Below are 54,581 nucleotides of genomic sequence, written 5' to 3'. Positions count from 1 at the left end.
ACACCGTTTGCCTCCCCCCTTCACCCCCGCGCGCGTCCCCATCGCCCCGCCCCCGCGGTCGTGTCCGTGCCGTGCCCGTGTCGTGTCCGCACTCGTGCGGGCGGTCGTGTCCGTGCCGTGCCGTGCCGTGCCGTGCCGTGCCCGTCGTCCTGGCCGCGGCCGGGCGGCGGGCGCGGCTGTATGAAGGGCCGGTGCCGCGTTGCCGTGCCGCGCCGGAAAGCGGTGGCGGAGTTATCGTCACGAGGTGGACGAGCAGACACATGGCCCCGTAGCGGGTGGCACCGAGAACGTCGTATGCGCCCTGTGCGGCACTCGCGCCGAGAGCGAGAACGCGCCGCCGACCTGGCTCTGTTCCGTCGAGAACTGCAGCCGCCGCTATTACTGCGACGAGTGCGCGCGCACTCACATCAGGGCCATCGAGGGCCGCCTCGACTCCGCCTGGTGGTGACCGCCCGGTGGCGACAGGCCGGGCCATCCACTGTCGCACCAGGCCGTGCCACCCACCGTCGTGCCAGGCCGGAGAGCCGCTACTTGACCTCCGCGACGGCTGCGGCCCCCGCGGTGGTTTCCTCCGCCGCCTCGAACTCGTTCGGATCCTCCTCGGCCCAGTCCTCCTCGGCACGTCCCTCTTCGTCCTGAGGCAGGAACCCCGGGAGCCAGGACTCCAGTTCCTCGCGCAGCCGGACCGTGGCGCCGAGCTGGCACAGCACCCCGATCGTGCTCAACGTCACCCGGTGTATCAGCAGGTAGGCGGGCGGCAGATTCAGCTGCTTGCCCAGCTGATGCGCGGGAGAACGCGGGTCCGCTATGCGGGCGGCCTGATTGCGCATCCAGGTCCGGCTGAAGGTGAACTCGTCGACCTCGGCCGGTTCGATGATCGGGAGGAGGTAGTCGAGGACCGCGTCCGGCTCGAGGTCGATCGAGTCCTTGACGAACCCTTCTTCTCGCAGCAGCTCGTACACGGAGTCCGCGTCCCCCTGGAGCGTCAGCCGCAAGGAGTCCCCGATGGTCCGGGGCAGCCCGCCCGGCAGCCGGTCCACCGTGCCGAAGTCCAGTACCCCCAGGCGCCACTGAGCCGGCCCGTCATCCCCGGCGTCGGCCTGATCACCCTCCTCGCTCTTCGTGAAGGGCGGGGCCGCGGGCAGCAGCCGGAAATTGCCCGGGTGCGGGTCCGCGTGCAGCAGCCCGGTGCGCGCGGGGCCGGAGAACAGGAACCTGGCCAGCAGCTGCCCGGCCCTGTCCCGCTGCTCGGGGGTCCCGTCGGCGATGACATCGGCCAGCGGCACACCGTCGATCCACTCGGTGACCAGCACCTGATCGGACTGGTGGACCACACCGGGGACCACGACATCGGGATCGTCCGCGAACTCCTCGGCGTGTGCCCGCTGCGACTGCGCTTCCTGTTCGTAGTCCAGTTCCTCGGATACCCGGTCGCGCAGCTCCGTGATGAGAGGCTTGATGTCCATGCCGGGGATCAGCGGGCCGAGCAGCCGGGCGAACCGGCTGAGCTGGGTGAGATCCGAGAGCAGTGCCTTACCGGCGCCCGGGTACTGCACCTTCACGGCGACGTCACGGCCGTCGTGCCACACGGCCCGGTGCACCTGCCCGATCGAGGCGGCGGCCGACGGCTTGTCCTCGAATTCCAGGAACAGCTCCCGCCAGTCCTCGCCGAGCCGTTCCGTCAGCACTGCGTGGACCGTGGCGCTCGGCAGAGGAGGGGCGGCTTCCTGGAGTTTCGTCAGGGCCGCGCGGTAGGGACCTGCGACCTCCTCCGGCAGGGCGGACTCGAAGACCGACAGGGCCTGTCCGAGCTTCATGGCCCCGCCCTTCAGCTCGCCCAGCACCTTGAAGAGCTGATCGGCGGTGCGCTGTTGGACTTCGCGGGCGACCAGCTCCGCGGACTTCCCGCCGATGCGCTTTCCCAGCCCCCACGTGGCACGGCCGGCGAACCCCAAAGGCAGCGCGGCCAGCTTGGCGGTTCGGGTGACCGCCTTCCGGGGAAGATCAGACATATGCCCCTCCAAATCCCAGACTGCCGCGCTGCGTGCGGCGGTTACCCGGCCATTGTGTCGTGCGCGGTGCCGGCCTCGGAGGTGCGCACCCCTTCAGTCTGCCCACCCGCTCCACAGGAACAGTCGATGTGCGCCCCGATCTGCTCGGACCGCCAGTCCAACAGCGGCAGTGCGGCCTCCCAGCGGGCCCCGGTGCTGGTCGGCAGTTCGCCGTCGAGGAAGGCGAGCGCATGGGAGGCCGCAAGCCCTGCCACCGCCGTCGCGAGTCCCAGGTCGCACGCCTGCACGGCAGTGCGCCGCCCCGACTGCCACTGAGCCAGCATCCGCGGCCACTGCGGGTCCCGGTCCCGCCGGTGCAGATCGAGGCAGCCCGCACAGGCCGTGCCTCCGGGCAGCACCAGCGGTCCCACGAACCCGGTTGCCTCGATGACCCCGGCATAGAGATGGGGTGTGCCCGACGCGATCCACGGCTCGGCGGTGCCCGCGTCGGGAACGTAGACGGACAGGCCGTCGCGAGGGGCGACGACGATCAGGGACAGACCGGGCTCACCGCTCGCGCACCCGGCCGCCGTCTGCACGGCCCGGGGCGCAGGACCGGGGGAGGAGCGACGGACGAGCTGCCGCGCCGCCGAGTCCCGGCGCTCGCCGACCGCCGAGGCCGGCAGGCCCCCGGGCGACACGTCGCACGGCTCGGCGCATCCGCCGTCGAGGACCTCGACCCGGCCCACCCCGGACCCGGAGAGCACCGCCGCGATTGCCGCACCGACGCGGCCGGCTCCCCGCACCTGGACACGCATGGAGCGGCGGGCCGCGAGCCGGCGCATCCCTCCTCCCGGCTCGGGATGGACGACGGAGAGTGATGCCAGGTCGGGCCGGTGGCGCTCCAGCGTGTCCCCCCGGTTCCTCAACGCATCGGCCTCCGGACCGCCCGCCCGCACGTCGTCGATGAGTCCCGCATCCATCAACCGCGCCACGAGCGTGTCCACTTGATGATCATTCAGGTCCAGGGCCCTGGCTTCTTCGCGCAGCAGGGACATCCCGCGCGTTCCGTCGAGGAGTTCCAGGAAACAGCCCGTCGCGATATCCATCGGGCCGACCTTGACGGCATGCGCGGGCGTCACGCCGAATTGCACGGTGCCGCTGCCGCGCCATGCGCGGCGCAGTGCGGGCTTCAACATCGGATGCACGGCTTCCCCCGGTCTGTGTGGCTGTGTGAGATCCATTGCCAGAATGAGGCGAGGCGCGGAACGGTGCGAAAAGTTATCCACAGGCGGGGGTATTAGTCGTTCAAATGGTGCAAGCCATGGGGTCGATCATGTGTGAACCGTCCCGGAGGCGGGACTTCCCCTACTGACAGCGGGTAACGTCGTGGCGTGCCCGCCGACTCGTCACCCGGCTTCGCCGGGGAGACTTCCGCGCGCGGCGCCGGAACCCGCCGGCGCAGTGCGGCCGACCATCCGACCCGTGCCTCGGCGACGAGCGCGGTCGAGGTCCGCAGGAGCGCCCGCCGCAGCAGAACGGTCTCCGCCTACCGCGAGGGCGACCGCACGATCGTGCTGATTCCGGCCCGGATGTCCGAGGCCGAGGAGCAGCGCTGGGTGAGCGTGATGCTCGACAAGCTCGCCGCTCAGGAGAACAAGCGGATCCTCGGCGACAGTGAACTCGCCGAACGGGCGGAGCGTCTGGCGGCCCAGTATTTCGATGGCCGGGCCCGGCCCGTCTCGGTGCGGTGGGTGACCAACCAGAACACCCGTTGGGGATCGTGCACCCCGGCCGAGGGCAGCATCCGCCTCTCGCACCGGCTGCAGGGCATGCCGGAGTACGTCGTCGACTATGTGCTCGTCCATGAGCTGGCCCACCTCCTGGTGCCCGGTCACGGACCGCGGTTCTGGCGGCTCCTCGACGCCTACCCCCGCACCGAGAGGGCCCGTGGCTATCTCGAAGGGGTGGTGGCGGCCGACCGGCTGCCCCACCTGCCCGCCGCGCGCGGTGAGTGACGTTCGCGATTTTGTACCGGGTCTGTACCGGCTTGGCCCAATGCCGGAGTTTGCGGTTAGCCTGACGCGACGCATTCACCTTCCGGATGGGGGACGGTCGTTACGCATGGCCAGGGAATTCCAACGCGGCCACAAGGCCAAGATCAGCGATCTCACGCCGGGGACGGACCTGTACGTAGGTGTGCAGATCGCCGGCCCGGGGCTGACTTTTGACATCAGTTGCTTCGGCCTCGATGTCAATGAGCAGCTCTCCGACGACCGTTATTTCATCTTCTTCAATCAGCCGAAATCGCCCGAGGAGTCCATTCAGCTCCTCGGCACGCAGGCAGGTGACACGGAGTCGTTCCGTGTGACTCTGGACCGCATTCCGGCCAACATCCACAAGCTGTCCTTCACCGCGACGCTGGACGGCGCCGGACAGATGTCGCAGGTCGGCCCCGGTTACATCCGGATCGTCGCGGGCGGCGAAGAAGTCGTCAGGTACGCCTTCACCGGCTCGGAGTTCACCACTGAGCGTGCGGTGATGCTGGGTGACTTCTACCTCAAGGACGTCTGGCGGTTCGCCGCTGTCGGCCAGGGCTTCGACGGCGGGCTCGACGCGCTGCTGAAGAACTTCGGCGGCGAGGTGGCCGAAGAGGCCCCGGCCGCTCCCCAGCCCCAGGCCGCGGCCCCGTCGTTCGCTCCGCCTGCCCAGGCTTCTGCGCCTCCGCCCTCGTTCGGAGCCCCGGCCGCGCCGCAGGCCCCGCAGCCCGCGCCGTCCTTCGGCGCACCGGCTGCTCAGGCGCCGGCACCCTCGCCGCAGCAACAGCAGATGCATGCCGCGCCGACCATAGCGGCGCCGCTGGCCCCGCAGGGCGGCAGCGTTCCGCCGCCGCCCGCGCCCGCTCCGTACGGGCAGCCGGGGCAGCCGCCCCAGCAGCCGCAGTTCGGGCAGGTCCCGGCCCAGGCGCCCGCCCCCTTCGGGCAGCAGGCCCCCGCGCCCTACGGGCAGCAGGCCCCGGTTCCGTTCGGGCAGCAGCCCCCCGGAATGCCTCAAGGGGTGCCGCAGGGTGTGCCGCAGGCCGGGGCCGGCCTGCTGGCCGCGCTCCAGCCGTACAAGGAGACGGCCACCGGTCAGCGCTGGACCCCGCAGAACCAGCAGCTCATGCGCGTCGACCTCACCATGGGCGGGGCCGGAGTGCTGGCCCGGCAGGGCAGCATGGTGATGTACCAGGGCAAGGTCGACTTCGGCTACAAGGGCGCCGGCTTCGCGGGCCGGATGGTCGGCAACGCCACCGGTCAGGAAATGCAGCTGATGCGCTGTACCGGCCGCGGACAGGTCTTCCTCGCCGAGGACGGCTCCCACCTGCACGCCATCGAGCTCCAGGGTGACGGCATCTGCGTCTCCGCGGAGAGCGTCCTCGCCTTCGACGAGTCGCTGCAGTACGAGGTCCGCAGGATCGAGGGCCACGGCATCCCCGGCGGTGCCCTGTTCACCATGCAGTTCCAGGGCACCGGCACCATCGTCGTCAAGACCCACGGTGTCCCCGTCGTTCTGCCGGTCACCCCGACCACCTTTGCCGACTGCAACGCCGTCGTGGCGTGGTCGGCCGCGTCCCAGGTGATCATCTCCAGCCAGGTCCGGCTGCGGCGCAACGCCTACCCCGGACACAGCGGAGAGACCGTGAACCTCCAGTTCCGGGGCGCCCCCGGCAACTTCATCGTCGTCCAGCCCTACGAGGTCTGAGGGAGCCCGTCATGAATCAGCAACTCGCGGGCTACGCCCCGACCCCCGTCACGGCCCGGATGGAGAACCACGGCCATTCGATGCTGAAGGTCGCCATGGCGACCGGCCAGGACCTCTACGCGCGCACCGGCTCGATGGTGGCGTACGAGGGCTTCATCCAGTACGAGCCCAACCCGCCGGCCGTCCGCCAGATCGCCTCGCAGTGGATCACCGGCGAGGGCGCACCCCTGATGAAGTGTGCCGGCGACGGGCTGCTCTACCTCGCCGACTACGGCGCCGACGTGGTCGTCGTCAATCTCAACAACGACTCCCTCTCGGTCAACGGCACCAACGTCCTCGCCTTCGACGGCCACCTCACCTGGGGCGTCGAAAGGGTCAAGGGGCTGGCCAAGTTCGCCGGCCAGGGACTGTGGAACGTCTGCATCTCCGGCACCGGCTGGGTCGCGATCACCTCGCGAGGCACGCCGATCGTCGTCGACTGCGGACGCGGCGAGGACGAGACGTACGTCGACCCCGACGCCCTCGTGGCGTGGTCCCCGAACCTCAAGGTGAAGGGCAAGCGCAGCTTCAAGGCCTCCTCGCTCATCGGGCGGGGCAGCGGCGAGGCGTTCCAGATGGCCTTCTCAGGCCAGGGGATCGTGGTCGTCCAGCCGAGCGAGGACAGTACCGACCGCCTGCGCGTCCGGAACTGACGGGGAGGGAGAACACACCATGCAGAGTCCGCTTTTCAGCTACACGGAACAGCAGTCCCAGGAGCGCTACACGGTGCAGAACCCGCAGCTCCTGCGGGTCTCGCTGACGGGCCACGACGACGTCCTCGCCCGCAAGGGGGCCATGGTCGCGTACCAGGGGCTGATGGAGTTCGACGGCGAGTACCAGTCGCACGGACAGCGCCGCGCCCGCGCCACCACCGGTGAGGGCCTCGACCTGATGCGCTGCTCCGGGCAGGGCACGGTCTACCTCGCCAACCTCGCGCAGTACGTTCACGTGGTGGACGTCGACCGCGACGGTCTGACGGTGGACAGCGCCTATGTCCTGGCGCTCGACTCGTCCCTCCACACCGAGGTCATCGCGGTGGACAGCCAGTACGGCATCTCGGGCACCGGCAAGTACCAGCTCAACATCTCCGGCACCGGCAAGGTCGCGCTGATGACCTCCGGCCAGCCGCTGATGATGCAGGTCACGCCCGACAAGTACGTCAACGCCGACGCCGACGCGATCGTCGCATGGTCCAGCTCCCTGCGGGTGCAGATGCAGGCCCAGACGCACTCCTCGGGCGTCTTCCGGCGGCGTGGCAACACGGGCGAGGGCTGGGAGCTCAGCTTCCTCGGCCAGGGCTTCGCCCTCGTTCAGCCGAGCGAGGTGCTGCCCCCGCAGAGCGCCCAGATCGGCCAGGGTCTGCGCGCCCAGTACGGCGTGGGACAGCAGGGGGCCGCCTCCCAGAACCAGAACAACGCCTGGAACTGAGCAGCGCGCCACCACCTCTGCGTACGAGGGGTGTGAGGGGCACGGCGGAGTGGACGGAGAACGGTAAGGGGCGGCCTCCCAGGAGACCGCCCCTTACCGTTGCCGTCGTGTTTCCTACCGCGGGCCGCCGTCCAGGGCCGCGCGCGTACGTTCCAGCAGACGGACCACCGAGGAGTCGGCGACCCCGGCGACCTCGTCGTACGCGAACCAGCGCAGATCGAGCGACTCGTCACTGATCCGCTCCGTGGACCCCGACGGCGCCAGCGCCGCGTACTGGACATCCAGGTGCCAGTGGCACGGAGCGGGGATCGGATGGCGGTCCAGGACCACCGGGCCGCCCGGCAGCAGGGTCAGGCCGACGATGCCGGACTCCTCCGTCGCCTCACGCAGCGCCGCGGCTGCGAGCGTGGCGTCGCCCGGCTCGCAGTGGCCGCCCATCTGCAGCCACATCTGCAGCTTGCGGTGCAGGGTGAGCAGCACCTTTCCGCGCTCCGGGTCGATGACCAGGGCGCTGGCCGTCAGATGCCCGGCCCCACAGGCCTTCCACATGCCGTCCGGATGCAGTGCCAGATGGTCCAGATAGGCGCTGCGCAGCTCCTCCTGGGCGCTGTCCGGCCGGGCGTCGTCGGACAGGTCCGTCCTGTCCGGCCCGTTCCGGTAGTTCTTCAGTACGAGGACGGCGTCGTCGCGGAGACTCACTTGTCGGTGTCGTCCTTGCCTTCGCTGTCCTCGGGCCCGTCCTCGGCCGCACCGTCGGCGCCGGGAGCGGGTTTCTGAGGCCCGTTCGCCGCCTCGCCGAGCATCTTGTCCAGCTCGGAGAAGTCCAGCTGCTCGTGGTGGACGAAACCGTCCGGATCGTCCAGATCATGGGCGGTGGGCAGCATGTCGGGGTGCTCCCACAGCGCGTCACGGCCGTCGAGACCCCGCGCGTCCGTGAGCGAGGCCCACAGCCGCGAGGCGTCGCGCAGCCGTCGCGGCCGCAGCTGGAGCCCGATGAGCGTGGCGAACGTCTGCTCGGCGGGACCGCCGGAGGCGCGGCGCCTGCGCATCGTCTCGCGCAGCGCGTCGGCCGAGGTCAGCCGGGCCTTCGCGGCCTCGTGGACCACGGCGTCCACCCAGCCCTCGACCAGCGCGAGCGCCGTCTCCAGGCGGGCCAGGGCCGCCTTCTGCTCCGGGGTGTCCTCCGGCTGGAACATGCCCTGCTGAAGGGCGTCCTGCAGCTGCTCCGGCTGTGACGGGTCGAACTGGCCGACCACGTCCTCCAGCTTGCTGGTGTCGACCTTGATGCCGCGCGCATAGCCCTCGACCGCACCGAACAGATGCGAGCGCAGCCACGGCACATGGGCGAAGAGCCGCTGGTGAGCGGACTCGCGCAGGGCCAGGTACAGCCGCACCTCGTCCTGCGGCACGCTCAGGTCCTTGCCGAACCGCTCGACGTTCAGCGGAAGCAGCGCGGCCTTGCCGGCCGGCCCGAGCGGCAGCCCGATGTCGGTCGAACCGACCACCTCACCGGCGAGCACGCCGACGGCCTGCCCGATCTGCTGGCCGAACATCGCGCCGCCCATCGACCGCATCATGCCGATCAGCGGGCCCGCCATGGCCTGCATCTCCTCGGGCAGCACATCACCCATGGCGAGGCCGACACGCTCGGCCACCGGGTCGACCAGCTTCTGCCAGGCGGGAAGGGACGCCTCGACCCACTCCGCACGGCTCCACGCCACGGTGGAGACGGAACCGGACGGCAGTGACGTCACGCCGTCCAGCCAGAGGTCCGCCAGGCGCAGCGCCTCGTCGACCGCGGCACGCTCGGACGGGCCGACGCTCGCGTCCTTGGTGCCGTCCGGGGTGCCCTGCGAGACGGTCTGGCGGGCGATCTGCTTGGCCATGTCCCAGTTCACGGGACCGCCCTCGTAGCTCAGCATCTGGCCGAGCTGCTGGAAGGCGGCGCCCAGGTCGTTCGGGTTCATGGAGCCGAACATGGCGGCGAAGGGGTTGTCACCGCCCGCGCCGGGGCCGAAGCCGAGCGGGTTCGCCGGACCGCCCGAACCCTGCCCACCTCCGGTGGGGTCGTTCTTCTTGCCCTTGTCGCCGTCGTCCGGCTCCTCCGGCGGAAGGCCGAATCCGAATGGGGTGTCACTCACGGGTTTCCTCGGCTCGTAGGGCCGCCGGCTCGAACCGACGGCGACTGCCCGACATCACCATCCAGCGTAGACACCAAGTCCGCTCGGGGCCTCAGTGCTCCGCCTGCTCCCGGCCTGCGGCAGGATGGACGCCACCTGGTACGTACGCGTCATTCGGGTACGTACTGAAGACAACCGCTGGAGACGCCCGGTGAGTTCCCCAGATCCTCAGGTTCGCGCAGCGCGAAACCTGGCCGACCCATCGCCTGAGAACAAGCCTGAGAACAAGCCCGAGAACAAGCCCGTCCGCAACGGCTCCAGAAGCCGCGGCCCCGTCGTGGCCGTCACCGGAGCCGCGACGGGTGTCGGTGAGCTGCTCACCGCACGCCTGGCGGCCTCCGAGGAGATCAAGCAGGTCATCGCCATCGACGAGCGCCGCGGAGAGGTCTCCGAGGCGACGTGGCACATCCTCGACGTGCGCGACCCCGCCATCGCGGAGAAGCTGCGCGGCGCCGACGTGGTGGTGCACCTGGCGCTCGATCTCGACCTGGAGACCGACCCCGCCGCCCGCACCGCGTACAACGTGCGCGGCACCCAGACCGTGCTGACGGCGGCCGCGGCCGTCGGCGTGCACCGCGTCGTCCTGTGCACCTCGGCGATGGTCTACGGCGCACTGCCCGACAACGACGTCCCGCTCGCCGAGGACGCCGAGCTGCGCGCCACGGCCGAGGCGACCGGCGTCGGCGACCTGCTGGAGATCGAACGGCTCGGCCGCCGCGCACCCCGCGCCCACCCCGGACTCCATGTCACCGTGGTCCGTCCCACCGTGCTCGTCGGCGGTACGGACACGGCGCTGACCCGCTACTTCGAGTCGCCGCGCCTCCTGGTTGTCGCCGGATCGCGCCCCACCTGGCAGTTCTGCCACGTCGACGACCTGGTCACGGCGCTGGAGTACGCCGCGCTGGAGAAGATCGACGGGGAGTTCGCGGTCGGCTGCGACGGCTGGCTCGAACAGGCGGAGGTCGAGGAGCTCAGCGGCGTCCGCCGGATGGAGCTGCCCTCGGCCGTCGCGCTCGGCGCGGCTGCCCGGCTGCACCGGATCGGCCTGACCCCGTCGCCGGCGGGCGACCTGGCGTACACGATGCATCCCTGGGTGGTGAGCGTGAGCAGGCTGCACGATGTGGGGTGGCGCCCGAGCTGGACCAACGAGGAGGTGCTCGCCGCGCTCCTCGAAGAGGTCGAGGGACGCCACACCGTCGCAGGCCGCCGGCTCGGCCGTAAGGACGCGACCGCGGCCGGTGCCGCCGGAGCCACCGTGGCGCTGCTCGGCACCGCCGCCCTGGTACGCCGCGCACGCAAGGCCCGCCGCCGCTTCTAGGGCGCCGGGCAGGCCCGCGGCCCGTCCGGTGGCCGGACAGGCCCGGCGCCTTCCGGTGGGCACCCGCCACGCGGGTGGCTCCGGGGCCGGCGGCTGTAGGAGGCTCCAAGGCGCCCGGCGCCCCGCCGGGTGAAAGCCGTATTCCGCGATGCCGGAGCGGTACGGCACGATGGTCGCCATGGCACCCACGTACGACCACCCCGGCGAGCAGGCGGCACAGGACCCCATCCGGCTGCTGGAGATCCGCGACACACCCCTGTCCGTGGACGAGGTCTTCCGCGCCGTCGGTGACGAAGCGGCCGGCGGCATCGCGCTCTTCGTCGGCACCGTGCGCAACCACGACGGCGGCCAGGACGTCGGTGCGCTGGGCTATTCGTGCCACCCCTCGGCGCAGGACGAGATGCGCCGGGTGGCGGAGAAGGTCGTGGCGGGGTTCCCGGTCCGCGCACTGGCCGCTGTCCACCGTGTGGGTGAACTGGAGGTGGGCGATCTCGCAGTGGTGGTCGCGGTCTCCTGCCCGCACCGCGCGGAGGCCTTCGAGGCCTGCCGCAAGCTCATCGACGACCTCAAGCACGAGGTTCCGATCTGGAAGCACCAGCGTTTCTCCGACGGTACGGAGGAGTGGGTCGGCGCTTGCTGAGCGCAAACCGTCCGGGCGGATATCCACCCCGATTTGCGTAACCACACCCCTGCCATGAGCGTTGGTTCTGCAGATGGTTAATCTGCTGATCATTCGGTTGCGGTCGCTCATGGGGCAGGGAGGTCGTCATGGCAGCACTCGCCTGGTTGTTGATTCCGCTTTTCGCTGCGCTCGGTGCTGCGATATGGGGGAGCTGGGCCGCCCGCAATCGCACGACCGGCGACGTCACCGAGCTCGCCGGCTACGCCCGGTTCCGTGAGGCGATGGAGCGTTCGCACTCCACTTCCGAACCGGCCGAGCAGGTATCGAACGTCTGAGGCCACACCGGCCGTACGCAGTCGCCAATCAGCATTCCGTGGCCGTAGTCGCTGGTGCTGCCTGGATCCCTCGCCGCCCCCGGCCGCGGCCCACGTACGGACCGGCCCCGGCGGTGCACTGACAGGCCCTTCCCGTACTGTCGTTCCATGCCACGCCGCACCGCGACGATGCTCGCCTCCACCCTGATCCTGATCGCGCTGCTCTGCGCAGGCGTGCTGATCAAAGTGCCGTACTCGGAGATGTCTCCCGGGCCGACCGTGAACACACTCGGCGAGGTGGACGGTGCGCCCGTCCTGCAGATCACCGGGCACAAGACGTACGAGACCACCGGCAATCTCAACATGACGACGGTCAGGGTCACCGGCGCCGACTACCACATGAACCTCGTCGAGGCCGTCTCCGGATGGCTGGGCCACGACAGTGTGGTCGTGCCGCACGACACGCTGTACCCGGACGGCAAGACCGAGGAACAGTCGACGCAGGAGAACGCCGAGGAGTTCAGCCAGTCCCAGGAGAGCGCCAAGGTCGCGGCCCTCACCGAGCTGGGGATCCCGGTGTCGTCACGGGTCGTGGTCTCCACCGTCCTCAAGGACAGTCCCTCGCAGGGCAAGCTGCACGCCGGCGACGTGATCAAGGCCGTCGACGGCACCGCGGTCAAGCAGCCCGAGGACGTGGCGAAGCTCGTCACCAAGCACAAGCCCGGCCAGGACGTCACGTTCACGGTCATCCCGGCCAAGACCGCAGCAGCGGCCGAGAAGGCCGGCAAGGAGCCCGAGGGCACCGAGAAGATCACCATCGTCACCGAGAAGGCACCCAAGGAGAACCGGGCGATCGTCGGCATCCAGGCGGGGACGGACCACACCTTCCCGTTCGAGATCGACATCAAGCTCGCCGACGTGGGCGGCCCCAGCGCCGGTCTGATGTTCTCCCTCGGCATCGTCGACAAGCTGACCCCGGGCCAGCTGACGGGCGGAAAGTTCATCGCCGGCACCGGCACGATCGACGACAAGGGCAAGGTCGGGCCCATCGGCGGGATCAACATGAAGCTGGTCGGCGCGCGCAACGCCGGCGCACGCTACTTCCTGACCCCCGACGACAACTGCGAGGCGGCCGCCTCCGACACCCCGGACGGGCTCACGCTGGTGAAGGTCAAGACCATCGACGACGCCAAGAAGTCGCTGGAGAAGATCCGCACCGGGGACGCGGCCGCACTGCCGAGCTGCTCGGCAGGCTGACCGCGCCCCCGACGGGGCGGGACGGCGTGGTCAGGACTCGAAGGTCGCGGCCAGAGCCTCGGCCAGCCCCGGCACCAGGCCGGCGCCGGTGAGCACGTCGTTGGGCGAGTCCTTCTCCCGCAGGCGTACGGCCGACTCGCGGGCGCCGTCCCGAAGGACCGCCACGGTCATCCGCACCTCCTGCCGGTCGGGGTGCTTGGCCACCCACTTGGTCAGCTGGGTGTCGTTGAGACCCTCCGGTACGGAGGCCTCGGCGGACGGCGGCAGCATCAGCCGCTCGACCGTCATCGCGCACCCGACGACCGCGTCGGGCCAGGCGATCGTGGCGAGGAACTCGTCCAGTGCGGTACCTGCGGGAAGCTCCTCCTGCTCGATAGGGGTGAGTGCGGCGGTCGTCGAGCCGCCGTCGTCGAGGCCGAGCTGGGCGGCGAGTCCGGGCTCCTGGACCCGCAGCCGCGCGGTGTCGACGAGGGCGAAGAGCCGGGCGGGCTGGTCCCAGCCGAGGCCGGAGATGTACTCGTCGATTTCGAGCACGGCGACGGTGAGAGGGCTCGCGGCCATCGGAGGGCCTGAGGGGGAAACGTTGGGCATGGACAACATCCTGCCTCCTTCCGCCCCGGGAGCGGGAACTAGGTAAAGCCTCAGTAAGTTGCATAGGTGGGCTCTACGATCGCTGGGCCCGCTCCACACGACCGCGAACTTCGAGGTGCGCACGTTGGCTTTCCAGATGCCGGACCGCGGCGGAGGCCCGACCGGGCCACGGATCAGAGTCGGCCGCCCGTCCCGGCGCGCCCGAACCCTGCTCATGACACTCGGCGTCCTGGCGATCCTCGCCATGGCGTTCGTCATGTTCTCCGGGTTCTGGACGGACTGGCTCTGGTACAGGTCGGTCGGGTTCTCATCCGTCTTCACCACCACTCTGTGGACCAAGATCGGGTTGTTCCTCGTCTTCGGACTGCTGATGGCCCTCGCCATCGGCGTGAACATCTGGCTCGCGCACCGGCTCCGGCCGCCGCTGAGCGCGATGTCGCTGGAGCAGCAGAGCCTGGACCGCTACCGGATGAGTCTCGCCCCGTACAAGAAGTGGGTGCTGCTCGCGATCACCGCGCTCGTCGGTCTGATCGCCGGAGCGTCCGCCTCCGGCCAGTGGCGTACCTGGCTGATGTACGTGAACGGGGTGTCGTTCGGTCAGAAGGACCCCCAGTTCCACCTGGACGTGTCCTTCTACGCCTTCGACCTGCCGTGGTACCGCTTCCTGCTGGGATTCGGCTTCGCGGCGACCGTGCTCTCGCTGATCGCCGCCGCGCTGACCCACTACCTGTACGGCGGGCTGCGCATCACCAGCCCCGGCGCGCGGGCGACGGGTGCGGCCACCGGCCATCTCTCGGTGCTGCTCGGCATCTTCGTCGCGCTGAAGGCCGTGGCGTACTGGCTCGACCGTTACGGTCTGGCCGTGAAGTCGAGCGACTTCAAGGCCACGGACAACTGGACGGGCCTGCGGTACGTAGACGCCAACGCCTACCTGCCGGCGAAGACCATCCTGTTCTGCATCGCAGCGATCTGCGCCGTGCTGTTCTTCGCGACGCTCTGGCGCCGCACCTGGCAGCTTCCGGTGATCGGGTTCGGGCTGATGGTCCTCTCCGCGATCCTGATCGGCGGGCTCTACCCGGCGATCGTGCAGAAGTTCCAGGTCCAGCCGAACGAGCAGGCCAAGGAAGCCCCGTTCATCCAGAAGAACATCAAGGCCACGCGGGACGCCTACGACATCGATGACGCGAAGGTCACCGACTACGCGGGCAAGTCCACCACGGACGACGACACGAAGCTCCGTGCCAGCGCCGACGCCGCGGCCAGCTACCGGGTGATGGACCCCAACGTCGTCTCCCCGGCCTTCCAGCAGCTCCAGCAGAAGAGGAACTACTACCAGTTCCCCAAGACGCTGGACGTCGACCGCTACAAGGACGAGAGCGGCAAGGAGCAGGACACGGTCATCGGTCTGCGCGAGCTCAACCTCCAGGGCATCCCCAAGCGCAACTGGATCAACGACCACTTCACCTACACCCACGGTTACGGCGCGATCGCAGCCCTGGGCACCACCACGGGTACCAACCCGAAGGGGTCTCCCGACTTCATCGAGTCCGGTCTGCCGACCACCGGAGAGCTGGGCAAGTACCAGCAGGAGATCTACTACGGCGAGAAGACCGAGCAGTACTCCATCGTCGGCGGGCCCCAGAAGGAGCTCGACTACGAGGAGGACGGCGAGAAGACCACCAGCTACAAGGGCAAGAGCGGCGTCAGTCTCTCCAGCGCGTTCAACCGCGCGGCCTACGCGGTGGCTTTCAGCGAGCCGCAGATCCTGTACTCGGGAGCCATCGGCGACGGTTCGCGGATCCTGTACAACCGCACGCCCAAGGAGCGCGTCGAGGCGGTCGCCCCCTGGCTGACCATCGACGGCGACGCCTACCCGGCCGTGGTCGGCGGAAAGATCCAGTGGGTCGTCGACGCTTACACCACGACCAACGGCTACCCGTACGCCTCGCGTACGACGCTCGGTGACACTACGGCCGACTCGCTGACCACCAACCAGCGCGCGGTCGTCGCCCAGCAGAACCAGGTCAACTACATCCGCAACTCGGTGAAGGCCACCGTCGACGCGTACGACGGCAAGGTCACGCTGTACGAGTGGGACACCGAGGACCCGGTCCTCAAGACCTGGCGCAAGGCGTTCCCGGGGACCGTGGAGCCCAAGGCGGACATTCCGCAGGACCTCATGGACCACCTGCGCTACCCGCAGGACCTGTTCAAGGTGCAGCGTGAACTGCTCACCCGCTACCACGTCACGAGCCCCGCGCAGTTCTACAGCGGCAGTGACGCGTGGCAGGTCCCGGACGATCCGACCAACAAGGAGTCCGGCGCCGTCCCGCCGTACTACCTGAGCATAAAGATGCCGGATCAGGCGGCTCAGAAGTTCTCGCTGACGACGACGTTCACCCCCAAGGGGCGACCCGACCTCGGGGCGTTCATGGCGGTCGACGCCGATGCGGCCAGCAAGGACTACGGCACGATAAGACTGCTGAGAGTCACCACCACGGTGAAGGGCCCGGGCCAGGTACAGAGTGAGCTCAACGGCAACGACGACGTCGCCGAGTTCGTGAGAAACCTCAAGGGCACCGACTCCGACATCGAGTACGGCAACCTGCTCACGGTGCCGCTCGAAGGCGGGTTCCTCTACATCGAGCCGGTGTACACACGCGGTGGCACGCAGAACTATCCGCTGCTGCGCAAGGTCGCCGCCTCGTACGGATCGAAGATCGTCTTCGAGAACAGCCTCGGGGAGGCGCTCAACGCGGTCTTCGGGGTGGAGGGTTCCGACACGACCGAGCCACCGGCCGATACGACCGAGCCACCGGGTGACACCACGGAGCCGCCGGCCACCGGCGACGCCGCGCTGAAGAAGGCGATCGCCGATGCGCAGAAGGCCTACACGGCAGGTGAGACGGCCCTGAAGGAACAGGACTGGACCGCCTACGGCAAGGCCCAGGAGGAACTGCAGGACGCGCTGGAGCGGGCAGCCGCGGCCCAGCCCAAGTCCGGCAGTCCGAGCACGGCGGACGAAGCGAAGAAGCCGGCGGCGTCGGCCAGTGCCGACAGCGGTGGCTGAGTAACTCGGTAAAGCTCCACCCTCGCGTCGTGGTACGGTTTGAACACAACGACGCGGGGTGGAGCAGCTCGGTAGCTCGCTGGGCTCATAACCCAGAGGTCGCAGGTTCAAATCCTGTCCCCGCTACTGAAAAACGAAGGCCCGGATCCTCCAGGGGATCCGGGCCTTCGTCATGTCGTGGTGGCTTTTTTGTGCAGTCTGCGTGAAGTGCGGTTCATGGAGCGTGAGTTGGGCACGAGCGTGTTTGACTTGTCTCTCTGTGGGCATGTCGACAAAACGCTGAAGTGACCTCACTGGCCGCGATATACCAGGTGTACGCGGGTTGCGGGTGGTGCGACGATGGTATTTATGGGGGACAGGGCAACTCTGTTGGAGACAGGGCGGTTTGTGCAGCAACGCGTCCATCCGGCGGAAAGAATGGCGGATGTGGCATTTGCCGCTGCCGCCGCGCAGTACAACGACCACATCGAGACCGCCGAGACTGCGGAGTGTGCCGCGACCGTCGAGAGTGCAGAGACCGCAGAGACCGCCGACGGCGTGGAGAACGCCGAGAGTGCGGAGACCGCGGCGAGCGCGGACAACGCCGAGAGCGAGGCGCGCCACCGCCGTGCCGCCGACGCCGGGGACACGGCGTCGATGAGCGTTCTCGGCGCGCTGCTGCTGCGCCGGGGCGACCTGAGCGGTGCCGAGGCCTATCTGCGCGCGGCCACCGCCGACGGCGACCGCGCCGCGGCCAACAACCTGGGTGTCCTCCTGCACCAGCGCGGCTACGCGGACGAGGCGGCCGGCTGGTGGCGGATCGCGGCCGTCGCCGGCTCCGCCGCGGCCGCGCACGCACTCGGGCGCCACTACCGCGAGCGCGGTGACGAGCCCGGAGCCGAATACTGGCTGCGCCAGTCCGCCGAGCAGGGCCACGCGCTGGGGGCGTACGCCCTGGCCGACCTGCTCGAACACCGCAGCGACGTGGGCGCAGAGCGCTGGCTGCGCGCAGCGGCCGAGCAGGGCCACCGCGAGGCGGCGTACCGGCTGGCGCGGATGCTGGAGCGCAACGCGACGGACGATGCGCACGACGCGTTCGGCCGTCCCGGCCTCGGGCCCCGTACCGGACCCGAGTCCGAGACGCGCGCCGGAGCGCGCAGGGCCGCCGTGCGCAAGGACGACAGCCCGGTCGCGGGCCCCGACGCGGGACGCATGGGCGAGGCCGAGCAGTGGTACCGGCAGTCCGCCGCCCGCGGACACCGGCGTGCCGCTCTGCATCTCGGAGCCATCCTCGAACAGCGCGGCGAGCTCAAGGAGGCCGGTCGCTGGTACCTCATCGCAGCCAAGGCCGGCGAGGCGCGGGCCGCCTGCGCGCTCGGCTTCCTGCTGCGCGACGCGGGCGACCAGGAGAGCGCCGCCGTGTGGTGGCTGCGCGCCGCCCAGGACGGCGACGGCAACGCCGCCAACGCACTCGGCGCGCTGCACGCGGCCCGGGGCGAGCAGCAGACCGCCGAGCGCTGGTACCGCGCGGCGATGGACGCGGGCGACGTCAACGGCGCGTACAACCTCGGGCTGCTCTGCGCGGCCCAGGACCGTACGCCGCAGGCTGAGCAGTGGTACCGGCGCGCCGCCTACGCGGGTCACCGCGAGGCCGCCAACGCACTGGCCGTGCTCCTGCTCCAGGCGGGCGACGCGACGGGTGCGGAGCCCTGGTTCTCCAAGGCCGCCGAGGCGGGCAGCGTCGACGCCGCCTTCAACCTCGGCATCCTGCACGCCGGGCGGGACGAGGACCGTACGGCCCTGCTCTGGTACGAGCGTGCCGCGGCGGCCGGCCACACCGAGGCGGCGCTCCAGGTCGGCATGGCGCTGCTGCACCACGGCCATGAGCGCGAGGCCGAGCGCCATCTGCGCTGCGCGGCGGGCGGCGGCAGTCCGGAGGCCGCCTTCCGGCTGGCCGGGCTGCTGGACGCGCGCCAGCCGCCGCCCGGCCCGCCCGTGCTCGGCGAGCCCATGCCGGACAAGACCGAGTGCGAGGAGTGGTACGAGCGCGCCGCCGAGCAAGGGCACCGCCGCGCCCAGGTGCGCGTCGGCATGCTCGCCGCGGCCCGGGGAGACGTGGAGAGTGCCGGCCGTTGGTACCGGGAGGCCGCCGAGGCGGGCAGCCGCAACGGGGCCTTCAACCTCGGACTGCTGCTGGCCCGGGAGGGCAGCGAGCGCGAGGCCGCGCTGTGGTGGAGCCGCGCCGCCGATGACGGGCACGGGCGGGCCGCCCTGCGCCTGGCCCTGCTGGCCGCGCGCCGCGGTGAGCTCACCGAGGGGCAGCGGTGGTGTGCGCGGGCCGTCGAGCTGGGGCCCGCGGAGGTCTCGGAGCGGGCCGCGCGGCTGCGCGAAGCGCTGCACCAGGAGCTGACCGCGTAGCGAGTGCGGGGCGGGCTGCGGGGTGCCCGGTTCCGGGGCCGGGAGGCCCCGGAAAAGGGATTTGCGCTGGTCCAGGGCGTGACGTACTGTGGGGATCACAACGACGCGGGGTGGAGCAGCTCGGTAGCTCGCTGGGCTCATAACCCAGAGGTCGCAGGTTCAAATCCTGTCCCCGCTACTGAAGACAGAGGGCCGGATCCTGTAAAAGGATCCGGCCCTCTGTGTATGCCGGCCCTCTGTGCGTGCACGGCACGGGGCGGCCCCGCTCAGGGCTTGTGGCCCACCGCCTCCCCGTACATCGCCCGGTCCACAGCCTTGTCCTCCGGCACCGGAGTGCCCTCCGAGACGCCCGAGTCGGCATACGCTTTCTGCAACCGGTCCGTCGTGCCCTTCCGGATCTCCCAGTCCATCCGCATCGAAGGTGTCGACGTCAGGGTGGCCTCGTCGGTCTTCATCAGTCCGGCCAGTTCGGCGACGAAGGCGGGATCGGACTTGTAGTCGTCGGTGAAGTAGGTGTTCACCGTGCGGATGTAGGCCCGGAGGAAGGCGACGCCCGCGTCGGGGTCCTTGTTCAGCAGGTTGGGCCCGAAGAGCAGTCCGCCGAGCGGTTCTCCCACCGGCTGGCCGCCGAGGAAGGCGTACTTCTTGTCGCCGTCCACCTTCCGCCAGATCGGGTCGAGCAGCCAGGCGGAGTCGACGCCGCCGTTCTGCAGGGCGGTGAGCACGTCCGCGGAGCCGAGCTGCTGGAAACTGATCTTGTCGAGCCCGCCGCCGTGCTTCTTCAGCGAGGTGTCCATCGGGTACGCGATCACCGAGCCCTTGCCGATCATCGTGCCGAGCTTCCGCCCCGCCATGTCCACGTGATCGGCGCTCTCGCCGTCCTTGAGGCGCACCCAGAGACCGCTCTTCGAGCTCGGGTCGGGGGAGAAGTTGCCCGCGACCCACTTGATGGCGAAGCCGCCGTTGATGCCGTTCATCACGGCGGCCTCGGGCGCCGCCCACTGCGCGTCGACGTCCCCCTTGGCAAGCAGGGGCAGGGCGTCCGGGGTGGGGAGCACCTTCAGGGAGACGTCGAGGCCCTCCTTCTCGAACTCGCCCTTGGCGACCGCGACCTGAAGAGGAGCAACGTACTCCGCGCTGAGGGTGCCGGTGGCGACGGTGATCTTCCGCTTCTTCGCGAGCGGCTGGGCGGCCGGCGCGCCCTTGCCGCAGCGGGCGGGCTTGCGGTCGGGTGCGAGGTCAGAGGGGTCGGTCCAGCTGCCGGCGCCGCAGCCGGCGACGGGCTTGACCGTGCGGGGTGCGGCGTCCGAGGCGTCGGCGCCGTCCGACGAGTCGGTTCCGGCGCAGCCTGCCGCGCCGAGCAGGGAAGCCGCCACGAACACGACGGTGCGGGTGAAGGGGGTACGTGTACGCACAGTGCCTCCGTAAGGGGAGCGGGTGGATCCGTTCACGACTGACTGCGGCCGCGGTCGCGCGGGGCCCACGGGGTGAGCAGCCGGCCCGCGATCCGCACCACTTCGGAGAAGACGACGCCGAGCACCGCCACGCAGACGATGCCGACGAACATCACGTCGTTCTGGAACAGGGCGCGGGAGTCGAAGATCAGGTGCCCCAGCCCGTCGGCCGCCGCGATCTGCTCCGAGGCGACGATGACCAGGACCGCCACCCCCGCCGCGATCCGCGCACCGACGAGGACGGCGGGGAGCGAGGCGGGCAGCAGGATGTGCCGGAACATCTGCCAGGGCGAGGCGCCGAACACCTGCCCGGCGTCCCGGTGACCGGCCGGAACGGCGAGCACGGCCGCCATCGTCGAGATCCAGACGAAGAAGAAGACGGTGGTGGCGACCAGGGCGATCTGCGGCCCTTCGCCGAGACCGAACATATTGAGGAAGACCGGCAGCAGCGCCAGTTTCGGTACGACGTAGAGGGCGTCGAGCAGCGGTTCCAGCGCGGCCCGGACGAGCGCGAGGGAGCCCATCAGCAGCCCGAGGGCGTAGCCCGCGACCGTGCCGATCGCGTAGCCGCCGAGGACCCGCTTGAGCGTGGCCCACACGTCGGGCCACAGATCACCTTCGGCCGCGCGGTCCCAGCCGTCCGCGAGGATGGTGGAGGGCGCGGGGTAGACGCGGTCGTCGATCCAGGTCCTGGCGGCGGCCAGCTGCCAGAGCAGCACCAGGAGCAGTGGTACGGCGACGGCGAGCGCGATCTCCAGGGTGCGGCGCCTGCGGTGGGTGCGTACGGGATGGAGTTCCTGCGGCCCCGGCCTGCGGACCAGGACCTGCTCGTCGACGGTCGTGGACTTCACGGCTGTGCTCATACGGCGGCCGCCTCTCCGCCGACCTCGCCGCGCAGCAGTTCCCACAACTCGCTCTTCAGCGCGGTGAACTCGGGCTGCGAGCGGATGTCGCCGGTGCGCGGCCGGGCGAACGGCGGCCGGTGTTCGGCGATGATCCGGCCCGGTCTGGCGGACATCACCAGTACCCGGTCCCCGAGCACGATCGCCTCCTCCAGGCTGTGGGTGATGAACAGTGTGGTGGTGCGGGTGGTCTGGGTGAGGTCCAGCAGTTCGTCCTGCATGATCGTGCGCAACTGGGCGTCGAGCGCGGCGAACGGCTCGTCCATCAGCAGGATCTCGGGCTCGACGGCGAGTGCGCGGGCGATCGCCACCCGCTGGCGCATCCCGCCGGAGAGCTCGGCAGGGTAGGCGCCCGCGAAGTCGGCGAGCCCCAGCCGGGCCAGCCAGTCGCGCGCCCTGGTGTCGGCCACCCGGCGCGGCACACGCTGGATGTCGAGGCCGAAGCGGACGTTGGCGAGGACGGTCTTCCAGTCGTGGATCCCGTAGTCCTGGAAGATCATCGCGGCCGGGCGGGGCGACGTCGTACGGATGGACAGCTCACCGGCGCTGGGGCGCAGGAGTCCGGCCGCGATCCTCAGCAGGGTGGACTTGCCGCAGCCGGACGGTCCGACGATGCAGGTGAACTCGCCGGGCGCGATGTCGAGATCGACGGGGCCGAGGGCTGCCAGGGCCCGGGTGCCGCGCCCGAAGGACCGGGACAGGTCGCGGGCGCGGAGTTTGGGGGCGGTGGTCGGTGGCGCGGTTGCCGGGGGTGGGTTCGGGTGCGGGTCTCCCACGGGTCTCTCCTCGTGCACATCGAGGTGCACAGCCGTCGCGGGGGCGGCTGTGATCGCCGATGACGATATGACGACCCGTCAGATTCGGGAAGGGGGTGCGCGGGGAACGCGTGGACGGGGGCTTGTCGCGGGGCGCCCGGGCTCACACGAAAACGCCCTCACCGGTACGTCGGGTGAGGGCGGGGGCGGGGTTGTTCGGGGTCAGGCTGCCGCGGCGCAGTTCGGGCAGATGCCGCGGTATGTCATCTCGACGCCGGAGACCGTGAAGCCGAAGCGCTCGCCGGCCGGCAGGTCCGCGAGCGGATCGCCCGCCGGGTGCACGTCGCGGATGGCGCCGCACTTCGCGCAGACCAGGTGGTGGTGGGGGCGGTGCGCGTTCGGGTCGTAGCGCTTGGCCCGGCGGTCGGTGGAGACCTCGATGACCTCGCCGAGGGTCACCATCTCGCCCAGGGTGTTGTAGACGGTGGCGCGGGAGATCTCGGGCAGCTTGGCCACGGCCCGTGCGTGCACCTCGTCGGCGGTCAGGTGTACGTGATCCCCGTCGAGGACCTCGGCCACGACGCGCCGCTGCGCAGTCATGCGCCAGCCGCGTCCGCGAAGTCGTTCCAGCAGGTCACTCATGGGGGCAAGCCTAACAGTGGCGGGAGTCGGTTTCTGAACAGGTGTGGCTTTAGAGCTCACCTTGACTTGGACTTAGTCCATTGTAGGATCAGATACGACATAGGCCGGGACAGGCTGTGCTCGCCATGACGAATGTGCAGGAACGAACGGCATGACGAATGTGCAGGAACGACGCAGGAGGCGCACGTGACACAGGGACCGCTTACGACGGAGGCCGGCGCGCCGGTAGCCGACAACCAGAACAGCCAGACCGCGGGCGTCGGCGGTCCGGTTCTGGTGCAGGACCAGTCGCTGCTGGAGAAGCTTGCGCACTTCAACCGTGAGCGCATTCCGGAGCGTGTCGTGCACGCCCGGGGCGCCGGCGCGTACGGCACGTTCACGCTGACCCGTGACGTCTCGCAGTGGACGCGTGCAAGGTTCCTCTCCGAGGTCGGCAAGCAGACCGAGACCTTCCTGCGCTTCTCCACGGTCGCCGGCAACCTCGGCTCGGCCGACGCGGTGCGCGACCCGCGCGGATTCGCGCTGAAGTTCTACACCGAGGACGGCAACTACGACCTCGTCGGCAACAACACCCCGGTGTTCTTCATCAAGGACGCCATCAAGTTCCCCGACTTCATCCACACCCAGAAGCGGGACCCGTACACCGGCTCGCAGGAGGCGGACAACGTCTGGGACTTCTGGGGTCTGTCGCCCGAGTCCACCCACCAGGTGACCTGGCTCTTCGGCGACCGGGGAATCCCGGCCACGCTGCGCCACATGAACGGGTTCGGATCGCACACCTACCAGTGGAGCAACGAGGCCGGCGAGGTCTTCTGGGTCAAGTACCACTTCAAGACCGACCAGGGGATCAAGAACCTCACCCAGGACGAGGCGAACAAGCTCGCCGGTGAGGACCCGGACAGCCACCAGCGCGATCTGCGCGAGTCCATCGAACGCGGCGACTTCCCGTCCTGGACCGTGCAGGTCCAGATCATGCCGGCGGCCGAGGCGGCGACCTACCGCTTCAACCCGTTCGACCTCACCAAGGTGTGGCCGCACGCGGACTACCCGCTGATCGAGATAGGAAAGCTGGAGCTCAACCGGAACCCGGAGAACGTCTTCGCCGAGACCGAGCAGTCGATCTTCAGCCCCGCGCACTTCGTGCCCGGTATCGGTCCGTCCCCGGACAACATGCTCCAGGGCCGCCTCTTCGCGTACGGCGACGCGCACCGCTACCGCGTCGGTATCAACGCCGACCACCTGCCGGTCAACCGCCCGCACGCCACCGAGGCGCGCACCAACAGCCGTGACGGGTACCTGTACGACGGCCGTCACAAGGGCGCGAAGAACTACGAGCCGAACAGCTTCGGCGGGCCGTTCCAGACCGACCGCCCCCTGTGGGAGGCCACCCCGGTCACGGGCGCCACGGGTACGCAGGAGGCGCCGAGCCACGCCGAGGACAACGACTTCGTGCAGGCCGGGAACCTCTACCGGCTCTACTCCGAGGACGAGAAGAGCCGGCTGATCGACAACCTCGCCGGGTTCATCGCGAAGGTCTCGCGCGACGACATCGCCGAGCGCGCGATCAACAACTTCCGCCAGGCCGACGGCGACTTCGGCAAGCGGCTGGAAGCGGCCGTGCAGGCCCTGCGCGGCTGAGACCGGCCACGCCCGCGGGGTGGGGCAGCGAATCCGCTGCCCCACCCCGCGTTTGCGTGTGCGCTCCCTCACCGGGCGGGCCGGTGCACATCCCCTGCACCACGTCGGCGTACAGCCGGTGGCCAACGACGCTCATCGAAGCCCTCCGGGCGACGTGACGGGGCTCGGCGAGTCCGCTCCGTCAGTGGGCGGCCCGGCCGTTCGTCCGTACGGCCCGCGGCCGTCAGCCGACCAGCTCCACCGGATGGCGCCTGGCCGGTGCCCAGCAGCGGATGATGTCGCGCACCGAGACGATGCCGACCGGTCCGTCGCCGTCCAGCACGATCAGATGCCGGAAACCGCCGTGCGTCATGGCCTCGGCGGCCTCCTCCAGGGTCCAGGTGGGTGCGGCGAAGACCACATCGGTCGTCGTGTGGGTGGAAGCGGTCTCCACGTCGGGGTCCTGCCCCGATCCGACCGCGTTGAGGATGTCGCGCTCGGTGATGATGCCGAGCCCGCAGGTGTCCGGATCGTGGACGACGGCTGCTCCGATCCGGCGCGCCGACATCAGCCGGGCGGCCTGGCGGAGGGTATGGGCCGGGCCGATGGTGAGGACCATCGTGCTCATGGCGTCTCGGACGAGCATGAAGGGAGCCACCTCCTTCGCGAAGCGACTCTGTGAGTCGATTCACAAGTTCACAAGTGGGGGGACTCTTAGAGTTGCACCGATGAGGGACGGCAACAAGGGGGAGCGGAGATCGTTCGAGGGGCGTGCGGTGGTGCGGCACGCCCCTCGTCGGTCCCGTGTGTCCGCTCAGGCCCGGACGGCCCGTCGCGGCACGGGTCAGTAGCGCTGGTTCAGGTAGCCGAGCAGTTCGTGGTGGAGTGTTCCGTTCGAGGCCGCGGCATTTCCGCCGCCCGGTCCGGCGACCCCGTCCAGGCTGGTGAACCGGCCACCCGCCTCCTGGACGATGATCGCGTTCGCCGCCATGTCCCAGAGCGAGAGCTCCGGCTCGGCGCAGATGTCGACGGAACCCTCGGCGACCATCATGTACGGCCAGAAGTCCCCGTATCCACGCGTGCGCCAGCAGGCCCGGGTCAGGTCCATGAAGCCGTCCAGCCGGCCCTGCTCCTCCCACCCGCTCAGCGAGGAGTACGCGAACGAGGCGTCCGCGATCCGCTCCACCTTCGACACGTGCAGACGGGTCGCGGAGGTCAGGCTCCGGCCGGAGAACGCCCCCGCCCCCTTCGCCGCCCACCAGCGCCGCTGCAGCGCGGGCGCGGACACCACGCCGACCACCGGCTGGAACCCGTCCTCACCGGCTTCCATCAGCGAGATCAGCGTCGCCCAGACCGGCACGCCGCGTACGTAGTTCTTGGTGCCGTCGATCGGGTCGATCACCCAGCGGCGTGGACCGGTCCCCTCGATCCCGTACTCCTCGCCCAGGATCGCGTCGCGCGGTCGTGCCCGATGGAGGTGCCCGCGGATCAGCTCCTCGGCGGCCTTGTCGGCCTCGCTCACCGGCGTCATGTCCGGTTTGGTCTCGACCTTGAGGTCCAGAGCCTTGAACCGGTCCATCGTCGTCGCATCGGCGGCGTCCGCCAGCACGTGGGCGAGGCGCAGATCATCGTGGTAATCGGGCATGCCGTCACAGTATCCACCGCCGGTGCTCCGGAGCCACAGGGCCCCGGAGGCTGCCGGGACCCTTGACAGTGCGGGGGAGCGCCTCAACTCTGAAACGCAGACCTCGGTGGGGGAGGCGGCGATGCCGACAGCACGGGACGTACTGCTGGACGCGGCCCACACGGCCCTGGTGGCCCGGCCCTGGCACGCCGTACGGATGGTCGACGTGGCCGCGGCCGCCGGGGTGTCCCGCCAGACGCTCTACAACGAGTTCGGCAGCAAGGACGGACTGGCCAGGGCCCTCGCCCGGCGAGCCGCCGACAGCTATCTGGCCGGTGTCGAACGGGCGTTGGGATCCGCAGGCGGCGCGGGCGACAGGCTGGCCGCCACAGCCGCCTGGACGGTGCGCGCGGCGCGGGCGAATGCCCTGGTCAGGGGGCTGCTCACGGGGTGCTGGGGTGAGCGGTTACCCCGCCCGGCCGCCTCGGTGCGGCGCTCCGCGTCCACCGTGCCGGCCCAGCGCCGGGCGGATGCCGGACCACCGACCCCCGCCGAGCTCCTGGGCCAGGTCAGGGACCGTGCGGTGGCCGCGCTGGACGAGGGGCACCCGCCTCACGACCGGGCGGCCCTGGCCATGGTGTGCGAGCTCGCTCTGCGGCTCGCCCTGTCCTACGCGTTGGTCCCGCCGCCCGCCGGCGTGGCGGGGGACGGGGTGCCACTGGTACGGGACGTCGTGGACCGGCTGCCGGACGTGGCGGCCTGAGCGCGGTGGGGGAGCCGCCGGCGGGCGGACCGTCAGTGGGACGAGCCGGAGAGCTGGAGCCCGATCACGCCGAGGATCACCAGTGAGATCGAGACCAGCTTGAGCGTGGAGACGACGTCGTCCAGGAAGACCATGCCGTAGATCGCGGTGCCCGCCGCGCCGATGCCGGTCCACACCGCGTAGGCGGGCCCGACGTCGAGCTTCTTCAGCGACATGGTCAGCAGGCCGAAACTGCCGAGGGCGAAGATGCAGAAGGCGATGGTCGGCCAGAGCCGGGTGAAGCCGTGCGAGAGCTTGAGGCAGACCGCGAAGCCGGTCTCCAGAAGTCCCGCGACCACGACCAGCAGCCACGCCATCGTCAGTGCCCCTCCCGCGTAGGTGACCGCCTTGTACCGCTGGATGTGATTATGCACTTACCAACGGCGGGTGATCGCAAACGTGGCGGGGCCAGTCGTCTTCCCGTCGCTCCCCGTGAACACCGGGGCCCTGGACGCCTTGCCGGACCCGGGGGCCCGGGACGCCGGGGCCCCCGGGACACCGGGGTCAGTCGCCCTCGCGTCGCTCCCGCGTGGACAGCAGCCGGCGCAGCGAATCCAGCCGTGCCGGATCGGCGTGCCCCGCCGCGACCCAGGCGTCCAGCGCACATTCCGGCTGCTGGCTGTCGTGGGTGCAGCCGCGCGGGCACTCCTCCGTGCCGGGCTGCAGATCGGGGAAGGCGTTGATGACCCGGGACGGGTCGATGTGGTGCAGGCCGAAGGAGCGGACACCGGGGGTGTCGATCACCCAGCCCCGGTAGTCCGGAAGCGGGAGTGCCAGCGCCGACGTCGTGGTGTGGCGGCCTCGTCCGGTGACCGCGTTGACGACCCCGGTGGTGCGGCGCCTGTCCTTCGGTACGAGGGCGTTGACCAGCGTGGTCTTCCCTACACCGGAGTGCCCGACGAAGGCGGTCACCCGGTCGTTCAGCTGCGCGCGGACCCGCTCCGCCGCGTCGCCGTTCTCCAGCTCCTCGCGGTTGGTGACGATGAACGGCACGCCCAGCGGGGTGTACGCCTCCAGCAGCTTGTCCGGGGAGGCCAGATCGGACTTGGTCAGCACCAGGAGGGGGGAGAGCCCGCCGTCGTACGCGGCGACCAGACAGCGGTCGATCATGCGCGGGCGCGGTTCCGGATCAGCCAGCGCGGTGACGATCGCCAGCTGGTCGGCGTTGGCCACGACGACCCGCTCGAACGGGTCGTCGTCGTCCGCCGTCCGGCGCAGCACCGTCCGGCGCTCACCGATCCGGACGATCCGGGCGAGGGTGTCCTTCTCGCCGGACAGGTCGCCGACGATGGAGACGGTGTCGCCCACCACCGCGGCCTTGCGGCCCAGCTCACGGGCCTTCATCGCGACGACCGTGCGGCCCTCGACGAGACAGGTGAGGCGGCCGCGGTCCACGGTGAGGACCATGCCCTCCTCGGCGTCCTCGTGCTTGGGACGGATATGCGTACGAGGCCGGTTGCCCTTGCGGTTGGGGCGGACCCGGATGTCGTCCTCGTCGGGGTTCTTGCCGTAGCGGCGCATGTCTCAGGCCCCGAGCATTCCGGTCCACATCTGCGGGAAGTCGGGCAGGGTCTTGGCGGTCGTCGCCACGTTCTCGATCTCCACTCCGGGGACGGCAAGGCCGATGATCGACCCCGCGGTGGCCATCCGGTGGTCGTCGTACGTATGGAAGGTACCGCCGTGCAGCGGTCGCGGCCGGATGTGAAGTCCGTCCGCGGTCTCGGTGACGTCGCCGCCCAGCTCGTTGATCTCCTTGGTGAGCGCGGCCAGCCGGTCCGTCTCGTGCAGGCGCAGATGGGCGACGCCGCTCAGGGTGGAGGGGGAGTCCGCCAGGGCCGCGACGGCCGCGATGCCCGGGGTCAGCTCGCCGACCTCGCCGAGGTCGACGTCGATGCCGTGGATCCGGCCCGAGCCGGTGAACGTGAGCCCGTGCTCGGTCAGCTCGCAGCTGCCGCCCATCGCGGTGAAGATCTCGCGCAGCGCGTCACCGGGCTGCGTGGTGCGCAGCGGCCAGTCCGGAATGGTGACCCGGCCACCGGTGACCAGTGCCGCGGCCAGGAACGGCTGGGCGTTGGAGAGGTCCGGCTCCACGGTCAGGTCACGGCCGAGCAGCGCCGAGGGGGAGACCCGCCAGACGTTCGGCTCGCCGCCCGTCTCCGGCTCGTCGACCTGGGCGCCGACGGCCCGCAGCATGTCGACCGTCATCCGGATGTGTGGCATCGAGGGGAGCCGGGCGCCGGTGTGACGTACCTCGACGCCCTGGTTGAAACGCGGCGCCGACAGCAGCAGCGCCGAGACGAACTGGGAGGACGAGGAGGCGTCGATCGCCACCGGCCCGCCGTCCAGCGCTCCGCCGCCGTGCACGGTCATCGGGAGGGAGCCGCGGCCGTCGTCGTCGATCCGGGCGCCGAGCACACGCAGGGCGTCGATCACCCCGGTCAGCGGGCGCTCGTAGGAACGGGGGTCGCCGTCGAAACGGACCGGGCCGTTGGCCAGGGTCGCCACCGGGGGCAGGAAGCGCATGACCGTACCGGCGTTGCCCACGTCGACGGTCACGGGGCCGTGCAGGCCGGCCGGGATCACCCGCCAGGCCTCGCCCGAACCGTCCGGGCCGCCGGCGACGGACGAGCTGGAGGACACCGTCTCCTCGATGCCGACGCCCATCGCGCGCAGCGCCTCGGCCATCAGCAGGGTGTCGCGGGAGCGCAGCGGGCGGCGCAGCCAGCCGGGCTCGGATGAGAGTGCGGCGAGCACCAGTGCGCGGTTGGTGACCGACTTCGATCCGGGCACGGTGACGGTCGCGTCGACGGCTCCGCTCGCGTGAGGGGCGGGCCAGAGGGCGGGGTGCACGGAACTTTCGGTCATGGAGCTCACTTTAGTGGCTCATCGCAACCCAGGATTTTGATCAAAAGCAACGAAACCGGTGCGTAATGCAGGAGTGGTAGGGGATGAAGCTCACACACCCAGCAGCCAGCGGCCGCCGCCGATGAGTGAGCAGAGCGACACCGCGTGGAACAGGAACAGCCACAGCACGGGCGGCACGTCCGTCAGCCGGGCCAGCTGGTCCGCGTCCGAGTCCGGCGCTCCGCCGTGCCTCCGCTTGGACTGCAGCTCGAACGCCGGGCGCACGCCGCCCAGCAGCAGGAACCAGACCGCGCTGTAGGCGAACAGCGACTGCCAGGCGGGCGAGGCCAGCCACGACATCAGCAGGAAGAGCGAACCGGTGAGGATCACCGTCAGCGCCCCGTACACATTGCGGATCATCACCAGCATCACCGCGAGCAGCGCCGTGGCCACCCACAGCAGCAGCGTGATCCGGCCGTTCACCAGCAGCCAGGCACCGCCCAGCCCCAGCAGCGAGGGCGCGGTGTAGCCCGCCGCCGCGGTCAGGACCATGCCGATCCCGGTCGGCTTGCCGCGGCTCACCGTCAGTCCGCTGGTGTCCGAGTGCAGCCGGATGCCCGAGAGCTGCCGGCCGGTGAGCAGGGCGACCAGCCCGTGGCCGCCCTCGTGGGCGATGGTGATCGCGTTGCGTGACAGCCGCCATATGAAGTTCGGTACGACGGCGACGAGCGCCGCCGTGGCGGTCACCACGACCAGCCACTGCTCCGGGGCGGGCTGGGTGCCGACGATGCGCTCCCACAGGTTGCCGATATCGGTGCTGTCCATGGCGTGGGCGGCTCCTTGCGCTGTTGGCATCCGGTCGGGATGACGATCGTGGCAGTCTGGCACTTATGTGCGGACGGTATGCAGCGAGTCGGCGGCCCGAGGATCTGACCGGACTCTTCCAGGTGGAGAAGTGGGAACCGGCCGAGACGCTGGAACCCGACTACAACGTGGCGCCGACCAAGGAGGTCTACGCCGTACTGGAACGTCCGGTGAAAGACGCCGATGACCAGCGTCCGGTTCGCCAGCTGCGCGCCCTGAAATGGGGGCTCGTCCCCTCCTGGGCCAAATCACCGGAGGGCGGCGCCCGGATGATCAACGCCCGCGCCGAGACGATCCACGAGAAGCCGTCCTTCCGCCGCCCCTTCGTCTCCCGGCGCTGCATCCTGCCGGCCGACGGCTATTACGAGTGGGTGACCGGTACCGAGGAGCGGCAGCTGGAGGAGAAGGGCCGCAGGAAGCGCCCCCGCAAGCAGCCGTACTTCGTGACCCCCGCCGACGGATCGGTCTTCGCCATGGCCGGTCTGTACGAGTTCTGGCGTGACCGGACACTGCCGGACGACCATCCCCAGGCCTGGTGGGTCACCTGCTCGGTGATCACGACCGAGGCGGAGACGAGCCCGCTCGCCGTCGCGCCCGCCGAGGGGCCGGCCGCGCTCGCCGACATCCACCCCCGGATGCCGCTGATGCTGACCCCGGACCGCTGGGACGACTGGCTGGACCCCTCCCGCACCGACGTCGAGGAACTGCGGGGGCTGCTCACGCCCCCGCCCGGCGGCCTGATGCGGGCCTATCCGGTGGCGACCGCCGTCAGCAACGTCCGCAACAACGGTCCCGAGCTGCTGGAGGAGTTGGCGGCACCCGAGGTGAGCACCCTCTTCTGACACCGGGACTGCGCCGGTACCGGCCCGGCCGGACCGGTCTTGGTTGGATGGCTGTTGTGAAACCCACCGGCACAGCACCGCACACCGAGACGGTCGACACCGACACCGGGACCGCCCGGATCACCTGGGCCCCCGCACGCGACCCGCGCCTCCTGCTCGCGCTCGGCCACGGAGCCGGTGGCGGAATCGAGGCCCGTGACCTGCGGGCCCTGGCCGCCGCGCTGCCCGCGCAGGGGGTGAGCGTCGCCCTGGTGGAGCAGCCCTGGCGGGTCGCCGGGAAGAAGCTCGCGCCCGCCCCGAAGACCCTGGACACCGGCTGGCGCGGCCTGTGGCCGGCGCTGACGGCCCCCGGGCTCCCGGTCGTCGCCGGCGGGCGCAGCGCCGGGGCCAGGGTGGCCTGCCGCACCGCGGCCGGGCTCGGCGCCCGCGCGGTTCTGGCGCTCAGCTTCCCGTTGCACCCCCCGGGCCGCCCGGAGAAGTCCCGCGCGGACGAACTCCTGGCCGCCGGTCTCCCCACTCTCGTCGTCCAGGGCGGCAACGACCCGTTCGGCAGGCCCGCCGAATTCCCTCCGGGGGAGTACCGGATGGCCGAGGTGCCGCACGGGGACCACGGCTTCGCCGTACCGAAGAAGTCGGGACTGACCGAGGTCCGGGCCATGGAGATCCTCACCACGTCCGTGGCCGGATGGCTGGCCGGAATCGGCTGAACCGGTACGGGCTCCGGACCCGGGAATGTTGGACGGGGGGCCACTGTTGTTCGGGACGTCGGTACACCAACGTCGTATGTGGAGAGGGAGTCCGTCGCATGGGTTCGACCATCTGCCCGCGTCGCTCGAACGCCGCTGACCTGGAGTGGACGGTGCTGCATGCGGCCAAGACCACTCCCGAGCGGGCCATGAGCGGATCGGATCGACAGCCCGCGTCGGACCAAGGTCGACTATTCTCCGATTCGAGCGGGTCCGGTTTCGGCTCCGCCACAGCGTTGGAGGAGGTGGGTCCGGTCACTGGGACCGACACAGGGACCGACGACGGCCGCCCGCAGGAGACGACCGCCGAGCGCAACGCGCGCTTCGAGCGTGACGCCCTCGGTTTCCTCGACCAGATGTACTCGGCCGCGCTGCGCATGACGCGCAACCCCGCGGACGCCGAGGACCTGGTCCAGGAGACGTACGCCAAGGCGTACGGCTCCTTCCATCAGTTCCGTGAGGGCACCAACCTCAAGGCGTGGATGTACCGCATCCTCACGAACACCTTCATCAACTCGTACCGCAAGAAGCAGCGCGAACCCCAGCGCAGTGCCGCCGAGGAGATCGAGGACTGGCAGCTTGCCCGTGCCGAGTCGCACATGTCGACCGGTCTGCGCTCCGCCGAGTCCCAGGCCCTCGACCATCTGCCCGACTCCGATGTGAAGTCTGCGCTGCAGGCGATCCCCGAAGAGTTCCGCATCGCGGTTTATCTTGCCGATGTAGAGGGCTTTGCCTACAAGGAGATCGCGGACATCATGGGGACTCCCATCGGTACGGTGATGTCCCGACTGCACCGGGGCCGCCGTCAACTGCGCGGCATGCTGGAGGACTACGCCCGTGACCGCGGGCTCGTCCCGGCGGGCGCCGGTGAGTCGGACGATCGGAAAGGCTCGGGCTCATGAGCTGCGGAGAGCCGCACGAGACGGAGTGCGCTGAGGTACTCGATCACCTCTACGAGTTCCTCGACCGGGAGATGCCCGACAGCGACTGCACCAAGTTCGAGGTGCACTTCGGCGAGTGCTCCCCCTGCCTGGAGAAGTACGGGCTGGAACAGGCCGTGAAGAAGCTGGTCAAGCGCTGCTGCGGTCAGGACGACGTGCCGTCCGACCTGCGCTCGAAGGTGATGGGGCGGATCGACCTGATCCGGTCCGGGCAGGCGGTGCCGGAACAGGACGTCACGGTCTCCGACACCGAGCTGCCTGCCGCGGCCAAGGAGTGACGCATCACCCGAACGTGCTAACCGCAGCCGTCGGCACTCGGCCGGGACGCCCAACTCGCTAGCCTGACGCCTTCATTGGCGATGCTGGGGGGCGGGCGGAACGGGTGAGAGCCACACGCGGCGCGGCGCGGGCGTACATCCTGGCCGTCGCGCTCGGCGCCGCCCTGTGTGTCCTGCCCGCGCTGCGTCCCGGCGCGGGCACCCCGTGGACCACCCTGGGACTGCTCGCCGGGCTCTACCTCGTCTGCGAACTGCCCGGCCGCTGCCCCTTCTTCGGCAGCTCCGTGCCGATCAGCGCCGGATCGTTCTTTCCCCTGCTGCTCGTGGCGGCCTTCCTGCTGCCGCCCCCGGCCGCCGCGCTGGTGGCGATCCCGGGCTCGCTCGTCGGCCGGGTGGAGCCGCCCGCCGCCGCGCGCCGGATCTGGCGGGCCGGCCGGCTGCCCGTCACCGTCTGGGCGGCCTCGTCCGTGCACTCCCTGCTCGGCGGTCCCGCGGCGCTCGGCGGCCCCGGGCCCGGGCGGCTGCCCGACCTCCCGTACGCCCTGCTGCCCGCCTGCGCCGCCGCGCTGGCCTTCAGCCTCGTACTGACCCTCCTGGACGGGTCCATCCTCGCCGCGGCCGAACAGCTGCCCCTGAGACGTGCCTGGAGCGGGCTGCTGCCGCGCTCGCTGGGACCGCACCTGGTGCACGGCCTCGCGGGGCTGATGATGGCGATCCTCTGGAACAGCTCGTACGGGCCGCCGGCCGCGCTCTTCGTCCTGCTGCCGATGTACATCTCCTGCTGGGTCTTCGCCCAGTACCACCGCGAACACGCCGCGCACCGCGCCACGATCAGGGCCCTGGTGCAGGCCGTCGACATCAAGGACACCTACACCAGGGGGCACAGCGAGCGGGTGGGGCGCGCGTCCGTGCTCATCGCCCAGGAGCTGGGCATGGCGCAGGAGCGGATCGAGGTGCTCCGGTTCGCCGGCATCCTGCACGATGTCGGAAAGCTCGGTGTGCCGACGCGGGTGCTGCGCAAGGACGGGCCGCTGACGCCGGAGGAACGCCGGGTGATCGAGCTGCACCCGGAGTACGGACACGAGATCGTCCGCGGCATCGGCTTCCTCGGTGAGGCCCGGGCCGCGATCCTGCACCACCACGAACGGCTCGACGGCAGCGGGTACCCGTACGGGCTGACCGGCCGCCGGATCCCAGAGTTCGCCCGCGTCGTCGCCGTGGCTGACGCGTTCGACGCGATGACTTCCACCCGCTCCTACCGGCCGGGCCGCCCGGTGCCGGTGGCCGTGGCGGAGCTCAAGCGCTGTGCCGGCACCCAGTTCGATCCGCAGATGGTCCGGGCGCTGGCGCGGGGTCTGGAACGGCACGGGTGGTCGGGGGCGGCGACGGCCGTGACGGCGGACGAGGCGCGGGTCCCGCCGCCGCGGGCCGAGGGCGCGGACGATGTCCGGGGCGGGGGCACCGGGGCCGTCCGGGGGCCGGCCTGTCCTCAGCCGCCGGAGGGGCTCGACGCGGGTGCTGCGTCTTCGCCGGCAGGGCTGCCGGACAGGCCCCGGTGAGCCCGCGGTGGGTCCGGCTGCCGCCCGCCGTCCTGGCGGTACGCGGCGCCGCGCTCGCGCTCGCCGCCGCCGGGCTCGGGCACACCCTCTGGCACGGCGTCCGTGAACCCGGTCACGCCCTCGCCTTCGGGGTGCTCGTCACAGTCGGTGAGCTGGCCCGCTGGGGCGCCCAGCCGGGGGAGCGGGAGCCCGCGCCGCTCGGTGCCGCAGGCGCACTCGCCTACGCCCTGCTCGGGAGCAGCGGCGGGGAGCCCACCAGCCACGGTGCCCTCCAGGTGATCGCCGTGCTCGTCGCGGCGCAGCTCGTCGCCTCCGTGCCCCATGTCGCGCGCGGCAGCGGGCCCGGCCCCGACCAGGTGGCCCGCCGGATCCTGACCGTGGCGTTCGCGGCAGTCTGTTTCCAGCCGCTGTACAACTCCGGCCGCTGCGCGAGCTGGTTCGGTGACGGCCCGGACTACGCGGCCTTCCTGCTCGTGCTGCTCGGCCTCACCGCCCTGTGCGACGCCGTGCTGGGCGCCCTGCTGCTGCGGGCCCGCACACTGCCGCGCAGCCTCCGCGCGGTGGGCGCCACCCCCGTCCCGTACGGACCGCTGCTGCGCGACGAGCTGAGGGCGCTGAGGGGCATCGGATCGGCGGTCTGCGCGACCGGCGCGGTGATGGCGCTCGGGGTCGCCGTGGCCGGTCTGTGGGCGCTGCCCGTCCTGTGCGTACCGCTGCTGCTCACCCAGGTCTCCTTCCGCCGGTTCGCCGCCGTGCGGACCACCTACCGGCAGACCATCGCCTCGCTCGCCCGGTCCACCGAGATCGCCGGGTACACCCCTCCCGGCCACGCCCGCAGGGTGGCGGCGCTCTGCACGGCCGTCGGGCGCGAGATGGGCCTCTCCGGGCCCGAGCTCACCGTCCTGGAGCACGCGGCGCTCATGCACGACATCGGCCAGCTCTCGCTCGTCGATCCGGTGCCGGCCGGGGCGACCGCCGTCCTGCCGGCCGCAGAGCAGCGCCGGATCGCTCTGCTGGGCGGTGCGGTGGTCCGGCAGACCGGGGTGGACACGGAGGTCGCCGTCGTCGTGGAGCAGCAGGCGGACCCCTACCGGGAGCAGCCGCTGGCCGCCAGGATCGTCCGGGCGGTCAACGCATACGACGACCTGTGCGGGGAAGGTCTCAGCGGGCCGCTCGGCGCACTGGAACAGCTCAGGCTCGGGACCGGCCGTGATTACCAGCCCCAGGTCGTGGAGTCGCTCGCCAGGGTTCTGGCCAGGGGCGGTCTGACCCCCGTCCCACCTGGGTAACCCATGGGTAATGAGCGGGCGTCCGGCCGGGCATGGTTGGATGCGAAGAGAGCGGAAAAACGAGGGTGTCCAGTCGGGACAGGCGGGAATCGTGAGGATCTTCGGGAAGGTACGGCATCGGCCCTCCGCCTCTTGGCGGCAGGCCACGGACCGCGCGTTCACGCTGATCGGCGACGGCCGGTACGAGGACGCGGGCGCACTGCTGACGCGCGCGGCGGATTTGGAGCCCTGGCTCTCGGAGTCGTGGTTCAACCTGGCGCTGCTGCACAAGTTCCGGCACGACTGGGAACAGGCGAGGGCCGCGGGCCTGCGGGCTGTCGCGCTGCTGGACAAGCAGTCCGGCGCTCCTGACTGGTGGAATGTGGGGATCGCCGCCACCGCGCTGCAGGACTGGCCGCTGGCCCGCCGGGCCTGGCAGGCGTACGGGCTGAAGGTGCCCGGCGGCGGGCAGCAGACACCGGCGTCGGGCAGTGAGCCCGTCGGCATGGAGCTGGGCAGCGCGGCCGTGCGGCTGTCGCCCGAGGGCGAGGCCGAGGTCGTCTGGGGCCGCAGGCTGGATCCGGCACGGATCGAAGTGCTGTCGATCCCGCTGCCGTCGTCCGGGCGGCGCTGGGGCGAGGTCGTGCTGCACGACGGGGTCCCGCACGGCGAGCGGATCACCGCGGCCGGGCCCTCGTACCCCGTGTTCGACGAGATAGAGCTGTGGGCCCCGTCTCCCGTCCCCACCTGGGTGGTGCTCCTCGAAGCGGCCACCGAGGCGGACCGGGACGCGCTGGAGCAGCTGGCGTCCGACGCCGGCTTCGCCGCCGAGGACTGGTCGTCGTCCGTCCGGCTGCTGTGCCGGGCCTGTTCGGAGAGCCGGATGGAGAGCGACGAGGGCGACGGCGAGCACCTCGACCCGCACGACCACAGCGAGCCGGGCCATCCCGGTCCGCTGGGCCACCGCACCGCCGGCGAGCTGTGGGTGCCGGAGCGCGAGTGCGGTCTCGCGGCCCCTGCGGGGCTGGTGCGCGGGCTGCTCGACGGCTGGGTGGCGGACAGCCCGGACAGCCGTGAGTGGCGGGATCTCGAAGAAGTCTGCTGACAGCTGCCCGCACGACCTCATCCACGGTTGGCAGCGGTGTCGCGGGAGGTCGTTAGGCTGTACGCGCACCGATTCCGGTGCTCGGGTGCCCGGGTTCTCGCGAGCCGCGGATCCCGGGGTCCAGGTTGTGAGGAAGGCGTACGGCGGACATGGCGCAGCAGGAGACGGACGAGCAGATCAGCGTCGACGAGGAAGGTTTCCTCATCGACACCGAGGACTGTGAGGCGCGTGAGGCGGCACACCGCGAGCGCGGCACCTCCCGCCCGATCACGGTCGTGGGCAATCCGGTCCTGCACAAGGAGTGCAAGGACGTCACCGCGTTCGACGACGAGCTGGCCCAGCTGATCGACGACATGTTCGCCAGCCAGCGGACGGCGGAGGGCGTGGGCCTGGCCGCCAACCAGATCGGGGTCGACCTCAAGGTCTTCGTCTACGACTGCCCGGACGACGACGGGGTCCGGCACACGGGCGCCATCTGCAACCCGGTGCTCGACGAGCTGGCGCCCGAGGAGCGCGTCCTGGACGACTCCAACGAGGGCTGCCTCTCGGTCCCGACGGCGTACGCCTCGCTGGCCCGCCCGGACTACGCGGTGGTGCGCGGCCAGGACGCCAAGGGCAACCCGGTCAAGGTGCGCGGCAACGGCTACTTCGCCCGCTGCCTCCAGCACGAGACGGACCACCTGTACGGATACCTGTACATCGACCGGCTCTCCAAGCGCGACCGCAAGGACGCGCTGCGCCAGATGGCGGAGAACACCCCGCGCTACGAGATCGTCCAGAACGACTGATCCGGCCGGACACGCATGCTTCGAGGGGCCCTGTCCCGGTACGCCGGGGTGGGGCCCCGCCGCGTTCCGTGACCTTCAACTCGCGTTCTCCCGTGCATAGTTGACGCGCGTCGACTCGTCCGACAGGCTGTCGCTCCACACCTTCACGGCGTAGGGAGCCCCCCATGCTCAGACGTTCCGCACGACTCCTGCTCGGCCTTGTCATGACCATGGCTTTCGCCTTGGGCGGGGCAGTGGTCACCGCAGGTACCGCACAGGCCGACGGCTGTTACACCTGGACCCGCACCCTTGCCCCGGGCGCCTCCGGCAACGATGTCGTCCAGCTCCAGATCCGTGTGGCCGGATACCCCGGATACAACTCCGTACTCGCCATCGACGGCGCCTACGGGCCCGCCACCACCGCCGCCGTCAAGCGCTTCCAGGCCGCCTACGGACTGGCCGCCGACGGCGTCGCGGGCCCCGCCACCCAGTCCAAGCTCTACGCGCTCCAGGACAACGACTGCACGCCCATCCACTTCACGTACGCCGAGCTCAACCACTGCAACAGCACCTGGGCGGGTGGTGCCGTCGCGGCGGGCACGGCGAAGGCCAACGCGCTGAGCACCATGTGGAAGCTGGAGGCGCTGCGCCACGCGCTCGGCGACCGCCCCATCACCGTCAACAGCGGCTTCCGCTCCACGTCCTGCAACAGCGCGGTCGGCGGGGCGTCGAACAGCCGGCATCTGTACGGCGACGCGGCCGACCTGGGCGGGATCGCCTTCTGCACCCTGGCCCAGCAGGCCCGTAACCACGGATTCAACGGGATCCTCGGCCCGGGCTACCCGGACCACAACGACCACGTCCACGTGAACCAGGGCCCCAGCCACTACTGGTCCGCGCCGAACTGCGGAATCTGACACGTCTGTGGGGCCCGCCGCACCGGCGGGCCCCACAGGTGTGATCAGGCGGACTTCGCCGTCAGGCGCGTCCCGCCCGTCGTCTGCACCGCGGCGCCGTCCGAGGACCGCTCCGTCAGCCGGAGTTGCGAGACGGCGTTGCGGAGGACCAGGGCGCCCGCTCCGGCGTCCAGCTGCCAGCGCTGGGTGCGCGCGGACGCGGAGCAGGTCCCGAGCGACAGCTCGGCCCCCACCTCCAGCGGAGCGCCCAGGTACTTCTTCCCGCGCACCGCGTCCAGGCACAGGCCGCTGTCCGCGGACCTCACGGTGTAGTACCCGTCGGCGGTCGCCGTCAGCGTCCAGGCGGCCTTCGGGCCCCTGGCCAGCGAGACCCCGGCGTCCGCGCCGGGCGCCAGCGCCTTCGCGCCCGCGGTCAGCCGGTACGTACCGTCCGTCAGCGGGGTGCGGTCGGTGTTGTCCCAGCCGGGGGCGTGCCCGATCCGGCGGGCCAGCGTCTCGAAGCCGGCGTACGTCTCACTGGGCTTCGGGCCGCCCCAGGTGGCCTGCGCGATGAAGCGCAGCGGCATGAAGACCTTCGCCTCGACCTCGTTCTCGGTCTCGGCCGCCGCGCTGTCCGGCCACAGGCTGATCTTCGCGCCGGTCAGGTTCGCCGCCGTGGCCGGTAGTGTCTGGCCCTCGAAGCGCAGGGGCGTCCAGTCGCTCTCGTACAGCTTCTGGGTCTGCATCGTGAAGCCGCCGCGCACCAGGTACAGCGCGTACGCGGAGTTCATCACCGGCCGGCCCTCGGCCAGCAGCGCGGACGGCTGCTGGATGGCTCCGCCGCCCAGCCAGTGCTCGACGGTGATGTCGCGGTCGAGCGGGACGACGCTGTTGCGGCCGACGAGTCCGTCGTTCCAGATCCGCAGCGACCGGCCGTCGGCCTTCACGTGCGCGTTGACCTGGTTGATGAAGTCGACGAAGAGGTCGTCGGGGGTGGCCGTGGCGCCGAACCTCGCGGTCGCGGCCGTCTGCAGCTGCGGATAGTTCGGGTACGAGGAGCCGATCATGTACTCGTCGGCGCCCATGTGCCAGGTGCGGGTGTCCCACACATCGAGGGCCTCGTCCACCATCGAGGTGTAGTACGCCAGCGCCTCGGGTCGTGAGATGTCCAGCCGGGGCGGCGACGCGAGGCCGTCCTTGTCCTTGAGCTGGAGCTCCGGATGGTTCTCCAGGTACGTGTCCATGTGGCCGGGGGAGTTGATCTCCGGCACCAGGTCGATGTGGTACTTCTTCGCCATCGCGACCAGGGCACGGACCTGCGGCTTGGTGTAGTAGCCCCAGAACGCCGACTCCGGGTCGGTGTCGCTCCTCACCTTCGCCTCGATCCAGAGCTGGTTGAGCTTCTGGGAGGCCATGTCCTTCATCAGCCGCTCGAACCAGGGGAGCGAGACGTTGATGTAGCAGGCGCAGACCCCGACCCCGCGCTCGCGGTACGCGGGCACGTCGGTCGCCGAACCGCGCGCGGCCCGGCCGTCGTCGTTCAGCAGCTGCAGTACCGTGCGCGAACCGTAGAACACCCCGGTCGACGTCGCGGCGGTGACCGTGACGCGGTCGCCGACGTCGAGACGGTAGCCCTCCGCGCCCAATGTGCCCTTCAGCGAAGGGTCCTGGCGCAGCACGATGTCGCCGGAACGAGCCTTGCCCCGGGACACCGCGGCCTTCCCCGCCAGCTCGCCCGCGAACCGCGCCGCGTCGGACGCGGTGCGCTGCTCGCGCACCCCGTCCAGCACGATCCTGGCCCGGTCGGTGAGGGTGAACTCCCCCTCGCCGGACTGCCACTGCCGGAGCGAGGGCAGCACCTCGGGCGGCGGTGCCGCGGCGGCACCGTCCTCGGCCGAGGCGCTCTGCAGCGGCAGCAGAGTGGCGGCGAGCGCGGCCACCACGGCACCGATGGTCCTTCGTTTAGCCATGCGGATGTCCATGCGCCCGACCCTGGCGCGCCGACGACGGACCGGTCCATGGACAGGTGAAGGAATCGGTTGGACGAATGATCCGACGTCAGATCTATGAATGATCAGGCGACTTCGGTCAATTCGGTCGGGCCGCGGAAGGTCCGCCGGTACGCGTTCGGCGTGGTGCCGAGGGAGCGTACGAACTGATGGCGGAGCGCGGCGGCGTTCCCGAAGCCGGTCTGCCCGGCGATCGTGTCCATCGTTTCATCGGATGTCTCCAGGAGGTGCTGGGCCAGGAGCACGCGCTGGCGCAGCAGCCAGCGGTACGGCGTGGTGCCCGTCTCCTGCTGGAAGCGGCGGGCGAAGGTGCGTGGCGACATGTGCGCCTGGGCGGCCAGCTGCTCGACGGTCATCTCCTGGGCGAGGTGGCGCTCCATCCAGGCGAGCGTGCCGCCGACCGTATCGCAGCGGGTGCGGGGCAGCGGGCGCTGGATGTACTGCGCCTGGCCGCCGTCACGGTGCGGCGGCACCACCATGCGGCGGGCGATGGTGTTGGCGGCGGCGGTCCCGTAAGCCTGGCGGACCAGATGCAGACAGGCGTCGATCCCCGCGGCCGTGCCGGCCGACGTGATGACCGGGCCCTCGTCCACGTACAGCACGTCCGGCTCGACGACCGCCCGCGGAAAGCGGCGGGCCAGCTCGTCGGCGTGGCGCCAGTGGGTGGTGCAGCGCCGCCCGTCCAGCAGTCCGGCCGCGCCCAGTACGTACGCCCCCGAGCAGACGCTCAGCACCCTGGCCCCGCGGTCCACTGCCCGGCGCAGCGCCTCCAGGACCTCCTCGGGGTACTCCCGGTCCACGAAGTGGGTGCCGGCCGGGACGGCGATGAGGTCGGCCTCCTCCAGGCGGTCCAGGCCGTGGGGGGTGGTGATGGTGAATCCGGCATGGGTGCGGAGTACCGGGCCCTCGGCGGAGACCACGGCGAAATCGTGCACCGGCAGTCCCTCCTCGCTGCGGTCGAGTCCGAACACCTCGCACAGGACCCCGAGTTCGAAGGGGTTCACATCGTCGAGCAGCAGGGCGGCCACGTTTTTCAGCATGACCTCAGTGTGGCAGTAATTCGATGCTCCATGACAGTCCTGCCACTGCCGCGATCGGCCCGGACCGGCGAGAGTAGAGGCATGAACACATTCCTGAACGTCCTTGGCATTTCCGCCGTTTTCGCTCTCGTTCTGCTGCCGGTGCTGGTCGGCATCGCCCGCGAACGCCGCATCGGCCTTGAGCTGCGGGAGGCGGAACGGGCCCGGAGCGCCGAACCCCCGCGAACGGCGGACGCCGCACAGCCGGTGAGGGCCGCACGGCGTCCGTACGTCAGAACCTGGGCGCGAATCTAGAAGTCGTCGTCGAAGCCGACGGTGCCCTCGACGGCCACCTGGTAGGCGGACGGGCGGCGCTCGAAGAAGTTCGTCAGTTCCTGGACGCCCTGGAGCTCCATGAACGAGAAGGGGTTCTCCGATCCGTACACCGCCGGGAAGCCCAGCCGGGTGAGCCGCTGGTCGGCGACGCACTCCAGGTACTGGCGCATCGAATCGGTGTTCATGCCGGGCAGGCCCTCGCCGCACAGGTCACGGCCGAACTGCAGCTCCGCCTCGACGGCCTCCTTCAGCATGTCGGTGACCTGCTGCTGGAGGGCGTCGTCGAAGAGCTCCGGCTCCTCCTTGCGGACGGTGTCCACGACCTCGAACGCGAAGTTCATGTGCATCGTCTCGTCACGGAACACCCAGTTGGTGCCCGTGGCGAGGCCGTGCAGCAGCCCGCGCGAGCGGAACCAGTACACGTAGGCGAACGCGCCGTAGAAGAACAGTCCCTCGATGCACGCCGCGAAGCAGATCAGGTTCAGCAGGAAGCGACGGCGGTCGGCCTTCGTCTCCAGCCGGTCGATCTTCTCGACCGAGTCCATCCACTTGAAGCAGAACTGCGCCTTCTCGCGGATCGACGGGATCTCCTCGACCGCGTCGAACGCGGCCGCCCGGTCGTCCGGATCGGGCAGGTACGTGTCGAGCAGCGTCAGATAGAACTGGACGTGCACGGCCTCCTCGAAGAGCTGCCGCGACAGGTACAGCCGCGCCTCGGGGGAGTTGATGTGCTTGTACAGGGTCAGTACGAGGTTGTTGGAGACGATCGAGTCACCGGTCGCGAAGAACGCGACCAGCCGGCCGATCATGTGCTGCTCGGCGGGCGACATCTTGGCGAGGTCCGCCACGTCGGAGTGGAGGTCGACCTCCTCCACGTGCCAGGTGTTCTTGATCGCGTCCCGGTAGCGCTCGTAGAAGTCCGGGTAGCGCATCGGCCGCAGGGTCAGTTCGAAGCCCGGGTCGAGAAGGTTCTTGTCACGCATGATTACTGGCACGCCTCGCAGGACTCGGGGTTTTCCAGGGAACAGGCGATCGCGTCCGCGTCGGGCGCGGGTGCCTGCTCGGGGATCGGGGCGGCGGACGCCGCGCGGGCGATCCGGGTCGCCGGGCGGGAGCGCAGGTAGTACGTCGTCTTCAGCCCCTGCTTCCAGGCGTACGCGTACATCGAGGAGAGCTTGCCGATCGTCGGCGTCTCCAGGAACAGGTTCAGCGACTGGCTCTGGTCGAGGAACGGCGTACGGGCCGCCGCCATGTCGATCAGTCCGCGCTGCGGGATCTCCCACGCGGTGCGGTACAGCGCCCGCACCTCCTCGGGGATCCAGGCGAAGCCCTGCACCGAACCGCTCGCCTCGCGCAGCGCCTCACGGGTCCGCGCGTCCCACACGCCGAGCTTCTTCAGCTCGTCCACCAGATACGCGTTGACCTGGAGGAACTCACCGCTGAGCGTCTCGCGCTTGAAGAGGTTGGAGACCTGCGGCTCGATGCACTCGTACACGCCCGCGATCGAGGCGATCGTCGCCGTCGGCGCGATGGCCAGGAGCAGCGAGTTGCGCATACCGGTCTTCGCGACCCGGGCGCGCAGGGCGTCCCAGCGCTCCGGCCAGTTCAGCTCGGTGTCGTAGTGGTCCGGGTGCAGCACACCGCGGGCGGCACGCGTCTCGGACCAGGCGGGCAGCGGTCCCGAACGCTCGGCGAGGTTGCAGGACGCCTCGTACGCCGCGAGCATGATGCGCTCGGAGATCTTCGTCGACAGGGCGCGGGCCTCGGGGGAGTCGAACGGCAGCCGCAGCTGGAAGAAGACGTCCTGCAGGCCCATCGCGCCCAGCCCCACCGGACGCCAGCGGGCGTTGGACCGGCCGGCCTGCTCGGTCGGGTAGAAGTTGATGTCCACGACCCGGTCGAGGAAGGTCACGGCCGTACGCACGGTGGCGTCCAGGCGCTCCCAGTCGATCGCGCCGTCGGCGACGAACGCGCCGAGGTTGACCGAGCCGAGGTTGCAGACGGCAGTCTCGCCGTCGTCCGTGACTTCGAGGATCTCGGTGCACAGGTTCGAGGAGTGCACGACCCGGCCCGGCTCGGCGGTCTGGTTCGCGGTCCGGTTGGAGGCGTCCTTGAACGTCATCCAGCCCTGACCGGTCTGGGCGAGGGTCCGCATCATGCGGCCGTAGAGCTCACGGGCCGGCATGGTCTTGCGGGCCAGGCCCTTGGCCTCGGCCGCGCGGTAGGCGGCGTCGAACTCGTCGCCCCACAGGTCGACCAGCTCGGGCACGTCGGCCGGGGAGAACAGCGACCAGGTGCCGTCCGTGTCCACGCGGCGCATGAACTCGTCGGGGATCCAGTGCGCCAGGTTGAGGTTGTGCGTACGCCGCTGGTCCTCGCCCGTGTTGTCGCGCAGCTCCAGGAACTCCTCGATGTCCGCGTGCCACGTCTCCAGATAGACGGCGGCGGCACCCTTGCGCCGGCCGCCCTGGTTGACCGCGGCGACGGAGGCGTCGAGCGTCTTCAGGAACGGGACGATGCCGTTGGAGTGCCCGTTGGTGCCGCGGATCAGGGAACCGCGGGCGCGGATCCGGGAGTACGAGAGGCCGATGCCGCCCGCGTGCTTGGAGAGGCGCGCCACCTGGTGGTAGCGGTCGTAGATCGAGTCCAGCTCGTCCAGCGGCGAGTCCAGCAGATAGCAGGAGGACATCTGCGGGTGCCGGGTGCCGGAGTTGAAGAGCGTGGGGGAGGAGGGCAGGTAGTCCAGCCGGCTCATCAGACCGTACAGCGCGGCGACTTCGGCCAGGGCGCGCTCGGAGGTGTCCTCGGCGAGCCCGGAGGCGACGCGCAGCATGAAGTGCTGCGGCGTCTCGATGACCTGCCGGGTGAGCGGGTGGCGCAGCAGATAGCGGCTGTGCAGGGTGCGCAGGCCGAAGTAGCCGAAGCGGTCGTCGGCGCCGGCGGCGAGCGACTGCCCGACCAGCGCGTCCAGGGCGGCAGCGTGGAGCGTCACGAACTCGGCCGTGCGGTCCGCGATCAGGCCCTCGCGGTGCCCGACGGCAACCGATGCGGAGAACGATGTCGCGCCCTGCCCGGCCGCCTCGTCCGCGATGGTGCGGGTGAGGAGACGGGCGGCGAGCCGGGAGTAGGCGGGGTCCTCGGAGATCAGGCCCGCGGCGGCCTCGGTGGCCAGCGAGCGCAGCTCCGCCTCGTCCGACCGGGCGTTACGGCCGCGCAGTGCGGCGGCGGCGACGCGTCCGGGGTCGGTGTCGGGCAGATCGGCGGTGAGGTCGGTCAGGGTCCGCAGCAGTGCGGTCCCGGGTCCGTCGCTCGTGGTTCCCGTTGATTCGGCCGCTGAAACCGGATCGGCTGGCGCGATGGTCACGCGGTGCTCTCCCTCGCTCGGCTCGGGGCCTTCGGGGAGCGGGGGCAGCCGGGCGGAGCGGGACCCGGCAGGGCAGCGCTCCGTGCGGCGTCCACCGGCCCATCCACGAGGCCCGGACGTCTGGGCATCCGGATCGGTCGAGCCGGATGCGCTGTCGGCAGGTCCTCGGACTGGGGGGTGCGCAAAAGCACACCGAACACACCGTTGCGGGACAGTTCCGGATTCGCACCGGATTTCCCTGCGGCGACAGCGAGCACGAGCATACATGTGGGGGCTGCCGGATGCGGCAGCCCCCACATGTTGTGTCGTACGAGATCTTGGTGCGCCCTTACGGCAGGGGCCGGAGGTCCAGACGGTACGTCAGCAGCTTGAGGTCGTCGATGGGATTCCAGTCCCTCTCGGGCGTCCGTACGAAGCCGAGGCGCCCGTAGATCCTATGGGCTCCGAGCATGGCCGGCTGCGTCGACAGGACGAGCCCCGTGACCCCCGCGGTGCCCCGTGCGCGGTCGATACAGGCCCGTACGAGCGCCTCGCCCGCCCCGGCGCCACGGGCCTCGCGGGAGACCGCCAGCATCCGGAACTCGGCCTCGTCCGCGGCCGCGATGTCGGCCCACGGGTTGCCCGGCCGGGCGTAGGTGACCCCGCCCAGGACGCGGCCCCGCGCGTCGGCGGCCACCAGCACCTCGGCCTCGGCGGCCCTGCGGGGTACGTCGCGCAGCTGCTCCAGGTACGGATCGTCGGCGCCGTAGTCCAGGAGCCCGTCACCGAGATAGGCCTCGGCGGTGATCTCGCCGAGGAGCGCGTGCTCGGCGGGTTCGACCGGCCGGATAGCTATGTCCATGGGCGGAAGTCTGCCGTACCGGCGGCCCGTGGCCGCATGCGATTTCCGCGGGACGCGTGAACGGGCCGCCGCACCCCTCCCGGGAGGCGTGCGGCGGCCCGTTCACGTACGTGGCGGTCAGTGGCCGCCCGGCGCACCGGCGGTGGCCGGCGGGAGCTCCGTCTTCACGCCCGGGTCGCCCGAGTCCGCGGTGTAGTCACCCGGGGAGGTCTCGTCGACCCCGACGGGCGCCTTCACGGCGTTCAGGACGAAGGTGAGGACGACGACCACCACGACGTTCAGCACGAAGGCCGTCAGTCCGATGTAGCCGATCTCGCCGAGGCCGGGGATCTCCTTGGAGGACCCGCCGAAGTGGCTCTGGGTCGGGCTGGCGACCCCGTACGCGGCGGCCGTTCCGTAGACCATGCCGACAGCCCAGCCCGCGAGGAGCGCCCAGCGGTGGAACCACCGGGTGAACAGCCCGCCGACCAGGGCCGGCATCGTCTGGAGGATCCAGATCCCGCCGAGCAGCTGGAAGTTGATCGCGACCGTCTTGTCCATGGTGAGGACGAAGGCGAGCGCGCCGACCTTCACCAGGAGCGACACCAGCTTGGAGACCTTGGTCTCCTGCGCGGGCGTCGCGTCGGGTTTCAGGAAGTCCTTGTAGATGTTGCGGGTGAACAGGTTCGCCGCGGCGATCGACATGATCGCGGCAGGCACCAGGGCGCCGATCCCGATGGCGGCGAAGGCGACGCCCGCGAACCAGTCGGGGAACATGTTCTCGAACAGCTGCGGGATCGCCAGCTGGCCGTTGTCCACCTTGACGCCGGCGGCGATCGCCATGAAGCCGAGCAGCGCGAGCAGCCCCAGCATCAGCGAGTACAGCGGCAGGATCGTCGTGTTGCGGCGGATCACGTCACGGCTGCGGCTGGAGAGCGTCGCCGTGATCGAGTGCGGGTACATGAAGAGCGCCAGCGCCGAGCCCAGGGCCAGGGTGGCGTAACCCCACTGGCCCGCCGCTCCGGGCGCGAGTCCGGCCACCGGTTTGCCGGCCGCCTCGTTCTTCGCCGAGAACGCCTCGCCCGCCTTGGCGAAGATGTCGTCGAAGCCGCCCAGCTTGATCGGGATGTAGATGATCGCCACGGCGATGACCAGGTAGATCAGGCCGTCCTTGACGAACGCGATCAGCGCCGGGGCGCGCAGGCCGGAGGAGTACGTGTACGCGGCGAGCACCGCGAACGCGATCAGCAGCGGAAGGTCCTTGACGAACCAGTGGGTGTTCTCGCCGCCTCCGACGCCCATCACATCCAGAACCGCCTGGATACCGACGAGTTGGAGTGCGATGTAGGGCATCGTGGCGAGGATGCCGGTGACGGCGACCGCCAGCGAGAGCCCCTTGGAGCCGAAGCGGCCGCGGACGAAGTCCGAGGTGGTGACGTAGCCGTGCTTGTGCGACACCGACCACAGGCGCGGCAGGAAGGTGAAGATCAGCGGGTACACCAGGATGGTGTAGGGCACCGCGAAGAAGCCGGCCGCGCCCGCCGTGTAGATCGCCGCGGGAACGGCGACGAAGGTGTACGCGGTGTAGAGGTCGCCGCCGAGCAGGAACCAGGTGACCCAGGTGCCGAACGACCTTCCGCCCAGCCCCCATTCGTCGAGGCTGGCCTCGTTCTCGGCCTTGCGCCACCGGGCGGCCATGAAGCCGACGACCGTGACGGCCAGGAAGAAGAAGATGAAGACGCCGAGTGCGACGCCGTTCACGCCGTCCTTCATGCTGACGCACCCCCCTTGCGGGCGCGCTGGTCACGCTGCCACAGCTTGTACGCGAGCATCGTGAGCGCCGTCGAGATCAGCACCCAGAGCATCTGGTACCAGTAGAAGAACGGGATCCCGATGAAGGTCGGGTCGACCTTGGCGTACGAACTCACCCAGAGCATCGCCACGAACGGCGCGATGAGGCAGAGGGCGATGACCACCCTCATGGGTGTGACTGTGGGTGGTTTTCCTTCTGGTTCTTCCGGCATGGCGGCGACTCCGTCCCCTCGCTGAGCACCTGGTGTAATGCGCAGGAAATCTAGGCGAGGGTTCCGCCCACCGTCACCCCCTGTCCGCATTGCGGTCCGACAACGGTCCTTCGGTTTCGGACAGTTGGTCGCAATGGCCTCAAACGTCGGAGAGTTGGTCCAGGCCAACCGGCGGGCGGGGGGCTCGCGGGGCAGCGAACAGCCCCCGTGGGAACGGTTCCACGAGGGCTGTGCGGATGGGCGGTGACGCGGACGGATCAGTCCAGCGGCCGCTTCAGGCGGGCCACGAACTTGTAGCGGTCGCCCCGGTAGACCGAGCGCACCCATTCGACCGGCTCACCCTGCCCGTCCAGCGAGTGCCGGGACAGCATGAGCATCGGCAGACCCACGTCCGTACCGAGCAGGCCGGCCTCGCGGGGGGTGGCCAGGGAGGTCTCGATGGTCTCCTCGGCCTCGGCCAGCCGTACGTCGTACACCTCGGCCAGGGCCGTGTAGAGAGACGTGTACTTCACCAGCGAACGCCGCAGCGCGGGAAAGCGTTTGGCCGAGAGGTGGGTGGTCTCGATCGCCATCGGCTCACCGCTCGCCAGGCGCAGTCGCTCGATCCGCAGTACGCGGCCACCCGTGGTGATGTCCAGGAGTCCGGCGAGCATGTCGTCGGCCGTGACGTAGCCGATGTCCAGTAGCTGGGACGTCGGTTCCAGTCCCTGGGCGCGCATGTCCTCGGTGTACGAGGTCAGCTGCAGGGCCTGCGAGACCTTCGGCTTGGCGACGAAGGTGCCCTTCCCCTGGATGCGCTCCAGCCGGCCCTCGACGACCAGTTCCTGGAGGGCCTGGCGCACGGTGGTGCGCGAGGTGTCGAACTCGGCGGCCAGGGTCCGCTCCGGGGGCACGGGAGTGCCCGGCGGCATCGTGTCCGTCATGTCGAGCAGATGCCGCTTCAGCCGGTAGTACTTCGGGACGCGCGCGGTACGTGTACCCACGCCCGAGCCCGTCTCGTTCTCCGTACTGCTGCCCCCGTCGGCACCCATGGCCCGCCTTCCCGACTGCTGCGTTGCTGCCGTCACCGGCTCCTCCGTCTGTAGCGGCTCACATGGTGGCACGGTCCGGTCACGGCTCGTCGCCCTCCCTCAGGTGTCGGTCCTGTAACGGACGCGAGTGCACTTCTTATACACCCTTGACACCCCTAAAGGTCTAGGCCAAGCTCCCGGTACTGGTCTAAACCATTAAAGACCAGGTCCCAGCCCCACGGGCAGTACCCGTCGTACGTAATTGTGCGACGGACGGCGTTCTCGGGTGGTGGGGGGAATTCTCTTGCATCCCTGAGGAGGGTGTCGTGAAGCGCGGACTCATCGCGGCTATTGGTGTCGTGGCTCTGCTGGCCGGTGCCACTGCCTGTGGCTCGGACGACAAGGCCGAAAGCGGCAAGAAGACCGGCCCCGACAGCTACAAGGGCCAGACGCTGACCGTCTGGGCCATGGACGGCTCGACGCCTCCCGGCTGGACCAAGGACCTGACCGCCGCCTTCAAGAAGAAGACCGGCGCCACCTTGAAGTTCCAGACCCAGAAGTGGGACGGCATCCAGCAGAAGATCACGACGGCTCTCTCCGAGTCGACCCCGCCGGACGTCATCGAGGTCGGCAACACGCAGACCCCGGCGTACGCGGCCACCGGCGGCCTCGCCGACCTGAGCGACCTCAAGAAGGAGATCGGCGGCGACTGGGTCGAGGCACTCAACGAGTCCTCGGTCTTCGACGGCAAGCAGTACGCCGCCCCGTGGTACTTCGCCAACCGCGTCGTCATCTACAACAAGAAGGTCTGGGCCGACGCCGGCATCACGGACACCCCGAAGACGCGGGACGAGTTCTTCAAGGACCTGGAAGCCATCAAGAAGAAGGGCAAGGCCGAGCCGATCTACCTGCCCGGCCAGAACTGGTACTTCTTCGACGGCCTGACCATCGGTCAGGGCGCGGACCTGGTGAAGAAGGAAGGGGACAAGTACGTCTCCAACCTCGCCGACCCCAAGGTCACCGCGGCCATGGAGCTCTACAAGAAGTACCAGGCCTACTCCAAGGCCCCCAAGGACAAGGACGAGGCCACCCCGCAGCAGGCCGAGGTCTTCGCCAAGGGCAACGTCGGTGCCTTCATCGGCATGGGCTGGGAAGCCGGCACGGCCATCGCGGCCAACAAGAAGATCGAGAGCGACATCGGCTACTTCACCATCCCGGGTGAGACCGCCGACAAGCCCGAGGGCGTCTTCCTCGGTGGCTCGAACTTCGCGGTCGCCGCGGGCAGCAAGAAGCAGGACCTCGCCAAGGAGTTCCTGAAGCTCTCCCTGTCCGACCAGTTCGAAGGCCAGCTGGCCAAGGAGAACGGCGTCATCCCGAACAAGGAGTCGCTCAACTCCAACCTGGTCGGAAACGGCGCCGCCGAGGCTGCCGCCCCGGCCGCCGCCGCAGGCGGCACCACCCCGCTCATCCCCGAGTGGGCCGCTGTCGAGAACGCGCCGAACCCGATCAAGAGCTACATGACCGCGGTTCTGAACGGGAAGTCCCCGGCCGACGCCGCCAAGGCGGTCGAGGCGGAGATCAACAAGCGTCTCTCGCAGAAGAGCTGATCGCACGCGCCGGGGGGCGGGCAATGACCGCCCCCCGGCGCACCCGCGTGACTCGACCGTACGGCCCAAGACAGAGATGGCGAGCATGTCAGTGCAGACCGAAAAAGTGGACTCGGTCCCGGCAGCCGGCGTCCGCAAGGATGACGCGCCTTCCGGCGGCCCCGCCGCATCGAGCAAGGAGCGGTCCGGTGGCTCCGCCCCCTACCTCCTCCTCCTGCCCGCACTGCTCGTCACAGCGGTGCTCCTGGGCTACCCCCTGGTCAAGAACGGCATGCTGTCGTTCCAGAACCTCAATCCGCGCCAGCTGATCCTCCACCTGACCGAGTGGAACGGCGTCGACAACTACAAGGAAGTCCTCGGCAGCTCGGACTTCTGGAGGGTTGTCGAGCGGTCGGTCGTCTTCACCGCCGCCAACGTCGTCCTGATCATGGTGCTCGGGATGCTGATCGGTCTCCTGCTCGCACGGCTGGGCAAGCGGATGCGGCTGGTGCTCATGCTGGGCCTGGTGCTGGCCTGGGCCATGCCGATGATCGCGGCGACCACGGTCTACCAGTGGCTGTTCGCCCAGCGGTTCGGAGTCGTCAACTACGTCCTCGACGGCCTCGGCTGGCACTCGATGGCCGACTTCAACTGGACGAGCAGTCAGCTGTCCACGTTCTCGCTGGTCACCCTGGTGATCGTCTGGCAATCCATCCCGTTCGTGGCGATCAACCTGTACGCCGCGTCGACGACGATCCCCAAGGAGCTGTACGAGGCCGCCTCCCTCGACGGCGCCAACTCCTGGAAGAGCTTCACCCTGGTGACGCTCCCGTTCCTCAAGCCGTTCCTGCTGGCCACGACGTTCCTCGAAGTCATCTGGGTCTTCAAGTCCTTCGCCCAGCTCTTCGCGATCAACGGCGGCGGCCCGGACCGGCTCACCGAGACCCTGCCCGTCTACGCGTTCGTCGAAGGCGTCGGCAACCAGCACTTCGGCATGGGTGCGGCCATCTCGTTCCTGACGATCATCGTCCTGCTGGCGATGACCGGTTACTACCTGCGCACCGTACTCAAGCAAGAGGAGGACGAGCTGTGAAGCGCTCACTGTTCGGCCGGATCTGGCCCAACCTGACGGCTGTCGTCCTCTTCATAGGCTTCGCCTTCCCCGTCTACTGGATGTTCAGCACGGCCTTCAAGCCGACCGGCGACATCATCACGGACACCCCGGTGTGGTTCCCCACCGACATCACCTTCAGCCACTTCAAGAAGGCCATGGCGGCCGACCACTTCTGGACCCTGGTCGGCAACTCGTTCACGGTGACGATCCTCTCCGTGGTCGCCTCACTGGTGATCGCGCTGCTGGCGGCGTTCGCGATGTCGCGCATGCGCTTCAAGGGGCGCCGCGGCATCCTGCTGACGTTCATGATCGCGCAGATGGCGCCCTGGGAAGTCATGGTCATCGCCATCTACATGCTGGTCCGCGATGCCGACATGCTGAACAGCCTGGTGCCGCTGACGGTCTTCTACATGATGATGGTCCTGCCCTTCACCATCCTGACGCTGCGTGGCTACGTCGCCGCGGTGCCGAAGGAGCTGGAGGAGTCCGCCATGGTCGACGGCTGTACCCGCCCGCAGGCGTTCAGGAAGGTGATCCTGCCGCTGCTCGGTCCCGGCCTGATGGCGACCTCGCTCTTCGGATTCATCACCGCCTGGAACGAGTTCCCCCTCGTCCTCATCCTCAACAAGGACATCGAGTCCCAGACCCTGCCGCTCTGGCTCTCGCAGTTCCAGACCGCGTTCGGTGACGACTGGGGGGCGACCATGGCTGCCTCCTCGCTCTTCGCCATCCCGATCCTGATCCTCTTCATCTACCTCCAGCGCAAGGCCGTCAGCGGTCTTACCGATGGCGCCGTGAAGGGATAACGCCGCGTCATGACCACCCTCATCTCCACCACGGACACCGTCACCCGTGACGCCCTCGCCGTCCTGCAGCCGGGCTTCACCGGCACCACCGCCCCGGACTGGCTGCTGCGCCGGGTCGGCGAAGGACTCTCCTCCGTCGGTCTGTTCGGCCGGAACATCGAGACCCCCGAGCAGCTTGCCGCGCTCACCGCGCAGCTCCGCGCCGAGCGGGACGACGTGCTCGTCGCCATCGACGAGGAGGGCGGCGACGTCACCCGGCTGGAGGTGCGTCATGGCTCGTCCTTCCCCGGCAACCTGGCGCTCGGCTCCGTCGACGACGTCGCACTGACCCGCGCCGTCGCCCAGGAGCTGGGCCGCCGGCTCGCCGACTGCGGCGTCAACCTCAACTGGGCGCCCTCCGCCGACGTCAACTCCAACCCCGGCAACCCGGTGATCGGGGTGCGGTCCTTCGGCGCCGACCCCCACCTGGTCGCCCGCCACACCGCCGCGTATGTCGAGGGCCTCCAGGCCGCCGGCGTGGCCGCCTGCACCAAGCACTTCCCGGGGCACGGCGACACCGCGGTCGACTCGCACCACGCGCTGCCCCGCATCGACGTGGACCTGGAGACCCTGCACGCCCGTGAGCTGGTGCCCTTCCGGGCGGCCATCGCAGCGGGTTCCAAGTCGGTGATGAGCGCGCACATCCTGCTGCCCGCGCTCGACCCGCACCGCCCGGCGACCCTGAGCCCGCAGATCCTGACCGGTCTGCTGCGCGAGGAGCTGGGTTACGGCGGCCTGATCGTCACCGACGCCGTGGAGATGCAGGCCATCGCCTCGACGTACGGGATCGAGCGCGGCTCGGTCCTCGCGATCGCGGCGGGCGCCGACGCGCTCTGCGTCGGCGGCGGTCTCGACGACGACAGTACGGTCCTGCGCCTGCGCGACGCGCTGGTCGCGGCGGTCCGTGCCGGTGAACTGCCCGAGGAGCGGCTGGCGGACGCCGCCGCCCGCGTACGGGCCCTCGCGTCCTGGACGCAGCGGGCCAGGGGGGCTGCCCCGGAGCCGGGCGCGGCAGCGCAGGAGGGGACCGCGTCCGGCACCGGAAACAGCACGGGTATCGGCTCGGACATCGGTCTGACCGCCGCCCGCCGCGCCGTGAAGGTGACCGGCTCGGGCGAGCCGCTCACCGGACCGGCGTACGTCGCCGCGTTCACCCCGGTCGCGAACATCGCGGTCGGCGACGAGACCCCGTGGGGCGTCGCCGCCGAACTGGCCCGGCTGGTGCCGGGCACCGGGACCGACACGTACAGCAGCGAGACCGGGGCGACCGCGGCCGGTGTGCTGCGGGCCGCGGGGGAGCGGCGCATCGTCGCGGTCGTCCGCGACGCGCACCGCCACCCGTGGATGACCGAGGCCCTCGACGCGGTGCTGGCGGCACGTCCGGACACGATCGTGGTCGAGATGGGCGTCCCCCAGGCCGAACCCAGGGGAGCCCTGCACATCGCCACCCACGGCGCGGCCAGGGTCTGCGGCCGCGCGGCGGCGGAGGTCATAGCCGGCCGCTGACCCACCCCGGCCGGCGCACGCGAGCCCGGCGGGGGGGGTAGGGGGCGGGCCCGGGGCGGCTGCTCCCCGGCGGCGGACACCGGGGGCCGGA

The 54,581-nt window shown here is 70.2% G+C and carries 50 protein-coding genes, 2 tRNA genes and 1 riboswitch; of the genes, 29 read left to right on the top strand and 23 right to left on the bottom strand.

Features of this window, described 5'->3' with window-relative positions; genetic code table 11:
- Nucleotides 1-244 precede the first annotated feature (244 nt).
- Entirely contained in the window at nucleotides 245-448 is a 204-nt protein-coding gene (locus ABT025_RS27500) for a hypothetical protein (RefSeq protein WP_350999894.1), read from the top strand.
- A gap of 79 nt (nucleotides 449-527) precedes the next feature.
- Here the strand turns inward: ABT025_RS27500 and ABT025_RS27495 are convergent, their stop codons facing one another.
- Together ABT025_RS27495 and ABT025_RS27490 are read right to left on the bottom strand one after the other, a co-directional pair.
- Nucleotides 528-2,012 carry an ABC1 kinase family protein gene (locus ABT025_RS27495; RefSeq protein ID WP_350999891.1) on the bottom strand — a complete coding sequence of 495 codons (1,485 nt, stop codon included), beginning with the start codon at nucleotides 2,010-2,012 and terminating at the stop codon, nucleotides 528-530.
- 41 nt (nucleotides 2,013-2,053) lie between these two features.
- Nucleotides 2,054-3,199 (bottom strand): ThiF family adenylyltransferase, encoded by a 1,146-nt coding sequence (locus ABT025_RS27490; RefSeq protein WP_350999884.1) that lies wholly within the window; start codon nucleotides 3,197-3,199, stop codon nucleotides 2,054-2,056.
- A 186-nt stretch (nucleotides 3,200-3,385) separates the two neighbouring features.
- On the opposite strand from ABT025_RS27490, the gene ABT025_RS27485 reads away from it, so the two are divergent.
- The 4 genes from ABT025_RS27485 to ABT025_RS27470 all read left to right on the top strand — a co-directional run bounded on the left by ABT025_RS27485 (nucleotide 3,386) and on the right by ABT025_RS27470 (nucleotide 7,202).
- Complete coding sequence (locus ABT025_RS27485; protein WP_350999881.1) at nucleotides 3,386-4,009, top strand: M48 metallopeptidase family protein; 624 nt, start codon at nucleotides 3,386-3,388, stop codon at nucleotides 4,007-4,009.
- Nucleotides 4,010-4,115: 106 nt separating this feature from the next.
- Nucleotides 4,116-5,735: a TerD family protein gene (locus tag ABT025_RS27480; RefSeq protein WP_350999878.1), complete on the top strand. Its 1,620-nt coding sequence runs from the start codon at nucleotides 4,116-4,118 to the stop codon at nucleotides 5,733-5,735.
- An 11-nt stretch (nucleotides 5,736-5,746) separates the two neighbouring features.
- Nucleotides 5,747-6,427 (top strand): AIM24 family protein, encoded by a 681-nt coding sequence (locus tag ABT025_RS27475; RefSeq protein ID WP_250967767.1) that lies wholly within the window; start codon nucleotides 5,747-5,749, stop codon nucleotides 6,425-6,427.
- Between the two features lie 19 nt (nucleotides 6,428-6,446).
- Nucleotides 6,447-7,202, top strand: a complete 756-nt coding sequence (locus ABT025_RS27470; protein ID WP_350999871.1) for an AIM24 family protein — start codon at nucleotides 6,447-6,449, stop codon at nucleotides 7,200-7,202.
- Between the two features lie 114 nt (nucleotides 7,203-7,316).
- Here ABT025_RS27470 and ABT025_RS27465 read toward each other — a convergent pair whose 3' ends face one another.
- Both ABT025_RS27465 and ABT025_RS27460 read right to left on the bottom strand, forming a co-directional pair.
- Nucleotides 7,317-7,901, bottom strand: coding sequence for an NUDIX hydrolase (locus tag ABT025_RS27465; protein ID WP_350999866.1), 585 nt, complete (start codon nucleotides 7,899-7,901; stop codon nucleotides 7,317-7,319).
- Nucleotides 7,898-9,343: a zinc-dependent metalloprotease gene (locus tag ABT025_RS27460; protein ID WP_350999863.1), complete on the bottom strand. Its 1,446-nt coding sequence runs from the start codon at nucleotides 9,341-9,343 to the stop codon at nucleotides 7,898-7,900. The genes ABT025_RS27465 and ABT025_RS27460 overlap by 4 nt, the downstream gene beginning before the upstream one ends.
- A 190-nt stretch (nucleotides 9,344-9,533) precedes the next feature.
- On the opposite strand from ABT025_RS27460, the gene ABT025_RS27455 reads away from it, so the two are divergent.
- The 4 genes from ABT025_RS27455 (at nucleotide 9,534) to ABT025_RS27440 (ending at nucleotide 12,893) form a co-directional block, all read left to right on the top strand.
- Nucleotides 9,534-10,700, top strand: a complete 1,167-nt coding sequence (locus ABT025_RS27455; RefSeq protein WP_350999860.1) for an SDR family oxidoreductase — start codon at nucleotides 9,534-9,536, stop codon at nucleotides 10,698-10,700.
- A 178-nt stretch (nucleotides 10,701-10,878) separates the two neighbouring features.
- On the top strand, nucleotides 10,879-11,340 hold the full coding sequence (locus ABT025_RS27450) for a molybdenum cofactor biosynthesis protein MoaE (protein ID WP_350999857.1): 462 nt from the start codon (nucleotides 10,879-10,881) through the stop codon (nucleotides 11,338-11,340).
- A 128-nt stretch (nucleotides 11,341-11,468) separates the two neighbouring features.
- Complete coding sequence (locus ABT025_RS27445) at nucleotides 11,469-11,657, top strand: hypothetical protein (RefSeq protein ID WP_350999855.1); 189 nt, start codon at nucleotides 11,469-11,471, stop codon at nucleotides 11,655-11,657.
- A 147-nt stretch (nucleotides 11,658-11,804) separates the two neighbouring features.
- A complete protein-coding gene (locus ABT025_RS27440) occupies nucleotides 11,805-12,893 on the top strand; it encodes a YlbL family protein (RefSeq protein WP_350999853.1) in 1,089 nt (362 codons plus the stop codon).
- A 30-nt stretch (nucleotides 12,894-12,923) separates the two neighbouring features.
- Here ABT025_RS27440 and ABT025_RS27435 read toward each other — a convergent pair whose 3' ends face one another.
- The gene (locus tag ABT025_RS27435) at nucleotides 12,924-13,493 is read right to left on the bottom strand and encodes a PPA1309 family protein (RefSeq protein WP_350999851.1); all 570 of its coding nucleotides are present in this window, start codon (nucleotides 13,491-13,493) and stop codon (nucleotides 12,924-12,926) included.
- 127 nt (nucleotides 13,494-13,620) lie between these two features.
- On the opposite strand from ABT025_RS27435, the gene ABT025_RS27430 reads away from it, so the two are divergent.
- The 4 genes from ABT025_RS27430 (at nucleotide 13,621) to ABT025_RS27415 (ending at nucleotide 19,129) form a co-directional block, all read left to right on the top strand.
- Nucleotides 13,621-16,554, top strand: coding sequence for a UPF0182 family membrane protein (locus tag ABT025_RS27430; protein WP_350999900.1), 2,934 nt, complete (start codon nucleotides 13,621-13,623; stop codon nucleotides 16,552-16,554).
- Between the two features lie 52 nt (nucleotides 16,555-16,606).
- Nucleotides 16,607-16,680, top strand: a tRNA-Met gene (locus ABT025_RS27425).
- Between the two features lie 213 nt (nucleotides 16,681-16,893).
- On the top strand, nucleotides 16,894-18,951 hold the full coding sequence (locus ABT025_RS27420; protein ID WP_350999848.1) for a tetratricopeptide repeat protein: 2,058 nt from the start codon (nucleotides 16,894-16,896) through the stop codon (nucleotides 18,949-18,951).
- 104 nt (nucleotides 18,952-19,055) lie between these two features.
- Nucleotides 19,056-19,129 (top strand) — tRNA-Met (locus ABT025_RS27415).
- Between the two features lie 88 nt (nucleotides 19,130-19,217).
- On the opposite strand, the gene ABT025_RS27410 is transcribed toward ABT025_RS27415, so the two are convergent.
- The 4 genes from ABT025_RS27410 to ABT025_RS27395 form a co-directional block, all read right to left on the bottom strand.
- Entirely contained in the window at nucleotides 19,218-20,366 is a 1,149-nt protein-coding gene (locus tag ABT025_RS27410; RefSeq protein ID WP_350999846.1) for an ABC transporter substrate-binding protein, read from the bottom strand.
- A gap of 32 nt (nucleotides 20,367-20,398) precedes the next feature.
- The gene (locus ABT025_RS27405) at nucleotides 20,399-21,268 is read right to left on the bottom strand and encodes an ABC transporter permease (RefSeq protein WP_350999843.1); all 870 of its coding nucleotides are present in this window, start codon (nucleotides 21,266-21,268) and stop codon (nucleotides 20,399-20,401) included.
- Nucleotides 21,265-22,083: an ABC transporter ATP-binding protein gene (locus tag ABT025_RS27400; protein WP_350999840.1), complete on the bottom strand. Its 819-nt coding sequence runs from the start codon at nucleotides 22,081-22,083 to the stop codon at nucleotides 21,265-21,267. Before ABT025_RS27400 ends, ABT025_RS27405 begins: the two co-directional genes overlap by 4 nt.
- Nucleotides 22,084-22,284: 201 nt before the next feature.
- On the bottom strand, nucleotides 22,285-22,704 hold the full coding sequence (locus tag ABT025_RS27395; RefSeq protein ID WP_350999837.1) for a Fur family transcriptional regulator: 420 nt from the start codon (nucleotides 22,702-22,704) through the stop codon (nucleotides 22,285-22,287).
- A 132-nt stretch (nucleotides 22,705-22,836) separates the two neighbouring features.
- Here ABT025_RS27395 and ABT025_RS27390 point away from each other — a divergent pair, with 132 nt between their 5' ends.
- Nucleotides 22,837-24,342, top strand: a complete 1,506-nt coding sequence (locus ABT025_RS27390; RefSeq protein WP_350999834.1) for a catalase — start codon at nucleotides 22,837-22,839, stop codon at nucleotides 24,340-24,342.
- A gap of 223 nt (nucleotides 24,343-24,565) precedes the next feature.
- On the opposite strand, the gene ABT025_RS27385 is transcribed toward ABT025_RS27390, so the two are convergent.
- Both ABT025_RS27385 and hisN read right to left on the bottom strand, forming a co-directional pair.
- Nucleotides 24,566-24,967 (bottom strand): CBS domain-containing protein, encoded by a 402-nt coding sequence (locus tag ABT025_RS27385; protein WP_350999831.1) that lies wholly within the window; start codon nucleotides 24,965-24,967, stop codon nucleotides 24,566-24,568.
- Nucleotides 24,968-25,165: 198 nt separating this feature from the next.
- Nucleotides 25,166-25,966 (bottom strand): histidinol-phosphatase, encoded by an 801-nt coding sequence (hisN, locus tag ABT025_RS27380; RefSeq protein ID WP_350999828.1) that lies wholly within the window; start codon nucleotides 25,964-25,966, stop codon nucleotides 25,166-25,168.
- 121 nt (nucleotides 25,967-26,087) lie between these two features.
- On the opposite strand from hisN, the gene ABT025_RS27375 reads away from it, so the two are divergent.
- On the top strand, nucleotides 26,088-26,708 hold the full coding sequence (locus tag ABT025_RS27375; RefSeq protein WP_350999824.1) for a TetR/AcrR family transcriptional regulator: 621 nt from the start codon (nucleotides 26,088-26,090) through the stop codon (nucleotides 26,706-26,708).
- Nucleotides 26,709-26,740: 32 nt separating this feature from the next.
- On the opposite strand, the gene ABT025_RS27370 is transcribed toward ABT025_RS27375, so the two are convergent.
- From ABT025_RS27370 to ABT025_RS27355, 4 genes are all read right to left on the bottom strand, one after another.
- On the bottom strand, nucleotides 26,741-27,064 hold the full coding sequence (locus tag ABT025_RS27370) for a DMT family transporter (RefSeq protein WP_124716491.1): 324 nt from the start codon (nucleotides 27,062-27,064) through the stop codon (nucleotides 26,741-26,743).
- 187 nt (nucleotides 27,065-27,251) lie between these two features.
- Nucleotides 27,252-28,268, bottom strand: coding sequence for a ribosome small subunit-dependent GTPase A (gene rsgA, locus ABT025_RS27365; RefSeq protein WP_350999821.1), 1,017 nt, complete (start codon nucleotides 28,266-28,268; stop codon nucleotides 27,252-27,254).
- Nucleotides 28,269-28,271: 3 nt separating this feature from the next.
- Nucleotides 28,272-29,612 (bottom strand): 3-phosphoshikimate 1-carboxyvinyltransferase, encoded by a 1,341-nt coding sequence (gene aroA, locus ABT025_RS27360; RefSeq protein WP_350999819.1) that lies wholly within the window; start codon nucleotides 29,610-29,612, stop codon nucleotides 28,272-28,274.
- 90 nt (nucleotides 29,613-29,702) lie between these two features.
- A complete protein-coding gene (locus ABT025_RS27355) occupies nucleotides 29,703-30,416 on the bottom strand; it encodes a M50 family metallopeptidase (RefSeq protein ID WP_350999817.1) in 714 nt (237 codons plus the stop codon).
- A gap of 65 nt (nucleotides 30,417-30,481) precedes the next feature.
- Between ABT025_RS27355 and ABT025_RS27350 the strand changes: the two genes are divergently transcribed.
- From ABT025_RS27350 to ABT025_RS27310, 9 genes are all read left to right on the top strand, one after another.
- Complete coding sequence (locus tag ABT025_RS27350; protein WP_350999815.1) at nucleotides 30,482-31,297, top strand: SOS response-associated peptidase; 816 nt, start codon at nucleotides 30,482-30,484, stop codon at nucleotides 31,295-31,297.
- A gap of 47 nt (nucleotides 31,298-31,344) precedes the next feature.
- Nucleotides 31,345-32,004 (top strand): alpha/beta hydrolase family protein, encoded by a 660-nt coding sequence (locus ABT025_RS27345; protein WP_350999812.1) that lies wholly within the window; start codon nucleotides 31,345-31,347, stop codon nucleotides 32,002-32,004.
- A 284-nt stretch (nucleotides 32,005-32,288) separates the two neighbouring features.
- The gene (locus ABT025_RS27340) at nucleotides 32,289-32,945 is read left to right on the top strand and encodes a sigma-70 family RNA polymerase sigma factor (protein ID WP_018105559.1); all 657 of its coding nucleotides are present in this window, start codon (nucleotides 32,289-32,291) and stop codon (nucleotides 32,943-32,945) included.
- Nucleotides 32,942-33,262, top strand: a complete 321-nt coding sequence (rsrA, locus tag ABT025_RS27335; RefSeq protein ID WP_350999809.1) for a mycothiol system anti-sigma-R factor — start codon at nucleotides 32,942-32,944, stop codon at nucleotides 33,260-33,262. The genes ABT025_RS27340 and rsrA overlap by 4 nt, the downstream gene beginning before the upstream one ends.
- A gap of 104 nt (nucleotides 33,263-33,366) precedes the next feature.
- Entirely contained in the window at nucleotides 33,367-34,821 is a 1,455-nt protein-coding gene (locus ABT025_RS27330) for an HD-GYP domain-containing protein (RefSeq protein WP_350999806.1), read from the top strand.
- The gene (locus tag ABT025_RS27325) at nucleotides 34,818-36,110 is read left to right on the top strand and encodes a metal-dependent phosphohydrolase (RefSeq protein WP_350999804.1); all 1,293 of its coding nucleotides are present in this window, start codon (nucleotides 34,818-34,820) and stop codon (nucleotides 36,108-36,110) included. The genes ABT025_RS27330 and ABT025_RS27325 overlap by 4 nt, the downstream gene beginning before the upstream one ends.
- Nucleotides 36,111-36,201: 91 nt before the next feature.
- Nucleotides 36,202-37,194 carry a tetratricopeptide repeat protein gene (locus ABT025_RS27320; RefSeq protein ID WP_350999801.1) on the top strand — a complete coding sequence of 331 codons (993 nt, stop codon included), beginning with the start codon at nucleotides 36,202-36,204 and terminating at the stop codon, nucleotides 37,192-37,194.
- 149 nt (nucleotides 37,195-37,343) lie between these two features.
- On the top strand, nucleotides 37,344-37,982 hold the full coding sequence (gene def / locus ABT025_RS27315) for a peptide deformylase (RefSeq protein ID WP_350999798.1): 639 nt from the start codon (nucleotides 37,344-37,346) through the stop codon (nucleotides 37,980-37,982).
- A 164-nt stretch (nucleotides 37,983-38,146) separates the two neighbouring features.
- The gene (locus tag ABT025_RS27310) at nucleotides 38,147-38,878 is read left to right on the top strand and encodes a D-Ala-D-Ala carboxypeptidase family metallohydrolase (RefSeq protein ID WP_350999796.1); all 732 of its coding nucleotides are present in this window, start codon (nucleotides 38,147-38,149) and stop codon (nucleotides 38,876-38,878) included.
- A gap of 44 nt (nucleotides 38,879-38,922) precedes the next feature.
- Here ABT025_RS27310 and ABT025_RS27305 read toward each other — a convergent pair whose 3' ends face one another.
- The gene (locus ABT025_RS27305) at nucleotides 38,923-40,827 is read right to left on the bottom strand and encodes a glycoside hydrolase family 20 protein (RefSeq protein WP_350999793.1); all 1,905 of its coding nucleotides are present in this window, start codon (nucleotides 40,825-40,827) and stop codon (nucleotides 38,923-38,925) included.
- Between the two features lie 104 nt (nucleotides 40,828-40,931).
- Nucleotides 40,932-41,906, bottom strand: coding sequence for a helix-turn-helix domain-containing protein (locus ABT025_RS27300; RefSeq protein WP_350999790.1), 975 nt, complete (start codon nucleotides 41,904-41,906; stop codon nucleotides 40,932-40,934).
- A gap of 81 nt (nucleotides 41,907-41,987) precedes the next feature.
- Between ABT025_RS27300 and ABT025_RS27295 the strand changes: the two genes are divergently transcribed.
- Nucleotides 41,988-42,200 (top strand): hypothetical protein, encoded by a 213-nt coding sequence (locus ABT025_RS27295; RefSeq protein ID WP_350999788.1) that lies wholly within the window; start codon nucleotides 41,988-41,990, stop codon nucleotides 42,198-42,200.
- On the opposite strand, the gene ABT025_RS27290 is transcribed toward ABT025_RS27295, so the two are convergent.
- The 6 genes from ABT025_RS27290 to ABT025_RS27265 all read right to left on the bottom strand — a co-directional run bounded on the left by ABT025_RS27290 (nucleotide 42,197) and on the right by ABT025_RS27265 (nucleotide 49,460).
- The gene (locus ABT025_RS27290) at nucleotides 42,197-43,204 is read right to left on the bottom strand and encodes a ribonucleotide-diphosphate reductase subunit beta (protein ID WP_350999786.1); all 1,008 of its coding nucleotides are present in this window, start codon (nucleotides 43,202-43,204) and stop codon (nucleotides 42,197-42,199) included. The genes ABT025_RS27295 and ABT025_RS27290 overlap by 4 nt on opposite strands.
- Before the next feature lie 2 nt (nucleotides 43,205-43,206).
- Complete coding sequence (locus ABT025_RS27285) at nucleotides 43,207-45,585, bottom strand: ribonucleoside-diphosphate reductase subunit alpha (protein WP_350999783.1); 2,379 nt, start codon at nucleotides 45,583-45,585, stop codon at nucleotides 43,207-43,209.
- 151 nt (nucleotides 45,586-45,736) lie between these two features.
- Nucleotides 45,737-45,835: riboswitch (adenosylcobalamin-variant (AdoCbl-variant) riboswitch) on the bottom strand.
- Between the two features lie 78 nt (nucleotides 45,836-45,913).
- Nucleotides 45,914-46,426, bottom strand: a complete 513-nt coding sequence (locus ABT025_RS27280; protein WP_350999780.1) for a GNAT family N-acetyltransferase — start codon at nucleotides 46,424-46,426, stop codon at nucleotides 45,914-45,916.
- Between the two features lie 117 nt (nucleotides 46,427-46,543).
- Nucleotides 46,544-48,178: a monocarboxylate uptake permease MctP gene (gene mctP / locus ABT025_RS27275; protein ID WP_350999777.1), complete on the bottom strand. Its 1,635-nt coding sequence runs from the start codon at nucleotides 48,176-48,178 to the stop codon at nucleotides 46,544-46,546.
- Nucleotides 48,175-48,429: a DUF3311 domain-containing protein gene (locus tag ABT025_RS27270; RefSeq protein WP_350999774.1), complete on the bottom strand. Its 255-nt coding sequence runs from the start codon at nucleotides 48,427-48,429 to the stop codon at nucleotides 48,175-48,177. The genes mctP and ABT025_RS27270 overlap by 4 nt, the downstream gene beginning before the upstream one ends.
- A 257-nt stretch (nucleotides 48,430-48,686) precedes the next feature.
- Nucleotides 48,687-49,460, bottom strand: a complete 774-nt coding sequence (locus ABT025_RS27265; RefSeq protein WP_350999897.1) for a GntR family transcriptional regulator — start codon at nucleotides 49,458-49,460, stop codon at nucleotides 48,687-48,689.
- A gap of 305 nt (nucleotides 49,461-49,765) precedes the next feature.
- Here ABT025_RS27265 and ABT025_RS27260 point away from each other — a divergent pair, with 305 nt between their 5' ends.
- The 4 genes from ABT025_RS27260 (at nucleotide 49,766) to ABT025_RS27245 (ending at nucleotide 54,490) form a co-directional block, all read left to right on the top strand.
- Complete coding sequence (locus ABT025_RS27260; RefSeq protein ID WP_350999770.1) at nucleotides 49,766-51,046, top strand: extracellular solute-binding protein; 1,281 nt, start codon at nucleotides 49,766-49,768, stop codon at nucleotides 51,044-51,046.
- A gap of 85 nt (nucleotides 51,047-51,131) precedes the next feature.
- A complete protein-coding gene (locus ABT025_RS27255; RefSeq protein ID WP_350999767.1) occupies nucleotides 51,132-52,118 on the top strand; it encodes a carbohydrate ABC transporter permease in 987 nt (328 codons plus the stop codon).
- The gene (locus tag ABT025_RS27250; RefSeq protein ID WP_350999765.1) at nucleotides 52,115-52,945 is read left to right on the top strand and encodes a carbohydrate ABC transporter permease; all 831 of its coding nucleotides are present in this window, start codon (nucleotides 52,115-52,117) and stop codon (nucleotides 52,943-52,945) included. Before ABT025_RS27255 ends, ABT025_RS27250 begins: the two co-directional genes overlap by 4 nt.
- A gap of 9 nt (nucleotides 52,946-52,954) precedes the next feature.
- Complete coding sequence (locus ABT025_RS27245; RefSeq protein ID WP_350999762.1) at nucleotides 52,955-54,490, top strand: glycoside hydrolase family 3 protein; 1,536 nt, start codon at nucleotides 52,955-52,957, stop codon at nucleotides 54,488-54,490.
- Nucleotides 54,491-54,581 lie beyond the last annotated feature (91 nt).

Source organism: Streptomyces sp. NPDC002809 (assembly GCF_040295435.1).
Lineage (GTDB): Bacteria > Actinomycetota > Actinomycetes > Streptomycetales > Streptomycetaceae > Streptomyces.
Note: the sequence above shows the minus strand (reverse complement) of the source record. Positions and strands in the feature narration are given on the sequence as shown.

Bases quoted from the DNA above. Each gene is read 5' to 3' on its own strand.
- ABT025_RS27495 (WP_350999891.1), bottom strand. From the start codon at position 2,012: ATGTCTGATCTTCCCCGGAAGGCGGTCACCCGAACCGCCAAGCTGGCC.
- ABT025_RS27480 (WP_350999878.1), top strand. From the start codon at position 4,116: ATGGCCAGGGAATTCCAACGCGGCCACAAGGCCAAGATCAGCGATCTC.
- ABT025_RS27475 (WP_250967767.1), top strand. From the start codon at position 5,747: ATGAATCAGCAACTCGCGGGCTACGCCCCGACCCCCGTCACGGCCCGG.
- ABT025_RS27470 (WP_350999871.1), top strand. From the start codon at position 6,447: ATGCAGAGTCCGCTTTTCAGCTACACGGAACAGCAGTCCCAGGAGCGC.
- ABT025_RS27450 (WP_350999857.1), top strand. From the start codon at position 10,879: ATGGCACCCACGTACGACCACCCCGGCGAGCAGGCGGCACAGGACCCC.
- ABT025_RS27445 (WP_350999855.1), top strand. From the start codon at position 11,469: ATGGCAGCACTCGCCTGGTTGTTGATTCCGCTTTTCGCTGCGCTCGGT.
- ABT025_RS27440 (WP_350999853.1), top strand. From the start codon at position 11,805: ATGCCACGCCGCACCGCGACGATGCTCGCCTCCACCCTGATCCTGATC.
- ABT025_RS27435 (WP_350999851.1), bottom strand. From the start codon at position 13,493: ATGTTGTCCATGCCCAACGTTTCCCCCTCAGGCCCTCCGATGGCCGCG.
- ABT025_RS27430 (WP_350999900.1), top strand. From the start codon at position 13,621: ATGCCGGACCGCGGCGGAGGCCCGACCGGGCCACGGATCAGAGTCGGC.
- ABT025_RS27420 (WP_350999848.1), top strand. From the start codon at position 16,894: ATGGTATTTATGGGGGACAGGGCAACTCTGTTGGAGACAGGGCGGTTT.
- ABT025_RS27405 (WP_350999843.1), bottom strand. From the start codon at position 21,268: ATGAGCACAGCCGTGAAGTCCACGACCGTCGACGAGCAGGTCCTGGTC.
- ABT025_RS27395 (WP_350999837.1), bottom strand. From the start codon at position 22,704: ATGAGTGACCTGCTGGAACGACTTCGCGGACGCGGCTGGCGCATGACT.
- ABT025_RS27390 (WP_350999834.1), top strand. From the start codon at position 22,837: ATGTGCAGGAACGAACGGCATGACGAATGTGCAGGAACGACGCAGGAG.
- ABT025_RS27385 (WP_350999831.1), bottom strand. From the start codon at position 24,967: ATGCTCGTCCGAGACGCCATGAGCACGATGGTCCTCACCATCGGCCCG.
- hisN (WP_350999828.1), bottom strand. From the start codon at position 25,966: ATGCCCGATTACCACGATGATCTGCGCCTCGCCCACGTGCTGGCGGAC.
- ABT025_RS27375 (WP_350999824.1), top strand. From the start codon at position 26,088: ATGCCGACAGCACGGGACGTACTGCTGGACGCGGCCCACACGGCCCTG.
- ABT025_RS27370 (WP_124716491.1), bottom strand. From the start codon at position 27,064: ATGGCGTGGCTGCTGGTCGTGGTCGCGGGACTTCTGGAGACCGGCTTC.
- rsgA (WP_350999821.1), bottom strand. From the start codon at position 28,268: ATGCGCCGCTACGGCAAGAACCCCGACGAGGACGACATCCGGGTCCGC.
- aroA (WP_350999819.1), bottom strand. From the start codon at position 29,612: ATGACCGAAAGTTCCGTGCACCCCGCCCTCTGGCCCGCCCCTCACGCG.
- ABT025_RS27355 (WP_350999817.1), bottom strand. From the start codon at position 30,416: ATGGACAGCACCGATATCGGCAACCTGTGGGAGCGCATCGTCGGCACC.
- ABT025_RS27350 (WP_350999815.1), top strand. From the start codon at position 30,482: ATGTGCGGACGGTATGCAGCGAGTCGGCGGCCCGAGGATCTGACCGGA.
- ABT025_RS27345 (WP_350999812.1), top strand. From the start codon at position 31,345: ATGGCTGTTGTGAAACCCACCGGCACAGCACCGCACACCGAGACGGTC.
- rsrA (WP_350999809.1), top strand. From the start codon at position 32,942: ATGAGCTGCGGAGAGCCGCACGAGACGGAGTGCGCTGAGGTACTCGAT.
- def (WP_350999798.1), top strand. From the start codon at position 37,344: ATGGCGCAGCAGGAGACGGACGAGCAGATCAGCGTCGACGAGGAAGGT.
- ABT025_RS27310 (WP_350999796.1), top strand. From the start codon at position 38,147: ATGCTCAGACGTTCCGCACGACTCCTGCTCGGCCTTGTCATGACCATG.
- ABT025_RS27305 (WP_350999793.1), bottom strand. From the start codon at position 40,827: ATGGCTAAACGAAGGACCATCGGTGCCGTGGTGGCCGCGCTCGCCGCC.
- ABT025_RS27300 (WP_350999790.1), bottom strand. From the start codon at position 41,906: ATGCTGAAAAACGTGGCCGCCCTGCTGCTCGACGATGTGAACCCCTTC.
- ABT025_RS27295 (WP_350999788.1), top strand. From the start codon at position 41,988: ATGAACACATTCCTGAACGTCCTTGGCATTTCCGCCGTTTTCGCTCTC.
- ABT025_RS27290 (WP_350999786.1), bottom strand. From the start codon at position 43,204: ATGCGTGACAAGAACCTTCTCGACCCGGGCTTCGAACTGACCCTGCGG.
- ABT025_RS27280 (WP_350999780.1), bottom strand. From the start codon at position 46,426: ATGGACATAGCTATCCGGCCGGTCGAACCCGCCGAGCACGCGCTCCTC.
- mctP (WP_350999777.1), bottom strand. From the start codon at position 48,178: ATGAAGGACGGCGTGAACGGCGTCGCACTCGGCGTCTTCATCTTCTTC.
- ABT025_RS27270 (WP_350999774.1), bottom strand. From the start codon at position 48,429: ATGCCGGAAGAACCAGAAGGAAAACCACCCACAGTCACACCCATGAGG.
- ABT025_RS27265 (WP_350999897.1), bottom strand. From the start codon at position 49,460: ATGGGTGCCGACGGGGGCAGCAGTACGGAGAACGAGACGGGCTCGGGC.
- ABT025_RS27255 (WP_350999767.1), top strand. From the start codon at position 51,132: ATGTCAGTGCAGACCGAAAAAGTGGACTCGGTCCCGGCAGCCGGCGTC.
- ABT025_RS27245 (WP_350999762.1), top strand. From the start codon at position 52,955: ATGACCACCCTCATCTCCACCACGGACACCGTCACCCGTGACGCCCTC.